Source organism: Streptomyces sp. NPDC006643, from assembly GCF_042870175.1.
GTDB lineage: Bacteria > Actinomycetota > Actinomycetes > Streptomycetales > Streptomycetaceae > Streptomyces.
The window spans coordinates 115,343-172,352 of record NZ_JBIAHA010000019.1 but is presented as its reverse complement, the minus strand read 5'-3'; the positions used below and the strand labels follow the sequence as shown (position 1 = coordinate 172,352).

Annotated in this window: 50 protein-coding genes and 1 pseudogene (2 of these 51 cut by a window edge); 23 read left to right on the top strand and 28 right to left on the bottom strand. The window is 70.9% G+C overall.

Annotation, left to right across the window (positions count from 1 at the left end; translation table 11 throughout):
* The 4 genes from ACFYNU_RS25445 to ACFYNU_RS25430 form a co-directional block, all read right to left on the bottom strand.
* Positions 1-659: the 5' portion of a hypothetical protein gene (locus ACFYNU_RS25445; RefSeq protein WP_356588677.1), read on the bottom strand. Its footprint begins 529 nt before the window's first position; the window shows 659 of its 1,188 coding nt (coding positions 1-659); it begins with the start codon at positions 657-659; its stop codon lies beyond the left edge, outside the window.
* A 152-nt stretch (positions 660-811) separates the two neighbouring features.
* The gene (locus tag ACFYNU_RS25440; RefSeq protein ID WP_356588679.1) at positions 812-1,786 is read right to left on the bottom strand and encodes an ABC transporter substrate-binding protein; all 975 of its coding nucleotides are present in this window, start codon (positions 1,784-1,786) and stop codon (positions 812-814) included.
* A gap of 86 nt (positions 1,787-1,872) precedes the next feature.
* Positions 1,873-2,700 carry an ABC transporter permease gene (locus tag ACFYNU_RS25435; protein WP_356588681.1) on the bottom strand — a complete coding sequence of 276 codons (828 nt, stop codon included), beginning with the start codon at positions 2,698-2,700 and terminating at the stop codon, positions 1,873-1,875.
* A gap of 3 nt (positions 2,701-2,703) precedes the next feature.
* Positions 2,704-3,441, bottom strand: a complete 738-nt coding sequence (locus ACFYNU_RS25430; protein WP_356588683.1) for an ABC transporter permease — start codon at positions 3,439-3,441, stop codon at positions 2,704-2,706.
* Positions 3,442-3,584: 143 nt separating this feature from the next.
* Between ACFYNU_RS25430 and ACFYNU_RS25425 the strand changes: the two genes are divergently transcribed.
* From ACFYNU_RS25425 to ACFYNU_RS25400, 6 genes are all read left to right on the top strand, one after another.
* Positions 3,585-4,757 carry a betaine/proline/choline family ABC transporter ATP-binding protein gene (locus ACFYNU_RS25425; protein WP_356588685.1) on the top strand — a complete coding sequence of 391 codons (1,173 nt, stop codon included), beginning with the start codon at positions 3,585-3,587 and terminating at the stop codon, positions 4,755-4,757.
* A 139-nt stretch (positions 4,758-4,896) separates the two neighbouring features.
* Positions 4,897-5,763, top strand: a complete 867-nt coding sequence (gene folP, locus ACFYNU_RS25420; protein ID WP_356588687.1) for a dihydropteroate synthase — start codon at positions 4,897-4,899, stop codon at positions 5,761-5,763.
* Complete coding sequence (locus ACFYNU_RS25415) at positions 5,760-6,224, top strand: nuclear transport factor 2 family protein (RefSeq protein ID WP_356588689.1); 465 nt, start codon at positions 5,760-5,762, stop codon at positions 6,222-6,224. Before folP ends, ACFYNU_RS25415 begins: the two co-directional genes overlap by 4 nt.
* A gap of 212 nt (positions 6,225-6,436) precedes the next feature.
* Complete coding sequence (folB, locus tag ACFYNU_RS25410) at positions 6,437-6,796, top strand: dihydroneopterin aldolase (RefSeq protein ID WP_239064983.1); 360 nt, start codon at positions 6,437-6,439, stop codon at positions 6,794-6,796.
* Positions 6,793-7,389, top strand: coding sequence for a 2-amino-4-hydroxy-6-hydroxymethyldihydropteridine diphosphokinase (gene folK, locus ACFYNU_RS25405; protein WP_356588691.1), 597 nt, complete (start codon positions 6,793-6,795; stop codon positions 7,387-7,389). Before folB ends, folK begins: the two co-directional genes overlap by 4 nt.
* A gap of 201 nt (positions 7,390-7,590) precedes the next feature.
* Positions 7,591-8,079 carry a DUF3180 domain-containing protein gene (locus ACFYNU_RS25400; RefSeq protein WP_356588693.1) on the top strand — a complete coding sequence of 163 codons (489 nt, stop codon included), beginning with the start codon at positions 7,591-7,593 and terminating at the stop codon, positions 8,077-8,079.
* Positions 8,080-8,147: 68 nt separating this feature from the next.
* Here ACFYNU_RS25400 and folE read toward each other — a convergent pair whose 3' ends face one another.
* From folE to dacB, 6 genes are all read right to left on the bottom strand, one after another.
* Positions 8,148-8,753, bottom strand: coding sequence for a GTP cyclohydrolase I FolE (gene folE / locus ACFYNU_RS25395; protein WP_356588695.1), 606 nt, complete (start codon positions 8,751-8,753; stop codon positions 8,148-8,150).
* Between the two features lie 111 nt (positions 8,754-8,864).
* Positions 8,865-10,892 (bottom strand): ATP-dependent zinc metalloprotease FtsH, encoded by a 2,028-nt coding sequence (gene ftsH, locus ACFYNU_RS25390; protein WP_356588697.1) that lies wholly within the window; start codon positions 10,890-10,892, stop codon positions 8,865-8,867.
* A gap of 195 nt (positions 10,893-11,087) precedes the next feature.
* A complete protein-coding gene (gene hpt, locus ACFYNU_RS25385) occupies positions 11,088-11,648 on the bottom strand; it encodes a hypoxanthine phosphoribosyltransferase (protein WP_023539606.1) in 561 nt (186 codons plus the stop codon).
* A 68-nt stretch (positions 11,649-11,716) separates the two neighbouring features.
* Positions 11,717-12,793 (bottom strand): tRNA lysidine(34) synthetase TilS, encoded by a 1,077-nt coding sequence (gene tilS / locus ACFYNU_RS25380; RefSeq protein WP_356588699.1) that lies wholly within the window; start codon positions 12,791-12,793, stop codon positions 11,717-11,719.
* Positions 12,794-13,059: 266 nt separating this feature from the next.
* Complete coding sequence (locus ACFYNU_RS25375) at positions 13,060-14,190, bottom strand: zinc-dependent metalloprotease (protein ID WP_356588701.1); 1,131 nt, start codon at positions 14,188-14,190, stop codon at positions 13,060-13,062.
* 163 nt (positions 14,191-14,353) lie between these two features.
* Positions 14,354-15,829, bottom strand: coding sequence for a D-alanyl-D-alanine carboxypeptidase/D-alanyl-D-alanine-endopeptidase (gene dacB / locus ACFYNU_RS25370; protein WP_356588703.1), 1,476 nt, complete (start codon positions 15,827-15,829; stop codon positions 14,354-14,356).
* A gap of 187 nt (positions 15,830-16,016) precedes the next feature.
* Here dacB and ACFYNU_RS25365 point away from each other — a divergent pair, with 187 nt between their 5' ends.
* Complete coding sequence (locus ACFYNU_RS25365; RefSeq protein ID WP_003968257.1) at positions 16,017-16,511, top strand: inorganic diphosphatase; 495 nt, start codon at positions 16,017-16,019, stop codon at positions 16,509-16,511.
* Between the two features lie 188 nt (positions 16,512-16,699).
* Positions 16,700-18,367 carry a threonine/serine exporter ThrE family protein gene (locus ACFYNU_RS25360; RefSeq protein ID WP_388767302.1) on the top strand — a complete coding sequence of 556 codons (1,668 nt, stop codon included), beginning with the start codon at positions 16,700-16,702 and terminating at the stop codon, positions 18,365-18,367.
* Between the two features lie 24 nt (positions 18,368-18,391).
* On the opposite strand, the gene ACFYNU_RS25355 is transcribed toward ACFYNU_RS25360, so the two are convergent.
* Entirely contained in the window at positions 18,392-19,201 is an 810-nt protein-coding gene (locus ACFYNU_RS25355) for a VTT domain-containing protein (protein ID WP_356588707.1), read from the bottom strand.
* 373 nt (positions 19,202-19,574) lie between these two features.
* On the opposite strand from ACFYNU_RS25355, the gene ACFYNU_RS25350 reads away from it, so the two are divergent.
* The 3 genes from ACFYNU_RS25350 to ACFYNU_RS25340 all read left to right on the top strand — a co-directional run bounded on the left by ACFYNU_RS25350 (position 19,575) and on the right by ACFYNU_RS25340 (position 23,077).
* Positions 19,575-20,858: an ion channel protein gene (locus ACFYNU_RS25350; RefSeq protein ID WP_356588709.1), complete on the top strand. Its 1,284-nt coding sequence runs from the start codon at positions 19,575-19,577 to the stop codon at positions 20,856-20,858.
* Positions 20,859-20,971: 113 nt separating this feature from the next.
* Positions 20,972-21,589 carry an NAD(P)H:quinone oxidoreductase gene (gene wrbA / locus ACFYNU_RS25345; RefSeq protein ID WP_356588711.1) on the top strand — a complete coding sequence of 206 codons (618 nt, stop codon included), beginning with the start codon at positions 20,972-20,974 and terminating at the stop codon, positions 21,587-21,589.
* A gap of 69 nt (positions 21,590-21,658) precedes the next feature.
* Positions 21,659-23,077, top strand: coding sequence for a glutamate decarboxylase (locus tag ACFYNU_RS25340; RefSeq protein ID WP_356588936.1), 1,419 nt, complete (start codon positions 21,659-21,661; stop codon positions 23,075-23,077).
* A gap of 156 nt (positions 23,078-23,233) precedes the next feature.
* Here the strand turns inward: ACFYNU_RS25340 and ACFYNU_RS25335 are convergent, their stop codons facing one another.
* The 3 genes from ACFYNU_RS25335 to ACFYNU_RS25325 form a co-directional block, all read right to left on the bottom strand.
* On the bottom strand, positions 23,234-24,022 hold the full coding sequence (locus ACFYNU_RS25335) for an ABC transporter permease (RefSeq protein WP_356588713.1): 789 nt from the start codon (positions 24,020-24,022) through the stop codon (positions 23,234-23,236).
* The gene (locus ACFYNU_RS25330) at positions 24,019-24,936 is read right to left on the bottom strand and encodes an ATP-binding cassette domain-containing protein (RefSeq protein ID WP_356588938.1); all 918 of its coding nucleotides are present in this window, start codon (positions 24,934-24,936) and stop codon (positions 24,019-24,021) included. Before ACFYNU_RS25330 ends, ACFYNU_RS25335 begins: the two co-directional genes overlap by 4 nt.
* Before the next feature lie 145 nt (positions 24,937-25,081).
* The gene (locus ACFYNU_RS25325) at positions 25,082-25,723 is read right to left on the bottom strand and encodes a PadR family transcriptional regulator (RefSeq protein ID WP_356588715.1); all 642 of its coding nucleotides are present in this window, start codon (positions 25,721-25,723) and stop codon (positions 25,082-25,084) included.
* 40 nt (positions 25,724-25,763) lie between these two features.
* Here ACFYNU_RS25325 and ACFYNU_RS25320 point away from each other — a divergent pair, with 40 nt between their 5' ends.
* Positions 25,764-26,564: a VOC family protein gene (locus tag ACFYNU_RS25320; RefSeq protein ID WP_356588717.1), complete on the top strand. Its 801-nt coding sequence runs from the start codon at positions 25,764-25,766 to the stop codon at positions 26,562-26,564.
* A 23-nt stretch (positions 26,565-26,587) separates the two neighbouring features.
* Here the strand turns inward: ACFYNU_RS25320 and ACFYNU_RS25315 are convergent, their stop codons facing one another.
* Positions 26,588-28,045, bottom strand: coding sequence for an aldehyde dehydrogenase family protein (locus tag ACFYNU_RS25315; protein WP_356588719.1), 1,458 nt, complete (start codon positions 28,043-28,045; stop codon positions 26,588-26,590).
* Between the two features lie 216 nt (positions 28,046-28,261).
* Complete coding sequence (locus tag ACFYNU_RS25310) at positions 28,262-29,152, bottom strand: helix-turn-helix transcriptional regulator (RefSeq protein WP_356588721.1); 891 nt, start codon at positions 29,150-29,152, stop codon at positions 28,262-28,264.
* A gap of 327 nt (positions 29,153-29,479) precedes the next feature.
* On the opposite strand from ACFYNU_RS25310, the gene ACFYNU_RS25305 reads away from it, so the two are divergent.
* The gene (locus ACFYNU_RS25305) at positions 29,480-29,974 is read left to right on the top strand and encodes an ATP-binding protein (RefSeq protein ID WP_356588723.1); all 495 of its coding nucleotides are present in this window, start codon (positions 29,480-29,482) and stop codon (positions 29,972-29,974) included.
* Between the two features lie 97 nt (positions 29,975-30,071).
* On the opposite strand, the gene ACFYNU_RS25300 is transcribed toward ACFYNU_RS25305, so the two are convergent.
* The gene (locus ACFYNU_RS25300) at positions 30,072-30,308 is read right to left on the bottom strand and encodes a DUF397 domain-containing protein (RefSeq protein WP_031230206.1); all 237 of its coding nucleotides are present in this window, start codon (positions 30,306-30,308) and stop codon (positions 30,072-30,074) included.
* Between the two features lie 263 nt (positions 30,309-30,571).
* Here ACFYNU_RS25300 and ACFYNU_RS25295 point away from each other — a divergent pair, with 263 nt between their 5' ends.
* Entirely contained in the window at positions 30,572-31,063 is a 492-nt protein-coding gene (locus ACFYNU_RS25295; protein WP_356588725.1) for a hypothetical protein, read from the top strand.
* Between the two features lie 55 nt (positions 31,064-31,118).
* Here the strand turns inward: ACFYNU_RS25295 and ACFYNU_RS25290 are convergent, their stop codons facing one another.
* Entirely contained in the window at positions 31,119-32,333 is a 1,215-nt protein-coding gene (locus ACFYNU_RS25290) for a DUF2786 domain-containing protein (RefSeq protein ID WP_356588727.1), read from the bottom strand.
* A gap of 219 nt (positions 32,334-32,552) precedes the next feature.
* On the opposite strand from ACFYNU_RS25290, the gene ACFYNU_RS25285 reads away from it, so the two are divergent.
* On the top strand, positions 32,553-33,119 hold the full coding sequence (locus ACFYNU_RS25285; RefSeq protein WP_356588729.1) for a sugar O-acetyltransferase: 567 nt from the start codon (positions 32,553-32,555) through the stop codon (positions 33,117-33,119).
* A 22-nt stretch (positions 33,120-33,141) separates the two neighbouring features.
* Here the strand turns inward: ACFYNU_RS25285 and ACFYNU_RS25280 are convergent, their stop codons facing one another.
* The gene (locus ACFYNU_RS25280; RefSeq protein ID WP_356588731.1) at positions 33,142-34,143 is read right to left on the bottom strand and encodes an SDR family NAD(P)-dependent oxidoreductase; all 1,002 of its coding nucleotides are present in this window, start codon (positions 34,141-34,143) and stop codon (positions 33,142-33,144) included.
* 270 nt (positions 34,144-34,413) lie between these two features.
* Positions 34,414-35,328, bottom strand: a complete 915-nt coding sequence (locus ACFYNU_RS25275) for an NADP-dependent oxidoreductase (protein WP_356588733.1) — start codon at positions 35,326-35,328, stop codon at positions 34,414-34,416.
* 187 nt (positions 35,329-35,515) lie between these two features.
* Between ACFYNU_RS25275 and ACFYNU_RS25270 the strand changes: the two genes are divergently transcribed.
* Both ACFYNU_RS25270 and ACFYNU_RS25265 read left to right on the top strand, forming a co-directional pair.
* The gene (locus tag ACFYNU_RS25270) at positions 35,516-37,222 is read left to right on the top strand and encodes a bifunctional 3'-5' exonuclease/DNA polymerase (RefSeq protein ID WP_356588735.1); all 1,707 of its coding nucleotides are present in this window, start codon (positions 35,516-35,518) and stop codon (positions 37,220-37,222) included.
* A 162-nt stretch (positions 37,223-37,384) separates the two neighbouring features.
* Complete coding sequence (locus ACFYNU_RS25265; RefSeq protein WP_356588737.1) at positions 37,385-37,786, top strand: VOC family protein; 402 nt, start codon at positions 37,385-37,387, stop codon at positions 37,784-37,786.
* 66 nt (positions 37,787-37,852) lie between these two features.
* Here the strand turns inward: ACFYNU_RS25265 and ACFYNU_RS25260 are convergent, their stop codons facing one another.
* The 7 genes and pseudogenes from ACFYNU_RS25260 to ACFYNU_RS25230 form a co-directional block, all read right to left on the bottom strand.
* Positions 37,853-39,436, bottom strand: a complete 1,584-nt coding sequence (locus tag ACFYNU_RS25260; RefSeq protein ID WP_356588738.1) for a glycoside hydrolase family 3 N-terminal domain-containing protein — start codon at positions 39,434-39,436, stop codon at positions 37,853-37,855.
* 245 nt (positions 39,437-39,681) lie between these two features.
* A complete protein-coding gene (locus tag ACFYNU_RS25255) occupies positions 39,682-40,323 on the bottom strand; it encodes a GNAT family protein (protein ID WP_356588740.1) in 642 nt (213 codons plus the stop codon).
* Positions 40,268-40,501 carry a hypothetical protein gene (locus tag ACFYNU_RS25250; protein ID WP_356588742.1) on the bottom strand — a complete coding sequence of 78 codons (234 nt, stop codon included), beginning with the start codon at positions 40,499-40,501 and terminating at the stop codon, positions 40,268-40,270. Before ACFYNU_RS25250 ends, ACFYNU_RS25255 begins: the two co-directional genes overlap by 56 nt.
* An 83-nt stretch (positions 40,502-40,584) precedes the next feature.
* Positions 40,585-40,818 (bottom strand): DUF6243 family protein, encoded by a 234-nt coding sequence (locus ACFYNU_RS25245; RefSeq protein WP_356588744.1) that lies wholly within the window; start codon positions 40,816-40,818, stop codon positions 40,585-40,587.
* 228 nt (positions 40,819-41,046) lie between these two features.
* Positions 41,047-43,506 (bottom strand): FtsX-like permease family protein, encoded by a 2,460-nt coding sequence (locus ACFYNU_RS25240; protein ID WP_356588746.1) that lies wholly within the window; start codon positions 43,504-43,506, stop codon positions 41,047-41,049.
* Between the two features lie 167 nt (positions 43,507-43,673).
* Positions 43,674-44,417: pseudogene (locus ACFYNU_RS25235) on the bottom strand (ABC transporter ATP-binding protein); the annotation flags it as partial.
* Positions 44,414-44,938 carry a PadR family transcriptional regulator gene (locus ACFYNU_RS25230; RefSeq protein ID WP_356588748.1) on the bottom strand — a complete coding sequence of 175 codons (525 nt, stop codon included), beginning with the start codon at positions 44,936-44,938 and terminating at the stop codon, positions 44,414-44,416. The pseudogene ACFYNU_RS25235 and the gene ACFYNU_RS25230, both read right to left, overlap by 4 nt.
* Positions 44,939-45,105: 167 nt before the next feature.
* On the opposite strand from ACFYNU_RS25230, the gene ACFYNU_RS25225 reads away from it, so the two are divergent.
* Entirely contained in the window at positions 45,106-47,802 is a 2,697-nt protein-coding gene (locus ACFYNU_RS25225) for a polysaccharide lyase family 8 super-sandwich domain-containing protein (protein WP_356588750.1), read from the top strand.
* Between the two features lie 286 nt (positions 47,803-48,088).
* Positions 48,089-49,816 carry a lysyl oxidase family protein gene (locus tag ACFYNU_RS25220; RefSeq protein ID WP_356588752.1) on the top strand — a complete coding sequence of 576 codons (1,728 nt, stop codon included), beginning with the start codon at positions 48,089-48,091 and terminating at the stop codon, positions 49,814-49,816.
* An 81-nt stretch (positions 49,817-49,897) separates the two neighbouring features.
* Here the strand turns inward: ACFYNU_RS25220 and ACFYNU_RS25215 are convergent, their stop codons facing one another.
* Positions 49,898-50,830, bottom strand: coding sequence for a zinc-binding dehydrogenase (locus tag ACFYNU_RS25215; protein ID WP_356588754.1), 933 nt, complete (start codon positions 50,828-50,830; stop codon positions 49,898-49,900).
* Positions 50,831-50,932: 102 nt separating this feature from the next.
* Between ACFYNU_RS25215 and ACFYNU_RS25210 the strand changes: the two genes are divergently transcribed.
* From ACFYNU_RS25210 to ACFYNU_RS25195, 4 genes are all read left to right on the top strand, one after another.
* Positions 50,933-51,796 carry a TetR family transcriptional regulator gene (locus ACFYNU_RS25210; protein ID WP_356588756.1) on the top strand — a complete coding sequence of 288 codons (864 nt, stop codon included), beginning with the start codon at positions 50,933-50,935 and terminating at the stop codon, positions 51,794-51,796.
* An 8-nt stretch (positions 51,797-51,804) separates the two neighbouring features.
* Positions 51,805-52,842: a serine/threonine protein kinase gene (locus tag ACFYNU_RS25205; RefSeq protein ID WP_356588758.1), complete on the top strand. Its 1,038-nt coding sequence runs from the start codon at positions 51,805-51,807 to the stop codon at positions 52,840-52,842.
* Positions 52,842-55,028 carry a PQQ-binding-like beta-propeller repeat protein gene (locus ACFYNU_RS25200; RefSeq protein WP_356588760.1) on the top strand — a complete coding sequence of 729 codons (2,187 nt, stop codon included), beginning with the start codon at positions 52,842-52,844 and terminating at the stop codon, positions 55,026-55,028. The genes ACFYNU_RS25205 and ACFYNU_RS25200 overlap by 1 nt, the downstream gene beginning before the upstream one ends.
* 127 nt (positions 55,029-55,155) lie before the next feature.
* A protein-coding gene (locus tag ACFYNU_RS25195; protein WP_356588762.1) for a serine/threonine-protein kinase crosses the window boundary here: on the top strand, positions 55,156-57,010 show its 5' portion. It continues 287 nt past the right edge of the window; the window shows 1,855 of its 2,142 coding nt (coding positions 1-1,855); its start codon is at positions 55,156-55,158; its stop codon lies beyond the right edge, outside the window.

Genomic DNA, 57,010 nt, shown 5'->3' with positions numbered 1-57,010 from the left:
TTCGCCCGCTCCTCCTCCGCCGCGGCTTCGCGGGCCTCGCGGGCCGCGCGCGCGGCGAGTTCACGCCGCCGCGTCTCTTCGAGGATGCCCCTCGTGTACTGCGCGGCGCCGTTGCGCGTCAGATCCTCCAGCGCCTGCGCGGCGCGGAAGTACGTCGACGCGGTGGGCGTACTGCCCGCCGGCGGCAGCGCCTTGGGCTCGCGGGCCGCTTCGATGGCGAGCTGCCGGGTCCCCTCCAGCGCGCTGGCGCGCGCCGTCTCCGCCGTCGCGTACCGGCGCAGCAGGGCGGCGTGCTCACCGCGCAGCTTCGCGAGTTCCACCCGCTTGGCGCGCAGCTTGCTGTCGAGCCGGGTGCGGATCTCGCGTGATTCGTCGACGTCCGCTTCGAGTTCGGCTATTCGCTCCTCGGTCTTCCACTCCTCGCTCGCCTGCGCGCGCAACAGCTCCGCGACGCGCCGGCCCGCCGCCCGGTCCCAACTGCGCATCAGATAGGCGCCGGTGAGGGCGGCGGCGGCAGTGGCCGCCACCAGGCCGCGGAGCGCCACGGGTTCCGCGAGGAGCCAGGCACCCGCGGCGCACAGGGCCGCGGCCCCGGCTACGGCCGACGGCGGCAGAATCCTGTGGAGGGGCGGGGAATGGCGATGGCGTCCACGTGGCATGGCCCGAAATTTACCGCGCGTGGACGCGGAATGGGGGTCGGCCGGACAATCTTTCCCCGTCCGTTGCCGACTCCACTCCCGTCCCTCCACTTCCGGTCGGACTTCCGTCGGACTTCTGTCCGACTTCCCGTCCGACTGCCCCCGGTTCCCGCCTACTTGCCGATCAGATCCTTGGACTCCAGATACTCCTTGGCGACATCGGCGGGCTTCGCGCGCTCCGCGTCGACCTTCAGGTTGAGCTTCGCGAGATCCTCTGTCGTGAGGGTGTCGGTGAGCTTGCCGAGGAGGTCCGCTATCTCCTGAGAACCGGCGTCCTTGGCATTGACCACGGGAAGTACGTTGTCCGCGTTCTGGAGCTTCTTGTCGTCCTCCAGGACGACCAGACCGAAGCTGTCGAGCGTGCCGTCGGTGGTGGTGCTCAGGACCAGCTGGTCCTTGCCGTCCTTGACCGCCTGCTTGGCCTGCGGCGTACCGACACCCTGCGGGTCGATGCCGGTGACGTCGATCCCGTACGTCTCCTTGAGACCGGGCGCGCAGAACGGCCGTACCTCGCACTCGTCGCCCGCGGCGATCTTCACCTTGAGCTTCGAGGCGCCCAGATCCGAAAGGGTCTTGAGCTTGTTCTTCTCGGCGTATTCCTTGGTGACGGCGAAGGCGTTCTGGTCGACCGCCTGGCCGGGGGGAAGGACCTTGAGTCCGCGCGGCTCGGCCAGCTTCCGCAGGGCGGTGACCGTGGCGTCCGCGTCGCTGGAGGCGAGCGGCTTCTCCACGGCTTTGTCCGCGCCGTTGACCTTGGCGTTGAGGAATTCGGTCAGCGTCGCCGCGTATTCGGGGACGACGTCGATCTCGCCCTTCTCCAGGGACGGCTCGTACAGCTCGCGGTTCTTCACCGTGGTGACGGAGGCGTCGTACCCGCCGTCACCCAGGATCTGCGCGTACAGCTCGGCGAGCACCTTGGACTCGGTGAAGGCCGCGGCACCGACGACGAGAGAGCCCTTCTTGTCGGAGCCCGAGCCCTTGTCCGAGCCGCTGTCCGATTCGAGGCTGTCGCCGCCGCACGCGGCGAGCGACCCGGTCAGGGCCACCACACCGAGTACCGCACCCGCCATGCGCGAGGTCTTGCTCATGAGAATTCACCATCCGTAGAGGGGGCCTGCGAAGGAGGCCGGAAAGAGTCGGTCGTCACGCGGTTGTTGCCGCACACGTCTTCGTGTCACACGGTCTTGGTCACCCGGTCCTGTGGGAGCACGCCATCGGCACGGAGCGCGTCGCCCCCGGCGTCGCCCCCCGAATCGCCCGCGGCCCTGCCCCCGGCCTCGCTCCCCGCCCTGTCCGCCGCGCCGTCACGCGCGCCGGGCACCGTCGCCCGGACGACGGCCCGGGACGGAGACGGGTCGAGCACCCGGTGCAGCGCCACCAGCACGCCTTCGACGACCAGCGCGAGCAGCGCCACCAGGAGCGCCCCCGCGACCACCTGGGGGGTGTTGTACGTGTTGAACCCGGCCGTGATGATCCGGCCGAGGCCGCCCTGCCCCACCATCGCCGCGATCGTGGCGGTGGCGACCACCTGTACGGACGCGGACCGCAGGCCGGTCATCACCATCGGATACGCCAGGGGCAGCTCGACCCGTACGAAGAGCTGCCGTCCGGACATCCCCATGCCCCTCGCGGCTTCGAGCACCGCGCGGTCCACCTCCCGCATGCCCACATAGGCGTTGGTCAGCAGCGGCGGCACGGCGAAGAGCACCAGGGCGACGATCGTCGGCACATAGCCGGCGTTGCGCAGCGGGGAGAGCATGAAGAGGGCGAGCACCGCGAAGACCGGCACCGCGCGCCCCACGTTGGAGATGTTGATCGCGAGCGCGCCGCCCTTGCCGATGTGCCCGAGGTAGAAGGCCGTCGGCAGGGCTATCGCACAGGCGATGGCGAGCGCGATCCCGCTGACGTACACATGCTCGCCGAGCCTGGTCAGCGCCCCGCTCTCGCCGGACCAGTTGGACCCGGTCATCAGCCAGGTCCACGCGTCACCCAGAACACCCATGGGTCAGCCCCCCACCTTCACGGCGCTGCCGGGCCGCGCCGTGCGCGCCGGCCGGGACGGGCGGCCCTTGCCCGTACGTATACGTGTCCAGGGCGTCAGCAGCCGCTGGAGTCCGAGGAGCAGCAGATCGGCGGTGATCGCCAGGAGCACGCACAGCACGGACGCGGCGAGCACCTGCGCCTTGAACAGACTGGGCAGCGCGTCCTCGATGAGATTGCCGAGCCCGCCGCGCCCCACGATCGAGCCGACGGTCGTCAGGGCGATGGTGGAGACCGTCGCGATCCGGACGCCCGCCATCAGCGCGGGCAGCGCGAGCGGCAGCTCGACCTCCCAGAGCAGCCGCCCGGAGCCGTACCCCATCCCGCGGGCGGCCTCCTTGGCCTCCGTCGGGACGGATTCGAGGCCCGCGATGATGTTCCTCACAAGGATCGTCAGCGAGTACAGCACCAGGCCCGTGATCACCAGGGCGGACGACAGCCCGAGGAACGGCAGCAGCAGCGAGAACATCGCCAGCGACGGGATCGTGTAGAGCAGGGTCGTCAGTCCGAGCACGGGGCCGGCGAAAGCCGGTTTGGTGCGTGCGAGCAGGGCGAGCGGAAAGGCCACGAGCAGCCCGATCAGGATCGAGACGACCGTGATCCAGATGTGCTGGACGGTCGCATCGATCAACTCCTGGCTACGTGAGCGGAGATACTCTCCACAGATCCATTCGTTCGCCGCCAGACAGCTTTGAGTGCTCATCCACCCCCGCCTCCCCTATCTCCCCGAACGTATGTCTGGTGTCTTTGTCTCGGCGACCCTATCCCCGACCACTGACAATCGCGGAAGGCCGCCACATTCCAGCAACATTGCCTTCACACAAGACCCGTCACAATGGGGAAATCATGATCCGATTCGAGCACGTCACCAAGCGGTACCCGGACGGCACCACGGCCGTCGACGACCTCAACCTGGAGGTCGGAGCGGGCGAGCTGGTCACGCTCGTCGGACCGTCGGGCTGCGGCAAGACCACCACCATGAAGATGGTCAACCGGTTGATCGAACCGACCGAGGGCCGGATATTCATGGACGGGGACGACATATCGACCATCGACCCCGTCCAACTCCGCCGCCGGATCGGCTATGTGATCCAGCAGGTAGGCCTGTTCCCGCACAAGACGATCCTGGAGAACACGGCCACCGTCCCCCATCTCCTGGGCTGGCAGCGCGGCAAGGGCCGCGAGCGTGCCGCCGAACTCCTCGACCTGGTCGGCCTCGATCCGTCCGTCTACGGCGACCGCTACCCCGAGCAGCTCTCCGGCGGACAGCGCCAGCGCGTCGGCGTCGCCCGCGCCCTGGCCGCCGACCCGCCCGTCCTGCTGATGGACGAGCCCTTCGGCGCGGTCGACCCCGTCGTACGCGAACACCTCCAGAACGAGTTCCTGAAGCTCCAGGCCGCCGTCAACAAGACCGTCCTCTTCGTCACGCACGACATCGAGGAGGCGGTCCGGCTCGGTGACCGGATCGCCGTCTACGGACAGGGCACCATCGAGCAGTTCGACGCCCCCGCCGCCGTGCTGGGCGCGCCCGCCACGCCGTACGTCGCCGACTTCGTCGGCGCGGACCGCGGTCTCAAGCGGCTCTCGGTCACGCCGATAGAGGAGGGCGACCTGGAACAGCCGCCCGTCCTGCATCTCGACGACCCGCTGCGGGCCGCCGCGGCGAAGCTTTCCAAGGAGGGCGCGCGCTGGGCCGTCGTCCTGGACGCCGAGGACAATCTGCACGGCTGGATCTCCACCGAGCAGACCGGCGCCTCGGGCACCGTACGGGAGCACGCCCGTCGTATGGAGGCCTGGCTGCCCGTGGGCGCCTCGCTCAAGCAGGCGTTCTCCACGATGCTCCAGCACGACGCCGGCTGGATCGCGGTCATCGACAAGGAGGAGACGGGACGCTTCCTCGGCGTGCTGACCCCGGCCCGCCTGCACGAGGCGCTGCGCCGCTCGATCGACGCGGACGCGCACGCCATCCCCCGCACCGAGGTGGAACTGGAGACCGTCGCCCAGATCGCCGCGTCCTGACCGCGTCCTGACCCTGTCCTGATCGCGCGCCGACCGCGCCCCCGCCCGCGTCGCCGGGGCGGGACCGTCCCCGCCCGGTGCGGGGCGACGGGGGCGCGGGCCCGGCAAGATCCGAGAGATACGCCCTAGGGTGGGACGTATGAGTACGTTGCGCGCACAGCGCGGAAGGGGCACGGTCGACGGCCTGCCGGAGTGGGACCGCTGCGCGGTCATGGGCGTCGTGAACGTGACGCCCGATTCCTTCTCCGACGGTGGCCGCTGGTTCGACACCACCACGGCCGTCAAGCGCGGCCTCGATCTGGTCGGCGAGGGCGCCGACCTGGTGGATGTCGGCGGCGAGTCGACGCGCCCCGGCGCCTCGCGGGTCGACGAGGACGAGGAGCTGCGGCGCGTCGTGCCCGTCGTGCGGGGCCTGGCCTCCGAGGGCGTCATCGTCTCCGTCGACACCATGCGCGCCTCCGTCGCCGAGCAGGCGGTGGCCGCCGGCGCCGCCCTCGTCAACGATGTCAGCGGCGGCTTGGCGGACCCGGCCATGGTGCCCGCCGTCGCCGCCGCCGGTGTGCCCTTCGTCGTCATGCACTGGCGCGGATTCAGCCAGGACATGAACAACCGCGCCCTCTACACGGACGTCGTCGCCGAGGTGGTCGCCGAACTGCGCGAGCGCATGAACGCGGTGATCGCGGGCGGCATCGCCCCCGAACGTCTCGTGATCGATCCCGGCCTCGGCTTCGCCAAGAGCGCAGAGCACGATCTCGCGCTGCTGGCCCGCCTCGCGGACCTGCGGGCGCTGAGCAGGCCCCTGCTGGTCGCCGCCTCCCGCAAGCGGTTCCTCGGCCACGTACTGGCCGGTGCGGACGGACCGCCGCCGGCGCGCGAACGGGACGCCGCCAGCGCCGCCGTCTCTGCGATCGCCGCGCACGAGGGCGCCTGGGCGGTACGCGTACACGAGGTACGAGCGACAGCCGACGCCGTCCGCGTCGCTCGCGCCGTCGAGGGAGCCCGGTGAAGAGCCCGAGCGGGACCGACAGGGAACAGGTCGACGCCCTCAACACGGCCTTCTACGAAGCCATGGAGCGCGGCGACCTCGACACGCTGTCGGAGCTCTGGCTGACCGGCGACAACCCCGCCGTCAGCTGCGTCCACCCGGGCTGGCAGGTGCTCTCGGGCCGTGGCGAGGTACTCCGCTCGTACGCGCTGATCATGGCCAACACCGAGTACATCCAGTTCTTCCTCACGGATGTCGTGGTGTCCGTCGCGGGCGACACCGCTCTCGTGACCTGCACCGAGAACATCCTCAGCGGCGGACCGGCCGAGGAGAGCGGCGCGCTCGGCCCGCTCGTGGGCCAGCTGGTGGTCGCGACGAACGTGTTCCGTCGCACCGCCGAGGGCTGGCGGCTCTGGTCCCACCACGGCTCACCCGTTCTGGCCGAAACCAACGACGAGCAGGACGACGAAACTCCTGCCTGAGTGGGTAAGCCCCCCTACGAGGGCCGGTCCTCCGCCGCTGGTACTACCTGCGGTTCCCGGTGTCGCGGGGCCCGTCGCGGACTCTGCCCGCGGCGCCCGAGGCCCCCGCACAAGGGCCCTGTCGGTGCCCGCGAGTAGATTCGACCGGGGACATCGGCCGTCCGCATACGGCATAGTGCCCCACTTGACCAACGACAGCAGGAGTGATTCGCGTGGACCGTCTCGCGCTGCGCGGCCTCAAGGCCCGTGGGCACCATGGCGTCTTCCCCCGGGAGCGCGAGGAGGGGCAGACCTTCATCGTGGATCTGGTGCTGAGCCTCGACACCCGTCCCGCGGCGGCCGGTGACGACCTGACGAGAACCGTCCACTACGGAATCGTGGCCGAGGAGGTCGTGGCCGTCGTGCGGGGCGAGCCGGTCGACCTGATCGAGACGCTCGCCGAGCGCATCGCCGAGCAGTGTCTGAAGCACGACGGCGTCGAGGAGGTCGAGGTGACGCTGCACAAGCCGGACGCCCCGATCACGGTGCCCTTCGACGATGTCACCATCACCATCACCCGGAGCCGAGTATGAATCCCCAGAGCGACCCGACCGTCCAGCCGGTGCCGGCCTCGGTGGTGGCGCAGGTCGACGCGGCGGACATCACCCTGTCCAACCCGAAGCGCGCCGTGATCAGCCTCGGCTCCAACCTCGGCAACCGGCTGGAGACCTTGCAGGGCGCCATCGACGCGCTGGAGGACACCCCGGGCCTGCGGGTCAAGGCGGTGTCGCCGGTGTACGAGACGGTGCCCTGGGGCGTCGAACCGGGCACCCAGCCCTCGTACTTCAACGCGGTCGTCGTGGTGAAGACCACGCTGCCGCCAGCCTCGCTGCTGGAGCGCGCCCAGGCCGTCGAGGAGGCCTTCGACCGCGTCCGGGTGGAGCGTTGGGGGCCCCGCACGATCGACGTCGACATCGTGGCGTACGCGGACGTCGTCTCCGACGATCCGGCGCTCACCCTGCCGCACCCGCGCGCCCATCAGCGCGCCTTCGTGCTGGTGCCCTGGCACGACGTGGAGCCCGAGGCGCTGCTGACCGGGCGGGGTACGGTCTCCGAGCTGCTCGCCGCCGTGGAGCAGGACGGCGTGGAGCCGCGCGCGGACCTGGAACTTCGCCTGCCCGACTAGTCGTTAGGCTCTGCGGATCGGTCGGATCGGTCGGATCGGTCGGATCGGTCGGATCGATCGGATCGATCGGATCGATCGGATCGATCGGATCGATCGGATCGATCGGATCGATCGCTCGTATCGGCGGTGGGTCGGTCGTTGACCGGTGCCGACGGCGCGTGTGTGTGGAAGACGAGTACGGGTGAAGGGTGGGCTTTCGCGGTGACGCAGTTGCGGATCAGGGTTCTGGCGGGCGTCTTCGCCGTGGCCGGGGTGCTCTCCTGGGGCGGTGCCCGCCTCTGGGACTCGCTCGGCACCCTGCCCAGCGTGCCCCTCGCCGCACCCATCGTGCTCGCGGTGATCGCCGTCGTCCTGGCGGCGACGGCGCTCTCGCTGCGGTCCCGGCTGCGCGCCCAGCGTGAGCGCCGGCCGGGAGCCAAGGGTGTGGATCCGCTGATGGCGGCCCGCGCGGTCGTGTTCGGGCACGCCAGCGCCCTCGTCGCGGCGCTGGTCGCCGGGATGTACGGCGGGACGGGCGTCTTCCTGCTCGGCTCGCTGGACATCCCCGCCCGGCGCGACCAGGCGTACTACGCGGGCGCCTCGGTGGTCGCCGGGATCGCGGTCATCGCCGCGGCGTTCTTCCTGGAGCGCGTCTGCAAGCTGCCCGACGGGCGCGACGACGACGAGGGTCACGGCACCGCCCACGCCTGATCACACCAGCGCCACCACCGCCATCAACACCGGCGCCGGGCCCGGGTGCGCGCGGTGTCGACGGTGGCTCAGCGGGCCATGATCAGGCTCATCGCCTCGTTACGGGTGGCGGGGTCGCGCAGTTGTCCCCGTACCGCCGAAGTGATCGTCTTGGCGCCCGGCTTGCGCACTCCGCGCATGGACATGCACATGTGCTCGCACTCGATGACCACGATCACGCCGCGCGGATCGAGGATCTTCATCAGCGAGTCCGCGATCTGCGTGGTCAGCCGCTCCTGGACCTGCGGCCTGCGGGCGAACACGTCCACCAGCCGCGCCAGCTTCGACAGCCCGGTGATCTTCCCGTCGGCCGACGGGATGTACCCGACGTGCGCGACGCCGTGGAACGGCACCAGGTGGTGCTCGCACGAGCTCTGCACCTCGATGTCCTTCACCAGGACCATCTCGTCGTGGCCCAGGTCGAACGTCGTCGTCAGGACGTCCTCGGGCCGCTGCCACAGCCCCGCGAATATCTCCTTGTACGAGCGGGCCACCCGCTCGGGCGTCTCGCGCAGGCCCTCGCGGTCCGGGTCCTCCCCGACCGCGATCAGAAGCTCTCGTACGGCGTTCTCGACCCGCTTCTCGTCGAACTCGCCGATCACACCCTCGCCGTCCAGTCTCACGGGGTTGGTCATCTGGGCCTCGTTCCTCTGCCGTTCCGTGCGCGACCGTACAAATGCCGCGCCCCAACAGGCTAAGACCTGTGGGGCGCGGCATCTATTCCGAGCCTGGTGAGAAGCTCGGGATCAGTTCTCCGGACGCTCCTCCGGAACGGCCTCGGCCGCCGGGTCGCCGGTCGTCACACCGGGAAGCGCGCCGTTGCTGCCGGTCGCTCCGTTGGTGAGGGCCAACTCCTTGGGCGAGAGCACCGGCGGACGGGTCGAAGGCGTACGCCGCGAGGAGCCGGTCCAGGCCGGACGGGCCGGGCGCCGCACGATCGTCGAGAAGATCTCGGCGATCTGCTCCTTGTTGAGCGTCTCCTTCTCCAGCAGCGCGAGGACCAGGTTGTCGAGAACGTCGCGGTTCTCGACGAGGATCTCCCAGGCCTCGTTGTGCGCGGTCTCGATGAGCTTCTTGACCTCTTCGTCGACCAGCGCGGCGACCTCTTCCGAGTAGTCGCGCTGGTGGCCCATCTCACGTCCGACGAAGGGCTCGGTGTTGTCGCCACCGAACTTGATCGCGCCGAGCCGCTCGGTCATGCCGTACTGCGTGACCATGGCCCGTGCCGTCGCCGAGGCCTTCTCGATGTCGTTGGCCGCGCCGGTGGTCGGGTCGTGGAAGACCAGCTCCTCCGCCGCGCGCCCGCCCATCATGTAGGCCAGCTGATCGAGCATCTCGTTGCGCGTGGTCGAGTACTTGTCCTCGTCCGGCAGGACCATGGTGTAACCCAGAGCCCGGCCACGGGACAAGATCGTGATCTTGTGCACCGGGTCGGAGTTCGGAGACGCCGCCGCGACCAGGGCGTGGCCGCCCTCGTGGTAGGCGGTGATCTTCTTTTCCTTCTCGGACATGATCCGGGTCCGCTTCTGCGGGCCCGCCACCACTCGGTCGATGGCCTCGTCCAGGGAGTGGTTGTCGACGAGCTTCTTGTCGCTGCGTGCCGTGAGGAGCGCCGCTTCGTTCAGCACGTTCGCCAGGTCCGCTCCGGTGAAGCCGGGCGTACGACGGGCGACAGCGCCCAGATCGACGTCCGGGGCGACCGGCTTGCCCTTCTGGTGGACCTTGAGGATCTCCAGCCGGCCCTGCATGTCCGGGCGGTCGACCGCGATCTGGCGGTCGAAGCGTCCCGGGCGCAGCAGCGCCGGGTCGAGGATGTCGGGCCGGTTCGTGGCGGCGATCAGGATGACGCCGCCCTTCACGTCGAAGCCGTCCATCTCGACAAGCAGCTGATTGAGCGTCTGCTCGCGCTCGTCGTGGCCACCGCCGAGGCCCGCACCACGGTGCCGGCCGACGGCGTCGATCTCGTCGACGAAGACGATCGCCGGGGCGTTCGCCTTGGCCTGCTCGAAGAGGTCACGCACTCGGGAGGCACCGACACCGACGAACATCTCGACGAAGTCGGAACCGGAGATCGAGTAGAACGGGACCCCGGCCTCACCGGCGACGGCGCGGGCGAGCAGCGTCTTGCCCGTACCGGGCGGGCCGTAGAGCAGCACACCCTTCGGGATCTTGGCGCCGACGGCCTGGAACTTCGCGGGCTCCTGGAGGAACTCCTTGATCTCGTGCAGTTCCTCGACGGCTTCGTCGGACCCGGCGACGTCGGCGAACGTCGTCTTGGGGGTGTCCTTGGTAATGAGTTTGGCCTTGGACTTCCCGAACTGCATGACTCGGGAGCCGCCGCCCTGCATCTGATTCATCAGGAACAGGAAGACCACGACGATGAGGACGAACGGCAGCAGGGAGAGCAGCACAGAGACGAACGGACTCTGCTTCGAAGGCGAGACCGTGTAGCCCTGCTTGATGTCGCCGCTCTCGAACTTGGCCTGGAGCTTGTCGGCCAGGCGCGAGCCCTGTGCGCCGATGTAGCTGGCCTGGACCTTGTCGCCGCCCTGGACCTTGGTGCCGTCCTTGAGGTCGATCTTGATGATCTGTTCGTCGCCTGTGGTCAGCTTGACCTGGTCGACCTGGTTCTTGTCGATCGCCTGGACGACCTCGCCGGTGTCCACCGTCTTGTAGCCGCCGGACGAGCCGACGACCTGCATCAACACGACCACGGCGAGGACGGCCAGCACGATCCACATGACCGGCCCACGGAAGTATCGCTTCACGTCCATCCATACGGAGCGAGAACGCCCCGTCCCTCCTGCCCGTAGGTAAATGCTGCTGTGAGAAAAGACTGTTCTTCGGACGGTACCCCAGCATTGTCACCCGCGACCGCACGGGACTGCCGGTAAACCGGTCTTCCCATGCTCCAACGGCGGGAGGGGTGCGGGGGTTCCCGGCCCGGCCCGGCGGGCTGCGTGCCCGGCTCAGCCGCCGTACACATGGGGGGCGAGTGTGCCGACGAATGGCAGATTGCGGTACTTCTCCGCGTAATCGAGGCCATAGCCGACGACAAACTCATTGGGAATGTCGAATCCGATCCATTTCACATCGATCGCGACCTTTGCGGCATCCGGCTTACGGAGCAGCGTGCAGACTTCCAGTGAGGCGGGCTCGCGGGAGCCGAGGTTCGACAGCAGCCACGAGAGCGTCAGACCCGAGTCGATGATGTCCTCGACGATGACGACGTGCTTGCCCTTGATGTCGGTGTCCAGGTCCTTGAGGATTCTGACCACACCGGACGACTGGGTCCCGGCGCCGTACGAGGACACGGCCATCCAGTCCATCGTCACCGGGGTGGACAGGGCACGCGCCAGGTCCGCCATCACCATGACGGCACCCTTGAGGACGCCGACGAGGAGGACGTCCTTACCCGCGTACTCCGCGTCGATCTTGGCGGCCAGTTCGACCAGCTTCGCGTCGATTTCTTCCTTGGTGATGAGCACCGACTGGAGGTCGGCGCCCATGTCCTTGTGGTCCACCCGCATCACTTTCGTTGTCGGCCAGGAGGCCGGAACTCGCCACCCCGGAGACACAGCCGTCGTGCTTCAGCGCGTCAGCCCTGCCGGATGACCAGTCTGCCACCCTGCCGTTGGGCCTCGACGCGGCCCGGCAGATTGATGGCTCCCTGGCCTCGCCAGCTCGTGATCAGACGGTCGATCTCCTCGATGTGCCGGGCGAAGAGCGATCCGGCGGGCGCCCCGGCGACGACGGCGGCCCGGCGCAGGACACGACGGCGGACGGCGGGCGGCAGCGCGTACAGCTTGGCGCATTCCAGCTGTCCGGCGTCGTCCCGTACGGCGGACTCGACGTCGGCGGCCCAGGCGTCGAGCGCGTCCGCGTCGTCACGGGAGAGCTGCGCCGTACGGGCCAGGGCCTCGACGACGCCCTTGCCGAGCGCCTTCTCCAGGGCGGGCAGGCCCTCGTGGCGCAGACGTGAACGGGTGTACGCGGGGTCGGCGTTGTGGGGGTCGTCCCAGACCGGGATCGCCTGGACCAGGCATGCCTTGCGGGCGGTCTGCCGGTCGAGTTGGAGGAAGGGCCGTCGGTAGCGCCCGGTGGCGCCCGAGACGGGGGCCATCCCGGACAGCGAGCGGGTGCCGGAACCGCGGGCGAGGCCGAGCAGGACCGTCTCCGCCTGGTCGTCACGGGTGTGGCCGAGCAGGACGGCGACGGCGCCGTGGCGCTCGGCGGCGGCGTCCAGGGCCGCGTAGCGCGCGTCGCGGGCGGCTGCCTCGGGCCCCCCGTCGCGTCCGACGGTCACAGCGACGGACTCGACGGGGTCGAGCCGCATGGCGGCGAGCCGGGAGACGACTTCGGCGGCGCGGAGGTCGGAGCCGGCCTGGAGGCCGTGGTCGACGGTGACGGCGCCCGCGCGGATTGACAGCTTGCGGGCCTCGAAGGCGAGGGCGGAGGCGAGCGCCATGGAGTCGGCGCCTCCGGAACAGGCGACGAGCACCAGCGGACGGTCGTCGGCCGGGGGTGGTGCGGCGGCGCGGCCGGCGGCGGCTGCCGGGGTGAACCGGGAGCGCTCGATGCCGGAGCTCGCGAGTTCGGAGCATTCGGTGATGACGTCGTGGAGTACGCGGCGGACCGCCAGGCGTATCGCCGCGACCGCAGGATGGGGACCCATGTCCGGTGCCCTTCGTGATATTTGGGGGGTGCCTCGGTCGGAGAGTAGGGACGGGGTTCAGTCACACAGAGTGTGTCGATGGTGACAGAACCGGGCCGTTCCCCGAGCATTGCACGCCTACCCACCGCCCACGGTCCCTCGGATGGGTGATGCTGGCCCATTCCGGTGGACACGTGTGGACGTTGATATCCCGGACGGGCCTTCGCGGCCCCCTCCTTAGGAAGCCGCGACCCCTCCTGACGCGTTCCTGGCCGCGCCCGACCGCCCTAGGAGTCGGCCTTGCGGTGCACCCGCGCGATCCAGTCCGCCGGCTTGGCGATCTCCGCCTTGGTGGGAAGGGTGTTGGGGGAGGTCCAGACGCGGTTGAAGCCGTCCATGCCGACCTCGTCCACCACGGCTCGTACGAAACGCTCCCCGTCCCGGTACTGCCGCAGCTTCGCGTCCAGCCCCAGCAGCTTGCGCAGCGCCTGGTCGAGCCGGCTCGCGCCCTTGGCCCTGCGCTGCTGGAACTTCTCGCGGATCTCGGCCACCGAGGGCACGACCTGCGGCCCGACGCCGTCCATCACGTAGTCGGCATGGCCTTCGAGCAGCGACATCACGGCGGTGAGGCGGCCGAGGATCTCCTTCTGGCCGGGGGTCTGCACCAGTTCGACCAGGCTCCGGCCGTCGTCGTCCTCCTCGCCCTCGGGGCGGCTGCCGGTGAGCGACTGGGCCGCTTCACGCAGCCGCTCCACGACGGTCGAGGGGTCGACGTCGGTCTCCTCCAGGAATGACTGGATCTCACCCTCAAGGTGGTCACGGAGCCACGGCACGCCGGTGAACTGGGTGCGGTGGGTCTCCTCGTGCAGACAGACCCAGAGCCTGAAGTCGTGCGGGTCGACGTCCAGTTCGCGCTCGACGTGCACGATGTTCGGCGCGACGAGCAGCAGTCGGCCGCCGCCACCGTCGGCCGACGGGAGGTCACGGCTCGGCGGCGCGAACGTCTCGTACTGGCCGAGGACACGGGAGGAGAGGAACGACAGCAGCATGCCCAGCTCGACGCCGGTCACCTTGCCGCCCACGGCGCCGAGGACGGCGCCGCCCGGCGTGCCCGACCGGCGATCCTGCATCTTCTCGAGGAGCGGCTTGAGCAGCTCGCGGAAGCCCGCGACGTTCGCCTTGATCCAGCCCGCCCGGTCCACGACCAGGACCGGGGTGTCCGGTGGCTCATGGCCCTCGGGGATCATCCGCGTGAAGGCGCGCACGTGCTCCTCGGCCGCCTTGGCGTGCCGCCGCAGCTCGGCGACGATCTCGCGGGCCTCGTCCCGGCTCACTTCCGGTCCCGGCCGCGCGAGGCGGGTCGCGGTTGCCACCGCGAGATTCCAGTCCACCATCTCGGCCCCACCGATGCTCGTCATGCGTCAACCGTACGTGCTCGGGCCGAAAGGCGGTGGGGTGTCGGCCGCCCCGTCGCCGTCCTGGCCGGTCCGGGTCGGTACGTGCCGGTCCGGGTCGGTGCGGGTCGTCGGGGCGTGGGTGGCGCCGCCGACCGGGCCGGTCGGCGCCCGGGGACGGGGGTGGTCAGGACGCGAGTTCCGCCGAGAGGTGGTCCAGGGCCCGTTGGGCCGTATCGGGGCCCGGGGCCTTCTCCGCCAGGAAGGCGAAGGCGAGGAGCCGTCCGCCGGGTCCGACGACCGTGCCCGCCAGGGCGTTCACGCCGGTCAGCGTGCCGGTCTTGGCCCGGATCAGACCGCTGCCGGTGATCGCGTCGCCGTCGGTGTACCGGCCCTGGAGCGTGCCGCTGAATCCGGCCACCGGCAGGCCGGTGAGAACCGGCCTCAACTCGGGCCGGTCGGGGTCGGCCGCGCGGGCGAGCAGCGCGGTGAGCAGGCCGCTGGTGACCCTGTCGTGGCGGTTGAGTCCGCTGCCGTCGCGCAGGAGCGCGCCGCCGACGGGCAGTTTCTGCTCCTTCAGCTCCGCCTGGACGGCCTGCTGGGCGCCGGCGAAGCTCGCGGGTCTGCCCGACTTGATGGCGGTCTGCCGGACGAGTGATTCGGCGATGTCGTTGTCGCTGTTCGTCAGCATCCGCTCGACCAGGGCGGACACGGGGCGCGAGTACGTCACCGCGAGACGGTCGGCCTCCTTGGGAGCCTTGCGTTTGACCGGGGGTCCCGAGGTCTTGAGGCCGCGTTCGCGCAGCAGGTCGGCGAAGACGTCGGCGGCGTCGCCCGCCGGGTCGCCGCTGCGCGGTGCCGGGCCGCCGAAGGAGTCGCGGGCGGAGTCGTCGAGACGGCCCTGGCCGGTCATCAGGGCGGTGACCGGGGCGATGTTGTCGTTGGGGCCGATCGGGTGTTCGCGGGGGCCGGAGTAGAGGGAGACGTCGAAGCGGAGGGCGACCTTGTGGACGCCGCGGTCGCGCAGCGCCCTGGCGGTGTCCTCGGCGAGGGCGCGCAGGCCCTTCCGGTCGAGGGTGGCGTCGCCGCCGCCGACGAGGGTGATCTCGGTCGGCCCCTCATCCCCTTCGCCTTTCTCGTCGCCTTCGCCCTTGTCGTCGCCCTTGTCCTTGTCGTCGGCGGTGACCACGGTGGTGGAGATGCGGTGGTCGGGGCCGAGCGCGGACAGCGCGGCGACCGCCGTGGCGATCTTGATGGTGGAGGCCGGTGCCATCGGCCGGTCGGCGCGTTCGCCGAACAGCTGCTCGCCCGTGGCGACATCGACGACGGAGGCGGCGGGCGCCGCTCCGAGGTCGGGGGATTCGAGCAGCGGCCCGAGGCTCTTCCTGAGGCCGGCCGGGAGATCCGCGGGCGCGGACAGGGACTCGACCGGTGGGGCGAGTTCGTCGAGTACGCCGGCGGCGCTGGGCGCGGGCGCGGGCTTGCCCGGGTGTCCACTCGGGTGATGTACGCCACCTGTACGGCCCTGAGCGGCGGCCCAGTCGCGCTCGGCCTTACGCTGACCGGAGTCCCAGGGGCCGGCCAAGGCCACCGCCCCGGCCGCCAGTACCAGGCCGAGCACGGCGGAACCTGCCGTGAGCTGCCACACTTTCGGCTCAAGCACGGTTGATCAGCCCCTTTCGTGATCACACAGCTGCGTGGGGGACACTTAATCACTGCGCGTTGCCACGAGCACGGTGCCCCGGCCAGCGATGGCCGATCCTGCTCGGCCCCGGGGTCGGCCCCGGTGACGTGCGGTATCACCGACAGCAGCATCACCGACAGTTGTGTTGATCATGGAGGAGCCACCCGTGGAGTTCGACGTCACCATCGAGATCCCTAAGGGTTCGCGAAACAAGTACGAGGTGGACCACGAGACCGGCCGGATCCGCCTTGACCGTCGTCTCTTCACCTCGACCAGCTACCCGGCCGACTACGGCTTCGTGGAGAACACCCTCGGCGAGGACGGCGACCCGCTGGACGCGCTGGTCATCCTGGACGAGCCGACGTTCCCCGGCTGTCTCATCAAGTGCCGTGCGATCGGCATGTTCCGGATGACGGACGAGGCCGGCGGCGACGACAAGCTGCTGTGCGTCCCCGCCTCGGACCCGCGTGTGGAGCACCTGCGGGACATCCACCACGTGTCGGAGTTCGACCGCCTGGAGATCCAGCACTTCTTCGAGGTCTACAAGGACCTGGAGCCCGGCAAGTCGGTCGAGGGCGCGGACTGGGTGGGCCGCGCCGAGGCCGAGGCCGAGATCGAGGCCTCGTACAAGCGCCTTGAGGCGCAGGGCGGCGCGCACTGAGCGCACGTCCCCCGGGCCTGCGGGCCTGAGAGGCGCGAACGGACACCTACGAGCGGCGGGCAGCGCACCCCTACGGATGCGCCGTCCGCCGCTCGCGTGCGCCCGTTTCGACGCCCGTGTTCATACTGAACGGATGGTTGTGCGAACCGTGCCGGAGCGGCACCGACGAGAGTGAGTGAGGGCGAGCAGTGGTGGCCGATCGGGACGAGCCGGAGGACCGTAAACCTCCGTCCGACGAGGCGCACAGCGCGTTCACCCCGCCGTCCGGCATGGACCAGGTGCAGGTTCCCGAGGAGGACAGCCCCACCTCGGAATTCGCGATTCCGCAGGGGCTGAGCCCGGAGAGCACGCAGGAGACCGAACGGTCCGCCTTCGACCCGCCCCGGAGCTATCGCGCCCGGCAGTCGTCCCACGCGTTCACGCCCGCCGAGGGCGTGCCCGTCGTACGGCTGCGCAAGGAGGTGCCCTGGCAGGACCAGATGCGCACGCTGCTGCGGATGCCGGTCGGGGACCGGCCGGTGACGGAGATCGTGCAGCGGCACGACGAGGCCGGGCCCGCCGTGCCGCGTGTCCTCGACCTGACGTTGCGTATCGGCGAGTTGCTGCTGGCGGGCGGCGAGGGGGCCGAGGACGTCGAGGCCGCGATGTTCGCGGTCAGCCGCGCGTACGGGCTCGACCGCTGCGAGCCCAACGTCACCTTCACGCTGCTGTCGATCTCCTACCAGCCGTCGCTGGTGGACGACCCGGTGACGGCCAGTCGCACCGTACGCAGGCGGGGCACCGACTACACCCGGCTCGCCGCCGTCTACACGCTCGTCGACGACATCACCACCGAGGACACGGACATCACGCTGGAGGAGGCGTACCGGCGGCTGGCCGAGATCCGGCGTAACCGGCATCCGTATCCGGGATGGGCGCTGACCGCCGCCAGCGGGCTGCTGGCCGGGTCGGCGTCGGTGCTGGTCGGTGGTGGTCTGGTGGTGTTCGTCGCGGCCCTGATCGGCGCGATGCTGGGCGACCGGCTGGCCTGGCTGTGCGCGGGGCGCGGGATCCCGGAGTTCTACCAGTTCGTGGCCGCCGCGATGCCGCCGGCCGCGATCGGGGTGGCGCTGACGCTGGGCGCGTCCGCGACGAACTGGGAGATCCGGCCGTCCGCCGTGATCACCGGTGGCCTCTTCGCACTGCTGCCGGGGCGGGCCCTGGTCGCGGGCGTCCAGGACGGGCTGACCGGCTACTACATCACCGCCGCCGCCCGGCTGCTCGAAGTCATGTACTTCTTCATCGCGATCGTGATGGGGGTGCTGATCGCGCTGTATCTGGGTGTTCAGCTGAACGCCCAGCTCAACCCGGACGTGGCGCTCCAGGCCGGGGAGGGCCGGCCGGTGCTCCAGATCTGCGCCGCCGTGGCGCTGAGCTTCGCCTTCGCGATCCTGCTCCAGCAGGAACGTTCCACCGTGCTGATGGTGTCCCTCAACGGCGGCGTGGCCTGGACCGTGTACGGGGCGATGCACGACACCGGCGGGATCTCACCTGTGGCGGCGACCGCGGGCGCCGCCGGTGTGGTGGGGCTCTTCGGGCAGCTGTTCTCGCGCTACCAGTTCGCGTCGGCGCTGCCGTACGTCACCGCCGCGATCGGGCCGCTGCTGCCCGGCTCGGCGACGTACTTCGGTCTGCTCGGATTCGCGCAGAACAATGTGAACGAAGGGCTGGCCTCGCTGTCCACGGCCGCCGCGCTGGCCCTGGCCATCGCCATCGGGGTCAACTTCGGCGGCGAGCTGTCCCGGCTGTTCCTGAGGGTGCCGGGATCGGGACGCGGGTCGAGCCGCCGCGCGGCCAAGCGGACGCGCGGCTTCTGACGGCGTGGGCGCGGGGTCCGGGCGTCAGCGCCGGGCGTGGCGCCCGCGCGGCGGGGACTCCGGGTCGTCCGGCTGGCCGTACGGCCGGGGCGCGCCGTACTCGTCGCGCGTGACGCGCAGCTGCTGCGTCTGGAAGTCCTGCGGCACCTGGGTGTGGCCGGCGGGCGGTACGTGCCCGGTGGGCGCCGTGGGCTCGCCCGACGCGGCGGCCTTCTTGGACTTGGAGCGCGCCCGCATGAACTCGATCACGATCGGCAGCACCGACAGCGCCACGATCAGGATCAGGATCATTTCGATGTTCTTGTGGACGAACTCGATCTTGCCCAGCGCGGCACCGAGCAGCGTGACGCCCGCGCCCCAGAGCACACCGCCGATGATGTTGAACGTGACGAACGACCGGTAGTTCATGCGGCTGACGCCCGCGATGATCGGCGTGAACGTGCGCACGACGGGCACGAAGCGGGCCAGCACCAGCGACTTGGGGCCGTACTTCTCGAAGAACTCGTGCGCCTTCTCCACGTTCTCCTGCTTGAACAGCTTGGAGTCGGGGCGCTTGAAGAGTGCGGGGCCGACCTTGCGGCCGAAGAGATAGCCGACCTGATCACCGACGATCGCCGCGAGCACGATCAGGAGACAGACGAGCCACAGAGGCTGTTCGAGCGTGCCGGCCGTCACCAGCAGTCCGGTGGTGAACAGCAGCGAGTCGCCCGGCAGGAAGAAGCCGATGAGCAGGCCTGATTCGGCGAAAACGATGACCAGGACGCCGATCAGACCGAAGGTCCCGATCAGATAGTCCGGGTCGAGCCAGCTCGGTCCGAGCGCAAGGGTTGTCACGAGGTCCGGGCTCCTGAGTCGATAGTCGGTCGATCGTCGAAATCGGCCGTCGCTGCATCAGCGTCGTCCAGCCGCCATCAGCGGTTGTCGGCTGCCCAAAGCTATCAACGCTCAGCCCCTGACTGAGGTTCCACCCGGTCCGCACGGCTTGAGATGGGCGTGGACAGGTCCGAAGCGCGCTTTTCGTCCCCGGTCCACGCCGTCGCTCCCGGCGCCGCACCGCCCGGTCTCCTCGTAGCCCGCCCTCCCCGGCGCCGCATCGGCGTCCGGTCGGTGGGTCCGGTACGGCATCAGTCTGTGTCCGCACGCCACGTGAGGTGCGCGCTCTGCCCATGGGATCGGTTTGCCGCATTTGTGCCATTACGGTGTGCGCGTGGCCACTGACGCTCCGTCCGCCCCGTCCGCCTCCCCCGCCCCGTCCGGGCGCACGCTCCTCCCGCTGATTCTTCCCTCGCTGCTCGTCGGTGTGGTCGCGAGCCTCGTCCTGCTCGGGGTCAGCGAACTGGCCGATCTGCTCAAGAACGTGCTGTGGCAGACGCTCCCCGACGCGCTCGGCATCGGCCGGCACTCCTCTCTGTGGATGATCGTGATGCTGACGGCGACCGGGCTGGCGGTCGGTCTCGTCGTACGGCAGGTGTACGGGCACGCGGGACCCGACCCCGCCACGACCGGGCTCGTCGATCCGCCACTGGCGCCCGGCGTCATGCCCGGTCTGCTGCTGGCCACCGGTCTGGCCCTGGCGGGCGGGGTGAGCCTCGGGCCGGAGAACCCGATCACCGCGGCCAACATCGCGCTCGCCTACTGGCTCGGCCGCAAGATCGCTCCCGCCGCCCCGGCCGCGCTCTGGGTCCCCCTGGCCGCCGCCGGCACGATCGGGGCGCTCTTCGGCACACCCGTGGCCGCCGTGCTGATCCTCACCGAGACCTTCGCCACCCGGCCGGGGCCCGGCTCGCTCTGGGACAAGCTGTTCGGACCACTGGTCGCCGCCGGGGCCGGCGGGCTGATGACGGTCCTGATCGACCATCCGACCTTCGACCTGGACCTGCCCGACCATCCGGGCGCCCGCTGGAGCGACGCCCTGGCGGCGCTCGTGATCGCACCGCTCGCCGCGGCGCTGGGTATGGCCGCCGTGTACGCCTTCCCGTACGCCCACAAGGCCTTCCGGCGCCTCGGACGTCCCGTACTCGCCCTGACCGTCGGGGGGTTGATCCTCGGCCTCCTCGGGGCGCTGGGCGGATTCCTCACCCTCTTCAAGGGCCTGGACGAGGTGAAGACGCTGGCCGCCGACCCGGACGGCTGGTCGGCGGGGCAGTTCGCGCTGATGTGCGGGGTGAAGACGGTGGCGCTGGTGATCGCGGGGGCCTGCGGCTTCCGGGGCGGACGGATCTTCCCGGCGGTCTTCATCGGGGTCTCCTTCGGGCTGTTCGCCCACGCGCTCGTGCCCGCCGTGCATCCGACCGTGGCGGTCGTCTGCGGCGTGCTCGGCGTCCTGCTCGCCATCACCCGGCAGGGCTGGCTGAGCCTGTTCACCGCGGCCGTGCTGGCGGCGGACCCGAACCTGCTCCCCCTGCTGTGCGTGGCCGTGCTCCCCGCCTGGCTGCTGGTGACCGGGCGCCCCAAGATGCAGGTCGACCTGGACGGAGCGGCCCTGCGGTGACCGGCGCCGGCGGGATGGCCCGAACGGACGCCCGGCGAGCCGACGGACCGTTTTGTCCGTATCGTCGCGCCTGACGTCCCTGCCGCCGAAGCCCGACCACCGAGGAAGCCCCCATGCCCACGTCCGTGAACGTCGCCGTCATCTACTACTCCGCCACCGGCACCCTCACCACGATGGCCAAGGCCATCGCCAGGGACGCCGAGGCCGCGGGAGCGGCCGTACGGCTCCGCAAGGTCGGCGAACTCGCCCCGCAGGCGGCGATCGACTCCAATCCGGCCTGGGCCGCCAACATCGAGGCGACCGCCGACATCGCCGAGGCCACGCCCGACGACATGATCTGGGCGGACGCCGTGATCTTCGGCTCCCCCACCCGCTACGGCAACGTCTCGGCGCAGCTCAAGCAGTTCCTGGACACGCTCGGCGGTCTCTGGCAGCAGGGGCAGCTCGCCGACAAGGTCTACAGCGGCTTCACCGCGTCGGCCACGCCGCACGGGGGCCAGGAGACGACACTGCTCGCGCTCTACAACACCATCCACCACTTCGGCGGCATCCTCGTCGCCCCCGGCTACACGCACGAGTCGAAGTTCGTCGACGGCAATCCGTACGGCACGTCGCACGTCTCCGGACAGGGCGACCTCCCGGTGAACGAGCAGACGCTGACCGCCGCCCGCGTCCAGGCGGAACGGGTCGTGAAATTCACCCGCGCCATCAAGGCCGGCCTCGGCGCCTGAGGCGAGAGACCACGGGAGACAGGGAAAGCGATGGCACTCCAACGCGGCACGCAGGGCGCCGAGGGCAATATGAGAGGCCCGGCGGAGGATCCGGCGGACGACCACGCCGAGCGGCGCCGGCTGTCGCTCAACCCCTTCTTCGGCGAGGCCGACCCGACCAACGGGATGTCGTCCGCCCCGCCCACGCACCGGCTGCCCGACGGGCCCATGCCCCCGTCCACGGCCTACCAGCTGGTCCATGACGAGCTGATGCTCGACGGCAACTCCCGGCTCAATCTCGCGACTTTCGTCACCACCTGGATGGAGGCCCAGGCCGGGGTGCTGATGGCGGAGTGCCGGGACAAGAACATGATCGACAAGGACGAATACCCACGCACCGCCGAGTTGGAGCGGCGGTGCGTCACGATGCTCGCCGATCTGTGGAACGCCCCCGACGCGTCCGCCGCCGTCGGCTGCTCGACCACCGGCTCCAGCGAGGCCTGCATGCTCGCCGGGCTCGCGCTCAAGCGCCGGTGGATGACGAAGAACCGAGACCGCTATCCGGGGAGCGCCAAGCCCAATCTCGTCATGGGCGTCAACGTCCAGGTCTGCTGGGAGAAGTTCTGCAACTTCTGGGAGGTAGAGGCCCGCCTCCTGCCCATGGAGGGCGACCGCTTCCATCTCGACCCGCAGGCCGCCGCCGATCTCTGCGACGAGAACACCATCGGTGTCGTGGCCATCCTCGGCTCCACCTTCGACGGCTCCTACGAACCCGTCGCCGAACTCTGCGCGGCCCTCGACTCCCTCCAGGAGCGCACGGGGCTGGACATCCCCGTCCATGTCGACGGCGCCTCCGGCGCGATGGTCGCGCCCTTCCTCGACGAGGACCTCGTCTGGGACTTCCGGCTCCCGCGCGTCTCCTCGATCAACACCTCCGGGCACAAATACGGCCTGGTCTACCCGGGTGTCGGCTGGGCGTTGTGGCGCACGGCCGCCGAACTGCCCGAGGAACTGGTCTTCCGCGTGAACTACCTGGGCGGGGAGATGCCCACCTTCGCGCTGAACTTCTCGCGGCCCGGCGCGCAGGTGGTCGCCCAGTACTACACCTTCCTCCGGCTCGGCAGGGACGGCTTCCGGGCCGTCCAGCAGGCGGCTCGCGACGTGGCCTGCGGGCTGGCCGACCAGATCGGGGCGATGGACGACTTCCAACTGCTCACCCGCGGCGACGAACTGCCCGTCTTCGCCTTCACCACCGCGCCGCACGTGACGAACTTCGACGTCTTCGACGTCTCGCGGCGGCTGCGGGAGCACGGGTGGCTCATGCCCGCCTACACCTTCCCGGCCAACCGCGAGGATCTGTCGGTCCTGCGCGTGGTCTGCCGCAACGGATTCTCGGCCGACCTCGCCGCGCTGCTGCTCGCCGATCTGCGGCTGCTGCTGCCGGAACTGCGGCGCCAGCCGCACCCCTTGGGGCGGGACAAGTCGGCGGCCACGGCCTTCCACCACTGACCGGCGTGTGAGCGTGCGGATGATGCGCATGAATTCCCCCCGAGGTCCGCGGAGCACCGTGCGCCGCGTGCGGTTCCGCCTCTGATACACCGCGAACCCCGAAAAGGTTCCGACCGACCACCGGCCACCGGCGGCCGGCCGCCGGCCGCCGCACGGTCAGTGGCTGAGCCTGCGGAACCGCCCGACCGCGAGCGGGAAGAACAGCGCGGTCAGCGCCACCGGCCACACCAGCGCGAGCAGATGCGCGTGCTCCGCCGCCCACGACCCGTCCAACTGCCCCGGTATGCCCGCCAGATCACGTACCGCCGCGGCCGTCGCCGACAGCGGGTTCCACTCGACCGCCGCCCCCAGCCAGCCCGGCATGGACTCCGGTGTCGCGAAGGCGTTGGAGAAGAAACCGATCGGCCAGACCAGGATCTGCACCGCCTGCACCATCTCCGGCCTGCCGGCCACCATCGCCAGGTGGATCCCGAGCCACAGCATCGCGAACCGCAGCAGAAGCAGCAGCCCCACCGCCCCCAGCAGCGCCGCGGTTCCGCCGTGCCAGCGCCAGCCCAGCGCGAACCCGACCCCGATCATCACCACCAGGCTCAGCGCCGACTGCATCATGTCCGCGATGCTCCGGCCCACCAGCACCGCCGAGGTCGCCATCGGCAGGGAACGGAACCGGTCGATGACGCCCTTGCCCAGATCCTGGGTGACGGCGAGCATCGTGGCCTCAAGCCCGAAGACCATGGTCAGCGCCAGCATTCCGGGGACGAGGAAACCGATGTACTCGCCCTCGACGCCGCGCCCCGCCCCCATCAGATAGCCGAACATCAGCAGCAGCATGACCGGGAAGGCCAGCCCGACGACCACCTGGACCGGCTGCCGCCCCCAGTGGGCCAGTTCGCGCCGGGTCATGGTCCAGCTGTCGGTGATCACCCAGGTGTTCGTCGTACTCATACGGCCTCCTTCGTACGGTGCGTCAGCCGCAGAAAGACCTCGTCCAGCGTCGGTCTGCGCACCGCGATGTCCGCCGCCTCGATCCCGGCGGCCTCCAGCGCCTGTACGGCCCCGGTCAGCGCGGCCATCCGGTCGGCGGCGGGCACGCCGATCAGCCGGCGGTCCTCGTCCACCGTCGCCCCGTCCCCGAACAGCCGCGCCGCCGCGGCCAGTTGTCCCGCGTCGCGGACGACGACGTCGATCCGGTCGCCGCCGACCTCCGCCTTGAGCTGGTCAGCGGTCCCCTCCGCGATCACGCGTCCGTTGTCGATGACCGAGATACGGTCCGCCAACTGGTCCGCCTCCTCCAGATACTGCGTGGTCAGCAGGACGGTCGTCCCTCCGCCGACCAGCGAGCGGACGGCGGCCCACACCTCGGCCCGCCCGCGCGGGTCGAGTCCGGTCGTCGGCTCGTCCAGGAAGAGCACCGCCGGGTCGGTGATCAGCGACGCCGCCAGGTCGAGGCGGCGCCGCATGCCCCCGCTGTACTGCTTGACCGCCTTGCGTCCGGTGTCGGCGAGCCCGAAGCGCTCCAGCAGTTCGACGGCGCGCGACGCCGCGCGCCGGGCGCCCAGATGGTGGAGCCGCCCGAACATGTCCAGGTTCTGCCGCCCGCTCAGTTCCTCGTCCACCGCCGCGTGCTGTCCGAGCAGCCCGATCCGCCGGCGTACCTCCTGCGCCTCCGTACGGAGGTCGTGGCCCGCGACCCGGACCGTGCCCTCGTCGTGCCGCAGAAGCGTGGCCAGCACCCGTACGGCCGTCGTCTTGCCCGCTCCGTTCGGCCCGAGAACCCCGTGCACGGTGCCGCGCGCCACCACCAGGTCGAGCCCGTCGAGCGCCGCCTTCTCCCCGTACCGCTTGCGTACGCCTTCCATGACGACCGCGTCCGTCGCGTCAGTCAATGCCTTCGCCTCCAGCCCCTCCGCCACGTAGTCAAACTTGACTACGCAGCGAAAGGTAACCCGGGAGGCTTGATTAATCAAACTTGATTAGATGGATTCCGCGGCACGGTGGGACTGGTCAGTCGTCGTCGCCCTCGCTGCGGACGCCCGTCGCGTACGGGTTCTCCTCGCCCTCGGCGAGCACCCCGACGAACGGGTCCCCCTCGCCCGAGAAGACATGGGCGCCAGCCTCGATGCGCTTGATGAATCCGCGCGTCCACTCCACCCCGGAGTCGGCCTGGCTGATCCAGAGATTCATGATCTCGCCGATGTGCCCGAGCTGCTCCGGGCCGTCCTCGGGCACGTAGTGCTCCGTCACGGACGCCCGCCAGCCCTCGATCGCTCGCACGCGCTCCTTCAGCAGTTCGATCGCCTCGGCGCGCGGCAGGTCGACGATGAAGCCGACACCGGCCGACAGCACGTCCGCCTTCTGGTCGTAGGCGACGAGGGACTCACGCAGCAGCCGGAAGTACTCGGCCGTCCCGGCCTCCGTCAGCTCGTACTCCGTACGAGGCGGACCGCCCGCCGTGCTCGGCGCTACCTCGTGCGCCAGCAACTCCCCCTGCTTCGCCATCTGTTTGAGCGCGTGGTAGATCGAGCCGGGCTTCGCGTTCGACCACTCGTGCGCGCCCCAGAACTCCAGGTCGTTGCGGATCTGATAGCCGTGCGCGCGGCCGTGCTGGCGCACCGCGCCGAGCACCAGCAGCCGGATCGCTGACATCGCCATCCCCTTCTATTCAACTTTGACTAGAGTACTCGACATGACAGAGAAGACCATCCCGCTCCTCCCGTGTCAGACCATCCAACCCGTAGTCGACTTCTACGCCGCACTCGGCTTCGAGATCACCTTCATACAGAAGAGTCCCTACGCCTACGCGGTCGTCGAGCGCGGTGACGTGGAACTCCAGTTCTTCGGCATGAAGAAGTACGACCCCACCGTGTCGTTCAGCGGCTGCTACGTGCTGACCGACGACGTCGACGGGATGTACGGCGCCTTCCGGGCCGGGCTCAAGGCGGCGTACGGGAGGGTCCCGACCCGGGGGCTGCCCCGGATCGGGCCGGTCAAGGACATGTCGTACGGCGTGCGGCAGTTCCTCATGACGGACCCGGGCGGCAACACCATCAGGATCGGGCAGCCGAACGACGCCGAGAGCGACGGGCACCATCAGCCCCCGCCGAAGGAGCCGTACGCGCGCGCCCTGCACCTGGCGGTCGCCTTCGCCGACTCGAAGCAGGACCTGGGGGCCGCCGTGAAGATGCTGGACCACGCCCTCAGGGACGCCGCCGCGAGCGACAGCGGTCTGGGTGACGGCGACGGCCTCGGTAAGGAGGGCGCGCCGCCGACCCCCGTACAGCTCTACCGGCTGCTCGTGCTGCGCGGCGATGTCGCGCAGCGTCTGGAGCGCGACGAGGAGGCACGCGGCTTCCTCGAGAGGGCCGCCGCCGTCGAACTGACGGAGGCGGAGCGCGCCGAGGTGGTTGACGACTCGGCGCGTGCGGCGGAACTGCTGGAGTCACTCCCCGGGCGCCGCGACCCGGATCTGCCGGAGGAGAGCCGGTAGCCGGTGGCCCGGCCACCCCCGGTTCAGAACGGGAAGACGGAACGCCCGTGCTGCACCGAGATCCACTTCTGGGTCGTGAAGGCGTCGACCATCGACTGGGCGTTCAGCCACTCGGCCCCGGAGTGCTTCTCGCCGCCGAACGGGACGATCGGCTCGTCGTGGCCCGTACCGTCGTTGACGTGGATCATGCCGGTGTTGATCCGCCGCGCGACCCTGACGCCCCGCTCGGCGTCACCGGTGTGGATCGAACCGCTGAGCGCGCACTTGGTGTCGTTGGCGATCCTGACCGCCTCGTCCACGGTGTCGAACGGCAGCAGGATCGCGACCGGGCCGAGTATCTCCTGGGTCAGGACGGGCGAGTCGAGCGGGAGACCGGTCAGCACGGTCGGGGAGACGAGATTGCCGTCGACGGTGCCGCGTACCAGCGCGGTCGCGCCCGCCTCGACGGTCTCGTCGACCAGCGCGCCGACGGCGTCGGCCTGCTGGGAGCTGATGAGCGGGCCGACGACCGTCTTCGGGTCGGCCGGGTCGCCGACGGTCAGCGTCCTGACCTTGGCGACGAACTTCTCGGTGAACTCCTTCTCGACCGAGCGGTCCAGCAGGATGCGGTTGGCCGCCATACAGACGGGGCCCTGGTACGCGTACCGGCTGAAGACCGCCGCGTGGACCGCGTAGTCGACATCGGCGTCGGCGAGCACGATCAGCGCGCTGTTGCCGCCGAGGTCGAGCACGGAGTGCTTGAAGTTCTTCGCGCAGACGACGGCGACGTGCCGGCCCACCCGGTCGGAGCCGGAGAAGGAGATGACCTTCGGTATCGGGTGCTCGATCAGCGCGTCGTCGATCTCGGCGATGTCGGTGATGACGACGTTCAGCAGTCCGGCGGGCAGGCCCGCGTCCTCGAACACCTTCGCCACCAGGGATCCGCCGCAGATCGGGGTGTTCTGATGCGGCTTCAGTACGACGGCGTTGCCGAGCGCCAGCGCCGGGGCGACCGACTTGAGGGACAGCAGGAACGGGAAGTTGAAGGGGCTGATGACACCGACCACGCCGACGGGCGCGCGGTGGACCCTGTTCTCGGTGCCGTCCACGGGCGAGGGGAGTATCCGGCCCTCGGGGCGCAGCGTGAGCTGTACGGCCTCGCGCAGGAGTTCCTTGGCGAGGCGCAGCTCGAACGCCGCTTTCAGGCGCGTACCGCCGAGTTCGGCGATGATCGCCTCGGTGATCTCTTCCTCGCGGTCCTCGACGATGCGCAGCGCGTGCTCGAAGACCTGCCGCCTGGCGTACGGGTTGGTCGCCGCCCAGGTCGTCTGCGCGCGCTCGGCGGCGCGGTACGCCTGGTCCACCTCGTCGGCCGTCGCGACCGCGATCGAGGCCAGCTTCTCGCCGTTGTAGGGATTGAAATCGATGATGTCCCACGAGCCACTGCCGGGCCGCCACTCGCCGTCGATGTACTGCTGGTCGAGTTCGGCGAAGAAGGACATGTGATCCCTAACCTCAGAACCGGAAACTGATGTCACGTCATCATACTTACGCCCCAGCAGAGTCAAGGGGCTTCAAGAACGTCCGAATACCGTCTCTCGCTTGGCTGTACGACATCGGTCGTTCTTGATCGTTCATGGTCGTCCATGGTCACTCCTGGTCGATCGCGCTCGCTCGGGAGTGCTCACTCAGGAGAGTCCCGCTCGGAGCCTTCTCGCTCAGGAGAGTTGCAGCAGACCTCGCAGCAGATCGCGGCTCTCGGCGGGGCCGAGGCTGTCCTCGTGCAGGCGCGTCATCACCCGTTCGTACTGGGTGACTTCCTCCCGCTTGTCGAGATACAGCGCGCTCGTGAGCTGTTCCAGGTAGACGAGGTCGGAGAGGTCCGACTCGGGGAAGCGCAGCATCGTGAAGGCGCCGCTCTCGCCCGCGTGGCCGCCGAAGCTGAACGGCATCACCTGGAGGGTGACCGTCGGATGCTCGGAGACCTCGATCAGATGCGCCAACTGGCCGCGCATCACGGCCCGGTCGCCGTACGGACGGCGCAGCGCGGCCTCGTCGAGCACCGCGTGGAGCCGCGGGGCACGCTCGGAGACAAGGACCTTCTGGCGCTCCTGACGCAGCGCCACACGGCGGTCCACCTCCGCCTGGGGTGCGTTCGGGATGCCACGTCTGACGACGGCGTGCGCGTACGCCTCGGTCTGCAACAGGCCGTGCACGAACTGGACTTCGTAGATCCGGATCAGCGAGGCGGCGCCTTCGAGTCCGATGTACGTCTGGAACCAGCCGGGCAGCACGTCGCCGAAGCTCTGCCACCAGCCGGCGACATTGGCCTCACGGGCGAGACCGATCAGGGACCCTCGCTCCATCTCGTCGGCGACTCCGTAGAGCGTCAACAGGTCCTCGATGTCCCTGGACTTGAAACTCACCCGCCCCAACTCCATACGGCTGATCTTGGACTCGGACGCGCGGATCGAGTAACCGGCCGCCTCGCGCGTGATGCCGCGCGACTCACGCAGCCGCCTCAACTGCGAGCCCAGCAGTATGCGCCGCACCACGGATCCGCCCGGTTCCACTGCGGTCACGTCTCCAACCCTCCCCATACGGTCCATCTCCCACTATTTATCCCACGACACCCTCGGAGTACCCCCGAACCCTGAGAGCCGGATTGTGCCATCAAACGCATCAGCCCGTACTCATTCGATTACAGAAATGAGAAGCCTTTGGGAAGAGCGAGAAAGTAGTCAAGAGAAGAAATAATGCGGAACGCCACATTCCTGGACGAGTCGGGCGCGTGCACGTGCATCTGCCCTTGCATCTGCCCTGCGCATTGGGAACCATGGTCCTCGCCGCACCTGCGTGCTCGTTCGTGTTTGACGTGTTGTGACGCTGTACCACCGCAGTATCGCTACGGCCGCGAATCCCGGGGAGTGCCTCGCATGGGGACAAATGGATCGACCGTGCTTGAGCCGTTAAGGCAGGGGCTTCCGCCGATCGATCCCGCAGCCGTCTCCAGCTCGGCGTCGTGCGCGCTGCCGGCCCGCTACGAAGCGGTGCGCGGCGCACGGCAGTTCACCCGGACGACACTTCTCCAGTGGGAACTCGACGACCGTTTCGACGATGTCGCGCTGGTGGTCTCCGAACTCGTCACCAACGCACTGCGGCACGCCCTCCCCTCGGACACACCGCGCGAGCCGCAGGAGCCGCCCGTACGGCTGCATCTGATGCGCTGGACGACCCGGCTGGTGTGCGCGGTACGTGACCCCAGTCACGCGGGCCCCACGGCGCGCGAGTCGGACGAGGATTTCGCCGCGGAGTCCGGCCGGGGGCTGTTCCTGGTGGACTCGTTCAGCGACACCTGGGGCTGGCATCCGCTCGCCGGCTCGCTGCACGGCAAAGTGGTCTGGGCGCTGTTCCGGCTACGGACCGAATGACGGCGAGCGGCTTACCGAATGACGACGGGCGGCTTGAGGAGATGACCTCGGGCCGTCACTCGACATGCCCCCGGGGCCGCCGGCTGAGGACGCGGCCTCAGGCCGTCAGATGATCGAATTCCCCGTCCTTCACACCCGCCAGCATGGCCACGATCTCGGCCCGGGTGTACACGAGGGCGGGTCCTTCGGGGTGGCGTGAATTCCGGACCGCCACACCCCCGCCGGGCAGTTTGGCGAACTCGACGCAGGAGCCCTGCGAATTGCTGTGCCTGCTCTTCTGCCAGACGACTCCGTGAAGCTCGGTGGCCGCCATGCCGTTGTACGCGTGGTGCACAGGACGCTCCCCGAGTTGCATGGTGCAAGTGTCAACTAGCTCGGATCATAGCTGTGTTCACATGCCAATGCATGAGCAGATGCACGTGCACGGGGGGTGTTCCCTTGACTACAGGCTTGCGAACGTATGCCTCATTCCATAGGACGAACGGAAAGCCCTTTCGGTGCCGCTGTTTCCCGTACTCGTCCGGAACTCGCCGACGCAGTTCTCCGGGGCCGTCCTGGTAGCTTGGCGCGGTCGTGGAACTGAAGGGGGACAGACACATGCACAGGCTCGTACGAAGCGGCGTCGCCGCCGCCGGACTCGTGGTCGCGCTCACTCTCGGCGGCTGTGGCGGCAGTGACAGCGGTGACGACTCCGGCAAGGACAAGGGCAGCAGCGCACCGGCCCCGAGCGAGTCGGAGGCCGGCGACGGCGAATCCACTCCGGACAGCGGTGCCACCGCCGACAGCCTCGAAGGCACCTGGGCGGGAATGACGGAGGGCAAGGCCGTCGCACTGTCCGTCAAGGAGGGCAAGGCCGCTCTCATCGCCGACGAGCACATCTGCCAGGGCGACGTCCAGGAGATGGGCGGCGAGCCGATGCTGTCGCTCAAGTGCGCCGACGGGAACACCGACCGCACGATGGGGTCGATCGACTCCAACGACGGGAAGAAACTGGTGCTTTCGTGGGAGGGCGGCACGAAGGACAGCCTCGCCAAAACGGATCCCGGCAAACTGCCCGGGGGGCTGCCGACCGGCGTTCCGACGCCCTGACGGAGACCGCTTTCTCTTGAAAAGGGCGCCGGTTCACCTGAACCCGGCGCCCTCTTTATGAGGAGGTGACGCGGGCGCGGTCGGCCGCCGCCCTGCCGTGCGCCCACCCTTCGCCGTCGGTCGCACCACGCACCCTGGTCCGTACCGTTTCCGGGAACATCCGCTCCGCGCGGTCGGTGACCGCCATGTCCCGTGCCGCCAGGACGGGCAGCAGCCGTCCTCCCCCGCCGGCCGTCAGGGCGGGGTCACCGGTGCCCGTACCGGCCGTCCCGGCGTCCGTGGCCCGCGCCGCGTCGGCCGTGACCTGTTCGGCGGTGGCCGCGAGCCGTTCGCCGATCCGATGGGCGTACGCCATGAGGAACGACTGCCGGAAGGTCTTCGTCCGCCGTCGGCCCGACGCCCGCTGGGCGGCCTCCGCACGGGTCATCGCCGCGGTCCCCTGCACGAGCAGCGACGTGTGCAGCAGCTCCACGACCTCCAAATCCGGCTCAAAACCGACCACGGTGGAGAATCCGAATCCGCTGTTCCACACCGCCCGGCAGCGGTTGGCGGACGCCACGGCGTCGAGAAGGATCGCCTTCGCCGTCTCGTACGGGGCGTCCACCCCGATCCGGCAGGCGGCCGGTACGTCGCCGGAGTGCGCGCGATCCGCGAGCAGGGCCTCGTCGATGCTGTGCCGGGCCATCAGCTCCTGCGCCTTGGCGCTCAGCGCCTCGGCCTCCTCCGGGAAGTCGGTGCCCTCCGCCTTGGCGAGCAGGGCCCGGATACGGGTGAGCATGCGCGGTTCGCCGTCGGCCGCCGGGAGGTGGACGGGCGTGCCGGGGACCGGTCCCACGGCCTCGATCGCCGGCAGCCGGACCAGCAGCCGGTACAGCTCCAGCGCGGTGGTCGCGGACGAGAAGCGATCGGTGGACCGGGGCGCGGCGCCGGTCTTGCGGTCGGCTTCGAGGTCCGCCGCGATCTCCGCGAGTTGGGCGCCCCAGCGCGGCGCCACCCGTTCGTACCGGACGGCCTCCGCCGTGATCAGCTCGGCGACGAGACAGGTGTGCGGTACGTCGAGATCGCGGCTCACGAGCCGGACGACGTCGGCGGGCTGCCAGCCGCGCTCCCAGGCGCGGCGCAGGAACTGCTCGCCCCGTCGGCGAAGCTCGGTGTCGGCGGCCGGATCGGCGGCGAGCAGCGAGGCGCCGGTGTCGAGACCTCTGCCGCCGTCCGCCACCGGATCGGCGTAGAGCGCGGCGGCGAAGGCGCCGTCGACCGTGCCTGGCATAAGAACCGTCTCCCCTTGTCCGCCCCGCCCCTGACCTGCCCCGGCGACGGGCCTTCCGTCCATGGTCCCAGAGGACGGGTTATCCACAGGCTGTGCATATCGAACTACTGCACGACCTGCGAGATCGCCGGTCTGTCCACAGGTTGAGGGGGCTCCGTCCCACGATCCGGCACCCCGGCCTACCGTGGTGGAACTGCCGATGAGAGGACACGCACGCAGATGGGCGAGAACAAGAAGCTGATGCTGGCCGGCGAGTGGTATCTGCCGGACGACGAGGAGCTGGAGGCCGAGTCGCGGCGGCGGGCCGACCTGTGCTCCGCGTACAACGGCACCAGTGGGGAGGGGCTGCCCGACGCCGACGGGCGCGAGCGGATCCTGGGCGAGCTGCTGGGGTCGGTGGGCGAGGGCGTACGGATCCGGCCCCCGTTCAACTGCGACTTCGGCACACACATCACCATCGGCGCCCGTACGTTCATCAACTTCGGCGCCGTCTTCCTCGACTGCGGGCCGGTCACCATCGGCTCCGACGTCCAGATCGGCCCGAACGTCCAGCTCCTCACGCCGACCCATGAACTCGACACCGAGCGCCGCCGGGCGGGCTGGGAGCGCGCGGCTGCCGTGACCATCGGCGACAACGTCTGGCTGGGCGCCGGCGTGATCGTCTGTCCCGGCGTGACGATCGGCGAGAACACGGTGGTGGGCGCGGGATCCGTGGTCACGAAGAACCTGCCGGCCGGGGTCCTCGCGGTCGGGAACCCGGCGCGGGTGATTCGCGAACTGGTGTAGCGCCCGTGTAGCGCCCGGACCTCTACCGAAGGCCGGGACCGAATCCGAGGGCGGGGTCGGCGCCGGTCAATTCGCAGCTGGCGTCCCACAGGCGGGCCGCCGTGGCGGTGTCGGTCAGATGGCCCTTGACGGTCTCGGGCCGTGGCCTGCCGCGCAGCCCGAAGACCCGCGGTCCCCAGAGCTGTCCTCCGCCGACCTCGGGGTCGAGGACGGCACGCACGGCGGGCCACGCGCCGGCCTCCTTGCCCTGGATGAGGAGACCGGCGGGCAGACCGCGCAGACGCTCGCCGGTGGTACGGACGTGGACCGGCGGGCGGGAGGGGGTGAGCGAGTCCAGCGCCCCTCCCGGGTGGGCCAGCACGCTGAGCACGGTGCTGCCGGCGGCGCGCAGGCGGCGGTCGAGTTCGAGGCCGAAGTACATCTGCGCCAGCTTCGACCGCCCGTAGGTGCGCTTGGGCTGGTAGTCCTCCATGGACTGGAGGTCGGCCAGGTCCAGCCGCTCGGACCTCGCCGCGAAGCTGCCGACCGTCACGACACGGCCTGCGGGCGCGGCGGACAGCAAGGGCGCCAGCCACTGGGTCAGCAGGAAGTGGCCGAGATGATTGGTCCCGAACATCAACTCGTCGCCGCTCGCGGTCTCGCGGCGCGGGGGATCGTCGAGCGCCACCCCGGCGTTGTGGACGACCGCGTCGAGACGGTCGATCTCCAGGGTGTCCACCGAGGACTTGAGCGAGGCCGGATCGGCGAGGTCGAGCTGGAGATGACGGATGTCGGCGGAGGGGACACGGGAGCGGATCGAGACCATGGCGGCTGCCGCCTTCTCGGCGCTGCGGCTGCCGATGACGACGGTGGCTCCGGTGCCGGCGAGCTGCTCGGCGACGAAGTAGCCGATCCCCGCGTTGCCGCCGGTGACCAGGAAGGTCCGGCCCGGGGCCGGGGGCGGCCGGTGAACGTCCCAGCGGTGGTTGCCGGATCGGGACGGGCCGGACGAGCGGCCGGACGACGGGCCGGATCGGGAAGACATGGCGGGCGGGCTCCTCGTACTCGGGACTGCGGGCAAGGCGGGCCGGCTGCTCGGTCGGCCGACCGGAGGGAGCGGGGCGGAACGCCACACGCGGCGCCCGCACCCGTCCCACCGCTCCAAGGCTCGCAGCGGCGACCGACAAGGGGCCGACAGATCCCCGACATCGGCACACGGCACCCCGGGCCCGGCCCCGGTCTGCGCCGCGCCTCGCCCCGTCCCGACTGGTCCCGCCGCGTGTGGTCCCGCGTCCAGGGAGGGCCCGTCGTCAGGTCACGGCTTGATGATCAGCTTGCCGCGTGAGTGACCCGACTCGCTCGCCGTCTGGGCCTGCGCCCCCTCCGCCAGCGGATACGTCCGCGCCACCAGGACGCGCAGCGTGCCGTCCGCCGCCTGCCGGGCCTGCTCGGCGAGGCCCGCGCGGCTCTCCTCCGGGGTCGAGCCGCCTGAGGAGAACGCCACCCCGTGCTCGGCGGCCGTCGGGTCGGCGATCGTGATGACGCGGTCGGCCGTACCGCCGCGCAGGGTGATCGAGTCCGGCAGGGCGCCCTTGCCCGCGGTGTCGAAGACCGCGTCCACGCCCTGGGGCGCGACCGCGCGTACGCGCTCGACCAGGCCCTCGCCGTACGTCACCGGGATGGCGCCCAGCAGCCGTACGTAGTCGTGGTTGGCCGGGGAGGCGGTGCCGATGACCGTCGCCCCGCGCGCCGCGGCGAGCTGGACCGCGATCGAGCCGACGGATCCCGCCGCGCCGTGCACGAGGACGGTCTCGCCCTCCTTCAGGGCCAGGTCGTCGAGGACCCGCCGGGCCGTCTCGCCCGCGACCGGCAGCGCCGCCGCCACGTCCCAGCTCAGCCCGGCCGGCTTCGGTACGACGAGGGTGGCCAGCGTGTACTGCGCGTAGGAGCCGCCGACGGACCAGCCGAGGACCTCGTCTCCTACGGAGAGTCCGATGACACCGTCGCCGACGGCGTCCACGACTCCGGAGAACTCACTGCCGGGGACGGCGGGGAACTGTGTCGGGAAGACCTCGTCCATCCAGCCCTTACGGATCTTCCAGTCGGCCGGGTTGACCCCCGCCGCCCGCACGGACGCGCGGATCTGGCCCGGTGCCGGCTCAGGCTGCTCGATGTCCGCGAGCTGAAGCACCTCAGGACCGCCGTACTCCTCGAAAACGATCGCCTGCATGTCGGCCTCCGTAGCGCGATGTGTCGGTGCGTGTCGATGCGTGTCGGTGCGTATCGATGCGTGTCGATGTCTCTTGCGAGTCATTTCGATGGTCTCCGCCGACGGCTCCGTCCGCCTCTCGAAATGGATCCGACCGGCGCCCTCGCGCACCGGCCCGTTGTCAGACCCGGCTGCGAGACTCGGGCACATGAGCGGACGGTGGGCTCTGGCCCCGGCGGAGGGTGGCGGCGCGTGGCTCGCGCCGCTGGGCGCTGACGCGCGCCCCGCCGGTCCCGTGCTGCGCGAGCCCGATCTCGTCGAGGCGGTCAGGGCCCGGCTGCCGGAGGTGACGCGGTGGGTGTGGCGGTCCACCGCCGAGCTGGCGCCCCGGCTACTGGCCGCCGGTGTGCGGGTGGAGCGGTGTTACGACATCGAGGCGGCGGAGCTGCTGCTGCTCGGCCACGAGGGGCGCCTCGGGGAGCCCCGGTCGGCGGCGGCGGCCTGGGCGCGGCTGCGGCGGGGGCCCGTGCCGCCGGATCCGCCGGCCCGTGCGGCCGAGCCGGGTTCGCAGTCCTCGCTCTTCGAGCCGCAGGCGGGGGCGGACATCTCCTTCGAGGGGCTGCTGGAGGTGTACGCGGAGCAGCAGCGACGGCACGACGCGGCGGAGCATCCGGACCGGATGCGGCTGCTGACGGCCTCGGAGTCGGCAGGAATGCTGGTGGCCGCCGAGATGCACGGCGCGGGTCTGCCGTGGCGGGCGGATGTGCACCGTGAGCTGCTGGACGGGCTGCTGGGTGAGCGGTACGCGGGCGGGGGTGAGCCACGGCGGCTGGCGGAGCTGGCGGAGCAGGTCTCGGCGGCGTTCGGGCGGCGTGTACGGCCCGATCTTCCGGCGGACGTGGTGAAGGCGTTCACGCGGGCGGGGTTCAAGGTGAAGTCGACGCGGCGGTGGGAGCTGGAGGAGATCGACCATCCGGCGGTGGCTCCGCTGATCGAGTACAAGAAGCTGTACCGGATCTGGACGGCGCACGGCTGGAGCTGGCTCCAGGACTGGGTGCGGGACGGGCGTTTTAGGCCGGAGTATCTGCCGGGCGGTACGGTCTCCGGCCGCTGGACGACCAACGGCGGCGGCGCGTTGCAGATCCCGCGCGTCATACGTGGAGCGGTCGTCGCCGACGACGGGTGGCGGCTGGTGGTGGCGGACGCCGATCAGATGGAGCCGCGGGTGCTGGCCGCGATCTCCCGCGACCGTGGGCTGATGGAGGTCGCCGGGCACGACGACGATCTGTACAAGGTGCTGTCGGACCGGGCGTTCGCCGGTGACCGCGGGCAGGCCAAGCTGGCGCTGCTGGGCGCGATCTACGGGCAGACGTCCGGCGACGGCCTGAAGAATCTGGCCGCCCTGCGAAGACGGTTCCCGCGGGCCGTCGCGTATGTGGACGACGCGGCGCGGGCGGGCGAGGAGGGCCGGCTCGTACGGACGTGGCTGGGCCGGACGAGTCCGCCGGCGGCCGGTTCGGAGGACGGCGGCGAGGCGGGTATCCCGCAGGAGACCGACGAGCCGTCGTCCGGTGAAGTGCCGTCCGGCGGGGCCGGGTTCACCCCGGGGTACGCGTCCTCGAACGCCCGCGCACGGGGCCGCTTCACCCGGAATTTCGTGGTGCAGGGCAGCGCCGCGGACTGGGCGCTGCTGATGCTGGCGGCGCTGCGGAGCGCGACCGCGGACATGCGGGCGGAGCTGGTCTTCTTCCAGCACGACGAGGTGATCGTGCACTGTCCGCTGGCGGAGGCGGCGGATGTGGCGGTGGCGATCCGGGAGGCGGGTGAGCTGGCCGGCCGGATCGCCTTCGGGCAGACCCCGGTGCGGTTTCCGTTCACGACGGCGACGGTGGAGCGGTACTCGGAAGCCAAGTGAGCACGGGAGGACCCCACAGGCCCCCACGGGGGGGGTGGGCGGGCGGGAAAGGGGTGGAGCGAGCCTTCGCCGGCGTTTACGATCCCGGTGGGCATCGCGCGTCGGTCACCGGCCGGGTGAGGCGTGGAGGTTCCCGTGAGATGCCTCTGGAGGCATTCCACAGTGTCAGTAGAGCTGAATCACACGATCGTTCACTCCCGGGACAACCGGGCATCCGCCGAATTCCTGGCGCACATCCTGGATCTGGAGATCGGCACCGAATGGGGCCCCTTCATTCCGGTCGACACCGGCAACGGTGTCACTCTCGACTTCGCGACCGTCGGTCAGGAGTCCATCACTCCGCAGCATTACGCCTTCCTTGTGCCCGAAGAGGATTTCGACGGGATCTTCGGACGGATCAAGGACGCCGGAGTCGATTTCTTCGGTGATCCGCACGGCAAGCTGCCGGGGCAGATCAATCACAACCACGGCGGGCGAGGGGTGTATTTCCTCGATCCGGCGGGTCACTACCTGGAAGTGATCACACAGCCGTACGACAACGTCGTACCGGACGCGGCCGAGTAGGACCGCGCCGCGGCGTCCCCCACACCGCTGTCGCGAGGGTGTGGGGGGGGTGCCCGTACGGGCGGGTCAGCGGCGGCCCGCCAGGAACTCCGCCGCCGCGACTCCCGAGACGCGCGTCGCGCCATGGGTGACGACATGGACGGCGCCGGGGGCCGCGCCGTTCGGTACGCCCATCTCCACGACCACCGCGTCGGGCCGGCTCCCCAGCAGCCGTGCCATCGCCGCCGACATCCAGCCGTGCCGCGCCGCGTCGCGCACCACGACGACCAGCGCGCGTTCGGCCGCCGGGTCGAGCACCTTGCGGTCCAGCAGGTCCCGCAGGCCGGGCAGTTCGCCGGATCCGGCCGGAGCGCCGGACGGGGTCAGGTCACCGGCCTCGGTGAGGTCGGCCTCCGTCAGCCGTACGGATGTCGTGCCGGGCAGCAGATCACTCAGCGGGGCCGCCACGCCCCACGGGGTCTGCCCGTCGACGGCCAGGTTCATCGTCGGCGACAGCTCCACCACGTGCGGGGCGCCGACGAGCGGCAGCACCGACTCGCGGCCCTGCTCGGTCCGTACGCTCAGCGCGCGCCGGGCGGCCACGAGGCCGATGTCGGACGCGGCGTTGTCGGCGGTCACGGCGCGCGTACGGCTGCCCGACCAGGCGGCGAACTCCGCGACCCGCGCCGCCGCTTCGCAGATCCGGGCCTCGGGGAGGGTGCCGTCGAGCACGGCTCGCACCAGGGCTTCGGTGAGCTGGTCGAAGGTGGCCTCACCGGCGTGCTCACCGCCGACGCACACCGCGTCGGCCCCGCCGGTGACCGCCCGTACGGTGGCCCCGTCGATGCCGTAGCGGGCGGTGACCGCGCTCATCTCGATGCCGTCCGTCACCACCAGGCCGTCGAAGCCCAGCTCGCCGCGGAGCAGGTCCACGAGGATGCGGGGGCTCAGTGTGGCCGGCAGCTCGGGGTCGTACGCGGGCGCGAGGAGGTGTGCGGTCATCACCACGCGTACGCCCGCCTCCATCGCGGCGACGAAGGGCGGCAGCGCGGTGGCGGCGATCTCCTCGGCACTCGCCGAGACCTGCGGCAGACCGTGGTGGGAGTCGACCGCGGTGTCGCCGTGGCCGGGGAAGTGCTTGGCGCAGGCGGCGACGCCGGCCGACTGGAGACCGCGTACCCAGGCGGCGGTGTGCCGGGAGACGACGTCCGTACGGGCGCCGAAGGAGCGGGCGCCGATGACGGGGTTGAGGGGGTTGGAGTTGACGTCGGCGCTGGGCGCGTAGTTGAGGGAGATGCCGGCGGCGTGGAGTTCGCGCCCGATGTCGCGGGCGACGGACTCGGTCAGGTCGATGTCGTCCACGGCACCGAGCGCGAGATTGCCCGGCCGGGACGCACCGGTCCAGGCTTCGAGCCGGGTGACGTCGCCGGCCTCCTCGTCGATGGCGATGATGAGGTCGCGATTCTCCGCGCGTAGCTCGGTGGTGAGGCGCGCGACCTGTTCGGGGTCGACGATGTTCCGGCCGAACAGGACGACGGAGGTGAGGCCGTTCGCGATGGCACGGCGCACCCAGTCGGGCACGGTGGTGCCCACGAACCCGGGCTGGAGCACCGTCCCCGCGAGACGCGTCAGTTGCTGGTGACGGCTGCTCGGCCGGCTGCTCGACTGCATGCGGGTCCTCCGAAGGCGCATCGCTCGGCGGCCGGCTCAGCGAACCGCCTCGGAACTTGGTACAGGCCAATCGGATGTTGGCTTAGACCAATAGCCGTGTCAAGGACGTATCGGGCTGTCGCGTTGTACGAACTCGACCCGGAAGCTGATGGATTAGCCCGTTCATGAATATTTGGTGAGGCTTCGAGGGAGCGGATGGACAGGACCGCACCCCCCCAAGCCCACACCCGCACCCATACCCACGTCTACAGACCGAAGAGCGCCAACGACGGCTCCAGGCCGTGCAGTTCGACCGGCACCGTACGGTGCGCCTCCCACCCCGCGCGGTCCAGACGCAGCCGCCGGTGCGGGCGCGCCTGACCCCGTACGCTCAGCACTTCCAGCCCGTCCGGCCGGTAGCCGAGCTTCGAGGACACCCGCAGCGACCGCGCGTTGTCCGCCATCGCCCCCGACGTCATGTACCGGGCCCCCAGCCCCTCGAACGCCAGATGCAGCACCGCCGCCCGCATCTCCGTACCGATACCGCGCCCCTGGTGGGCCAGCCCCAGCCACGAGCCGGTGTGCGCCTCGCCGGTCACGGCGAAGTCCGTCGCGCCCAGGTCCTGGCGCCCGACCACCTTTCCTTCGCAGCTGACGGCCAGACCCAGCGACCATTTCCGGGGAGTCCAGCCCGCCACGGTGCCGAGCAGATGCTGGAAGGTCGCCCGCGCCCGTTCCTCGGGGCCGACATCGGTCCACGCCTCGGCGAACGGCATCCAGTCCTCGTCGTGCACCCCGGCGGCGGCGACCGCCGCCAGTTCCGACAGCCGGTCCAGATCCGGCAGGCGCAGTTCAAGGCGCGGCGTGGTGATCCGCAGGTCGTACAGGGGCCAGATATGAGGTTCCATGACGAGAGCCTGCCGAATCGGCCACCGGGGCGTCGACCGGATTACGTGTCGGGGTGATCCCGTAGCCGACGAGCCGGCCGACCCGCAGCACCCGGCCGGCGAGGCTGAGCAGGCCGAGCAGGCCGAGCAGGGCGAGCAGGGCGAGCGCCAGGAAGGTGCCGTTGAGGGTGAGGAGCACGTCGTGCGGCGTCGGGAGCCCGGACCACGCGTCGTGGTCCGGGCTCTGCTGCCGTGCTCCGCCGCCCCGCGGCGGGTGATGCGTCAGCTCTGTGCGGCGTCGTCGCCGGTCTGCCCGGCGCCCTCGGTCTCGTCCGCGCCCGCAGCCGCGCCCGCCTTCTCGCGCATCTTGCGCACCAGCTCCGCCTTCTGGTCGGCGGCACCCTTGCGGTCGAGGTTGCGGTGCGGGCCGTTGTTCTGCCGTTCGGCACGGGACAGCCGCTTGCGCTGGCCGCCGCCCATGCCCACGGGGTTGTTGATGTTCTTGCTGACGGTCATGGGTTCTCCCGGAATGATGTGAGGTGATCTACGGACTCGTCGGCGGGGGGACGGGCGTGGTGACATCGAGGGACGTCAGCGGGGGCCCGTCACGCTCTCACTCGTAAATCGGCGTCTGGAAGAACATGCCAAAGACGTTACCCGGTCATCCCACCACCGCCGACACCACGGCAGACGCCAGTGATCGCCGCCCGCCCCGGCCCCCTACCCGCCTGCTCGCCTACTCGCCTACTCCGTGCGCAGCCCCTCCGGCCGCATCATCCGCCACAGCGGTGGCAGGCTCGCCAGCGTCACCAGCAGGATCACTGACGCGCCGATCGCCGCGTACGGCGCGAAGACCCACCAGTCGCCGCTCGACTTGCCGATGATGCCCAGCATGAATCTGCCGAGGACGAGCCCTCCGGCGACCGCGAGGGCCGTGCCCAGCACCAGCGGCACCGCCGTCTGCCACAGCACCGACCAGACCAGCGTCCTGCGCCGCGTACCGAACGCCACCAGGACGGACAGCAGGCGCTTGCGCTCCCGCAGTTGCTCGATCTGGGAGACCAGCAGGCTGGCCGCGATCAGCGTCATCGTGAGGCTGCCGCCCACCAGGAGGCCCGCCTGCACGCTCTCGTACTGCTTGTCGCGCTCCAGGTCCACCAGCGGGTTGATCCGCAGGGTCGGGTCGATGTCCGCCGCCGTTCCGCGTACGTACTCGGCCGCGTCCGGCACCGACCGGTCGATCTTGATGGAGGCCCTGGCCGTGGCCCCGGGCAGTTTCACGGAGCCGAGCGCGCCCGGGGTGGCGAGGATGCCGTCGTGCACGTCCCCCATCGGATCGGGGAAGGTGACGACGGTACGGGCCGACCTGGGCACCGTCCACAGCACCGGCTTGCCCTTCCCCTCCCCGTAGTCGCCGGTGAGGTCGATGGAGCTGCCGGGGGCAGCGGCCCGGTCGGTGTTGTCGTTCTGCCGCTCCACCCCTTCCGACCCGACCTTCTTGGCTGCCCTGGCGTCGAGGTGCCCGACGAAGGTGTCCCCGTCCCGGCAGGTGGGGAGTTCGGCGATCTCGCGCAGCGTGGCGCAACTGCCCACCGTGAGGGTGGTGATGGGCTGCCAGCCGTACTCGGTGGGAGCGCCGGTGCCGGCCACGTAGACCTCGACGGTGCCGATGACCTTCGCGACGCCCTTCGTGTCGCGGAACTCCTGGATCATCCGCTCCGCGAGCGCGGGGTCGCCGTAGTCGCCGGTGACGTAGAAGTCGGCCCGTTCGGTGTCCTGCCCGGTGATCTCCATGAAGTCCTTCTGCATGACGCCGAACATCATCTGGAGAGCGATGGCGCCCGCGACCGCGACGGTGATGCCGCTCACCGCCCGCGCCGCCGTACCGCTGCTCAACTGAAGCCTGCGGGTGGCCAGTTGCCAGGAGACCGGTCCGCCGCGCAGCCGTGAGACGGCCAACTCGACAAGCCACGGCAGCAGTCCGGCGAGTCCGATCAGCACACACGCCGAGCCGGCGGCGATGGAGACCGGCCCGCCCGTCGACGCCACGGTGTCCACGCGCCCGGTGGTCGCGAGGATGCCGATGCCGAGCACGGGCAGCAGCAGCCGCCACCACAGGCGCCGCCGGCGCGGACCGGTGTCGCGTACGACTCCGAGCGGTTCGATGGCCACCGAACTCAGCGCGACCTGGGTGACCACGACGGCGGCGACCGGCACCGCGAGCACGATGAGCAGCGCCAGCAGGGGCACCGGGGTGATGTCGGACGGGAAGGCGCTGTAGCCCCAGAGCCTTACGTGGCCCACGATCTGACGCACGATCAGAAAGAACGCGGCACCGACGGCCAGCCCGGCCACCGTCCCGGACAGGGCCTCCCCCGCCGCGATACGCCGCACCGTCCTGGCGTCGGCCCCCACCAGGCGCAGCGCGGCCAGTCTGCGGTCCCTGCGGTCGCCGCCGAAGCGGACGGCGGTGGCGATGAAGATGGCCACCGGTACGAGCAGCACGACGCACATCAGGCTGACCAGCGCGACGAGCAGCGGGTCGAGCGGCGCCGGGTCCTCGTCGAGTCCGTAGCCGGCCGACCGGTTGCCGACACCGTCGACGGCGAGCGTCGAACTGCCCGCGTAGAAGAGCAGTTCGCCGGGGTCGACCAGACCCGCGTCCCCGATCGTGCCGACGATCCGGTCGTCCAGCCGCTGCGCCAGCAGCGCGCCTTCGGAGGAGGCGAGCAGGTCGCGCAGCGCGGGCGAGACGACCATCTCGCCGGGGCCGGGGATCTTCGCCACCCCGGGCGGCGGGGGCGCGTCGGCGCCTTCCGGGCGCAGCAGCCGGCCGCCGACCGGGTCGCCGCGGTACTCGGTGCCCGCCTCGGCCCAGAGGAAGGTGGTGTTCGTGCTGCCCTTGTCGACCGCCTGCGAGGCGGTCTTCGGGGTGTCGCGCGCCGCGCCGCGGCTCTCGCGCCCGTCGAGGAGCTGCGGGACGGCGGCGGCGGCGAGGAGCAGCGCGACACCGAGGCCGACACCGACGGCGGTCAGCGCCGTACGGGTCCAGCCCTCGCGCCCGCCGGACACGGCGAAACGTATGCCGAGCGCGAGGTCACGGAGCCAGGCGGGGACGCGGGTGGGGGTGGCGGTGGGGTCGGCGCCGGGGCGTGGCGGGTGCGGTGGGGAGTGCGGGGGCGCGTCCCGGTCGAGGAGCGTCATGCCGCGCGCCCCACGCCGCCGCCGTCTCCGCCCGCGCGCCCCACGCCGCCGCCCCGACTCCCGCCGTCCCCGCCCGCGCGCCCCGCGCCGCCGTCCCGACTGCCGCCGTCCCCGCCGGTCCGGCCCACGCCGCCGCCGTGCGCGCCGCCGCCTCCGTTGACGTACGCGTCCATGTCGCGCGTACGGCCGTCCCGTACGACGACCTCGCGGTCGGAGTAGGCGGCGACCCGCACCTCGTGCGTGACCAGCACCACGGCCGTGCCCGCCGACCGCGCCGCGCCGGTCAGCAGCTCCATCACGCGCTCGCCGTTGAGCGAGTCGAGCGCTCCGGTCGGCTCGTCGGCGAAGAGCACACGCGGCGAGGTGACGAGCGAGCGGGCGACCGCGACGCGCTGTCCCTGGCCGCCGGAGACCTCGCCGGGGCGCTTGGCCCGTGCGTCGGTGACCTCCAGCCGCTCCATCCACTCCAGGGCGATCCGCTCGGCCTCCTTACGGCGGGTGCCGCTGAGGCGCAGCGGCAGCGCCACGTTCTCCAGGCAGGTCAGCTCGGGCACGAGCTGACCGAACTGGAAGACGAAGCCGAAGTCCGTACGGCGCAGCGTGCTGCGGGCGCCGTCGGACAGCTCGGTGAGGTCGCGGCCCTGGTAGCTGATGGTCCCCGAGTCGGCGGACACGATGCCGGCGAGACAGTGCAGCAGCGTCGACTTGCCGGATCCCGAGGGGCCCATGACGGCGACGACCTCGCCGGCGTGGATCGAGAACGAGGCGCCGTCGAGGGCGGGGGTGGAGCCGTACGTCTTGTGCAGGTCGTACGCGGCGAGCAGCGACCCTTCGGGGGCCGCGGGGGTTCGGGGCGCGGGGGTCTTGGTGGCGGAGGTTCGGGGCGCAGGGGTCCGGGGCGCGGGGGTCATCGGTTTACTTCCTCGGCGAGCTTGTCCAGGCGGGCGGCGGTCAGCTCCAGCCAGCGCAGATCGGCTTCCAGATGGAACAGCGCGTGGTCGCAGATGAGCTGGTCCGAGAGGTCTCCGCCCCGCTTGCGCTCGGTCAGGACGCGCATCAGCCGCAGATGCTCGGCCCGCTGCGTGTCGAGCAGATCGGCGGCGCTGCGGCCGGTGAGCAGCGAGATGACGACCTTCGTATAGAGGGTCGACTGGAGATACGGCTCCGGCTTCTCCGGCTGCGCGAGCCAGCGCTCGACATCGGTGATGCCGGCCTCGGTGATCGCGTACCGCTTCCGCTCGGGCCCTCCCCCGGCCTCCATGCCGTCGACCTCGACGAGCCCGTTCTTCAGCAGCCGGGACATGGTCGAGTAGACCTGCCCGTAGTGCAGGGGGCGATCGTGGCCGAAGGAGTCGTCGAAGGCGCGCTTCAGGTTGTAGCCGTGCTGGGGGCCTGATTCGAGGAGCCCGAGGAGGGTGTGACCGATTGACATGCCGGACACTGTACATACGGCGTATACATGCCGTGTATAGCGGGGGTCGCCGAGGCCGTGATCCGCCGGCGGCCCGGATCGATTGACAGGTACAACCCCGGTTGTTTGGATGCCGCAAGCGCTTTCTGGCCTGAGTTCGCCGAATTTGCCGAGTCTGGAGCAGTCCCTTGCCGCTCTCGCGCCGCACCCTGCTGACGATGCTGCCCGCGTCCGCCCTCCTCGCCACGGCCGCTCCCCTGCGCGCCGGCGCCGCCGCGCGGCCCGCCTCCGCGAGCGCGGCCGAGCCCGGCGCCAACCACACCGCGCTCCTCGCCAACACCCTCGCGATCTTCGCCGGCACCGCCGAGTCCAACGCCCGCCCGGAGACCGCCGCCAAGCTCGCCGCCCTCACCTCGACGGCCCGCACCCGCCTCGCCGCACTGGACGGCGCCGGACCCGGCGAGCTGTTCAAGGGCCTGCCGCTCGGCACGAGCGACGCGAACCTCAACACCTCGTACCAGTACCTGTACGAGATCGCCCTCGCCACCCGCGCCCCCGGGCCCGCCCCGTCCGACCTCCGCGACAACGCGGCCGTCCAGCGCCGTGTCATCGACGCCCTGGCGCTGCTCCACGACACGTACTACGGCGACCAGTCGAAGGGCTACTACGGCAACTGGTTCAACTGGGAGATCGGCATCTCCGCGAGCGTCAGCAGGACCCTCGTCCTCCTGAAGGACGAACTCGCCGCGTACCGGCCCGGGTTGGCCGCCACGTATCTCACCTCGATGGACGCCTATCTGCGCAACGGCAAGGACGGCGACGTCGACCTCGACTCGCGCTTCCACACCGGCGCCAACCTCGCCGACATCACCACCAACCGCATCCTCCAGGGCGCCGTCACCGGCGACGACGCGCGGATCACGAAGGCCGTCGCCGACCAGCTGACCGTGTACGCGACGGTCGATCCGTACAACCCGCGGCACGGCGTCACCGACGGCTTCTACGCCGACGGCTCCTTCATCCAGCACGACTCCGTCGCCTACACCGGCTCGTACGGCAAGGTGCTGCTCACCCGCGCCGTACAGACCGTCAAGATCCTTGAGGGCACCGACTACATCGACACGGCCGATCTGGTGGCCGTCGTGCAGGGCTGGGTCGCCGACGGCTTCGCGCCGCTGGTCTTCGAGGGCTGGATGATGGAGATCGTCAAGGGGCGCGGGGTGTCGCGCACCGCGTCGGGGTACACGGACGTCGCCGTCGTCGTGGAGGCCGTCGTGGACCTCTCGGGCCACGCGACCGGTTCCGACGCCACCGCCCTGAAGGGCTATGTGAAGTTCGTACGGCAGACGTCGAAGGCCGCGCTGGATCCGGCCGTCTTCGTCTCACCGGTCAGCGTCGCGCTGTACGCCGACATCCTCGCCGACGCGTCCGTACCGGCGGCGGACCTCGGGGACGCCGCGAGCCACACCGCGTTCAACGCGATGGACAGGACCGTGCACCGGCGGCCCGGTTACGCGTTCGCGCTGGCGCGCAGCTCGAACCGGATCAGCAAGTACGAGTACATGAGCGGCGAGAACCTGATGCCGTGGTTCCAGGGCGACGGCGCGCACCATCTGTACCTCGCGGGCCAGGACCAGACGCTCGCCTTCGGTATCGACCACTACACGACCGTGTCGCCGTACCGGCTGGCGGGCGTCACCGCTCCCGTGGAGACGCGGCGGACGATCCCCGAGCTGTACGGCACGGCGTGGTACGACAACCCGGAGCGCGGCTTCACCTCGTCCTCCGAGTCGCAGAACACCTACGTCTACTTCCCGCGCGGCACCAACACCCTTTCCGGGGGCGCCCGTCTGGGCACGTACGGCGCGGTCGCGCTCGTGCTCGGCGACGACGTCGCGTACGCCGCGAAGCAGGCCGGCGAGCTGCCCGACGACTTCGTCGTCCACCGGAACGCCGCCGCCACCAAGTCGTGGTTCATGTTCGACGACGAGATCGTCGTCCTGGCGGCCGGGGTCGGTGACCCGGCGGGCCGGGCGGTGACGACGACGCTCGACAGCAGGATCGCCGCCCCGACGGACACCGTCACGGTCACCGGGCGGCTGCGGGACGGCGCCGAGTGGTCGGGCGGCGGTACGGCTCCGGGCCCGGTGGACTGGCTGCGCTACGCGGACGCCGGGCAGGGGGTGTCCGTCGGATACGTGTTCCTGGACCGGGGCGGGGACGGCGGCATTCGTACGGACGGGAACGACGGCGTTCATCCGGACGGGCGCGACGGCACGCCTTCGGACGGGAACGGCGCGATTCGTCCGACCGTCGCGCTCGACACGGTCACCAGGAGCCGGCGCGTCGTGCGTACGTCCAACCCCGACACCCCGGTCACCAAGCGGGTCTTCTCGCTCTCCCTCGACCAACCGGCGGGCGCGCGGCGGCTGTCGACGGCCTACGCGCTCGTACCCAACGCCACGGAGCGGCAGTTGACGGCGTACGGACGCGGGTACGGGCCCCGGGGCGGACCTGGGCACGGGCACGGACGCGGCCCGCTGTCGGTCGTCGCCAACACCACCCGCGTCCAGGCCGTCGAACACCGCGGCCTTTCCCTCCTCGCCGCCAACACCTTCGCGCCCGGCACCCACCACGCCGGCCGTCTGACGATCGACGGCGCCGCGTCGGTGCTCCTGCGGACATCACGCGACGGCTCGCTGTCGATCGCGGTGTCCGACCCGACCACGGAGCGGAGGACGGTCTCGGTCACCCTGCGCGGCCGTTGGCTGCGCGCGGTGTCGGCCGACGACGGGGTGCGCGTCCGCAGGGTCCTCGGGGGCACCCGTATCGACGTCGACACGCACCAGACGCACGGCCGCAGCCTGACGGCCCGGCTGCGGTAGCGCGGCGAACCGCGCCACCGGCCCGCCACGAGCCGCCGCCCGCGGTACCACGACCGGATCACGCGCCTGCCGTGAACACCGTGAAAACGACCGGATCCGGCAGCTGACATCACCTTTCGGCCAACGATTCAGATGTCCCGGGTTCACAGACAACCCACAGCACCCTCTCCCGCCTCTCACTGGCAGGGAGACAGTTCCGCGATCAGAGTCCGTTACCTCGCTTCGCGCCGGCTGTTCGTCCACACCGTCCACGCAGGCAACCGGACAACTCGGAAAACGAGGAACGATGACCAGAACGCACCAGGCCCGGCTTCGGCGCTCGGCGATGGCCGCCACCGCGGCGCTTGCCGTGACCGCCGGTGTCGTGGCCGCGGCGCCCGACGGCGTCTCGGCGCAGACCACGCCGAAGCTCAGCCTGATCGCCGCGACCAACTCGCTGACTCTCGACTCGTGGAAGGAGGACCCGGGCGTCTACCTCGACCTCGGCACCTACCTCACGGCCGAGGGCGGGCCGTTCGAGCTCAAGGTGACCCGCAAGTCGTACAAGGACCCGGTCGTCATCGAGCAGATCATCCACGAGGGCGACAAGACCACCAGCAAGACGCTGCCCGCGGGACTGGTGAAGGACTTCTCCGGACTCCCGGACTTCGCCCAGATCAGCATCACGGACACGAACCGCAAGGTCGTGCTCAACAAGAGCGAGAAGTACTGCCCGAACAACGCCGCCGGCCGGATCGACCCGGACGGCCCGGCGAAGTCGAAGTACCCGGAGAGCTGCCCGCCGAACGCGTTCACGCTCGGTTCGGTGTGGGGCGTGGAGAAGGGCTGGGCGTCCAACACGTACGCCGGTTTCGACTCGGAGCCGGTCGAACTCGCCGCCGGGAAGTACACCGCCAAGGTGACGGTGAACAAGAAGTACCGCGATCTCTTCGGCATCTCCAGCAAGCCGCAGATCATCAAGCTGACGGTCCGCGAGCGCAGTTGGGAGGACGAGGACGGCGGCGTCGGCATGCGCGCCAAGAACGGGGCGTCCGGCCACAGCGGTCACGACATGTCGGCGATGAAGGGCATGGCCGGGCACGGCTCGATGCGCCCCGAGGCCCCCGCCGCCCCGACGAGCGGCGCCATCCCCTCGTACAACGTGGGCCACGGACCGCTCATCCCCGCCCCGCCGGCCCTGCCGTGGGCGCTGAAGAAGTCGTCGCTGCGGAGCGCGGTGGCGCCCGTCGGTGACGGCCCCGGCCGCACCGACGGCTCCCGCCAGGCGCCGGGCGCGGAGCCCAACGCCAAGCGCCCGACCGGCAAGGCGTCCGTCCCGGACGTCCCGAAGCCCGACCTGCGTTCGCTGCCGGCCTACGGCATCGAGATCAGCGACGGCGGCGAGGACGTCAAGGGCAAGGACTACCTCGCCTTCAGCGCCAACGTCTGGAACGCGGGCCCCGCGCAGCTCGTCGTGGACGGCTTCCGCAAGCCCGGCAAGGAGCTGATGGACGCCTACCAGTACTTCTACGACGCGGACGGCAAGCAGATCGGCTACACCCCCACCGGCACCATGGAGTGGGACCCGCGTCCGGGCCACGAGCACTGGCACTTCACCGACTTCGCCAGCTACCGGCTGCTGAAGGCGGACCAGAAGGAGCAGGTGCGCAGCGGCAAGGAGGCGTTCTGCCTGGCGAACACCGACGCCGTCGACTACACGGTGAAGAACGCCAACTGGCACCCGGGCAACACCGACCTGTCCACCGCGTGCGGCCAGGAGAACTCGATCTCCGTCCGTGAGGTGCTGGACGTCGGCTCCGGCGACACGTACACGCAGGACCTGCCGGGCCAGTCCTTCGACATCACCAACCTGGCGAACGGCACCTACTACATCCAGGTGCTCGCCAACCCCGAGAACCGTCTCAAGGAGACGAGCCTCACCAACAACAGCGCGCTGCGCAAGGTCGTCCTCGGCGGCAAGCCGGGCGCGCGCACGGTGAAGGTGCCGGCGCACGACCTGGTCAACTCCAACTGACCTCTGTTGTGACGTAGTTCGACTGTCGGCCCCCGGGACCTCCACCCGGGGGCCGACGCCGTATCCGGACTCGGTTTCGGATCACCGCAGGTCGAGGACGGCCTTGCCGTGCAGGCGGCGTTCGACAAGGGCCTCGATCGCCTCCGGCGCCTTGTCCCAGCCACCGCGCCACGAGACCTGGGCGTCGAGTTCGGCGGCGGCGACCTTGGCCGCGAGCAGGGCGAGGTCCGGCCCGAGGTCCGGGCATTCGGGCAGATAGAAGGTGACGAGCGAGCGGTCGTGGCGTCCATCGTTGCCGTAGAGCGCGCCGTAAGGGAAGTTCTCCCCCTCGCCGACCGCGGCATGGCCGACGGAGACCAGCGTCCCGCCCGGCTTCAATCGCGCGAAGGCGTCGACGAGTTGGGAGCCGCCCACCAGATCGACGACCCCGTCGACGGGCGCGCCGAGGGCGGCGGGACCCGCGACCACCTCGTGCGCGCCGAGCGCCCGCAGGCTGTCCCCGTGGGTGTCCGGGTCGCCGGTGGAGGCGATGACGTGCGCGCCGCCGAGCCGGGCGAGTTGTACGGCGTACCGCCCGGTGCCGCCCGTCGCGCCGGTGACCAGGATCCGCCGGCCGACGATCGAACCGATCCGGCGCAGCGCGCGCAGGGCGCTGGCGCCCGCCACGGGGACGGTGCTGATGGCCCCGAGATCGGCGCCGGCCGGGACCGTACCCATCAAGTCGGTGCGCACGGCGCGGAGTTCGGCCCAGGCGCCGTCGGGTCCCAGCGTCACCACGGGCGTACCGACGGGCGGGCCGGAACCGTCGGCCGCCGCGCGTTCGACGACTCCGGCCGCGTCCCAGCCGAGTATGGCGCCGTCGGGGGCCTCGCGGAGGATGAACCGGACCTCGCCGTGGTTGAGGGAGGTCGCGGCGACCCGCACCAGGGCCTGGTTGGGCGCGGGGTCGGGGTCGGGGGCCTCGCCGAGGCGCAGACCGGCGGGCGTGGAGTGGTCGACAAGCAGAGCGCGCACGAGAGAACGCCTTTCCTGGAGGCCAAGGGCTCGACCCGCCCAATGTGCCACTGAGTGGCATAAGCGCACAAGGGGCATTCGCTTCTCGGGTACGGTGAGGTCATGAGCACCGCGCCGCCCGCATCTCCCCAGCCTTCGCCGTCGGGCCCGCTGTCGACTTCGCTGTCGTCGCCGCCGGGTCTGTCGTCGGGCTCGTCGTCGGGTCTGCCGTCGTCTTCGCCGTCCGGCCCGTCGTCGTCGCTGCGTGAGCGCAAGAAGCGGCGCACCCGTCAGCTCCTGGTGGACACCTCACTGGAGCTGTTCACGGAGCGCGGCTTCGACAAGGTGACGCTCGACGAGTTGTGCGACTCCGTGGAGATCTCCAAGCGCACGTTCTTCCGCTACTTCACCAGCAAGGAAGACGTCGCGATGGCCCCCACGCAGGACCTGTGGCTGACGTTCCTCGACGTACTCGAAACGGCCGACCTCGGCCCCGCCGACCGCCCCGTACTGGCGCTGATCCAGGACACCCTCCTCACGGCGCTGGACCGGACAGCCACCGACGAGTGGTCGCACCGCGTCCTGCTCAGCCGCAATCTGACCGAGCGAACCCCCTCGATGGACGCGCACGGTCTGCACTTCTGCGACCGCACCACCCGGGCGGCGCTGGCCGTCCTGTACCGCCGTCTCGACATCCCCGACCCGGCGGACCCGCGCGCCCGGCTGGCCGCCGACATGGTTGTCGCCGCGTTCCACTGCGCGCTGGCGACATGGGCGTCCGCGGCCGAGAAGACGGCCGACAAGACGGCCGACCGGGCCCCTGGCACGGCACCCGGCACCGCGGCCGACAACACGCCCGGCACCGCACCCCGTACCGACCCGTCGTCCGAGCCCCTCTCCGCCCACACCCGCCGGGCCTTCACCGCCCTCGCCGAAGCCGCCACCTTCCCGGTGACACCACGCCAGGACACCACCCCCCAGCCCTGAACAGGCGTTTGAGTAAGCTCGTGCTGGCCGCCGTCGCCCGTCGCGGACCCAGCACGATCCGGGGGGAGTGTTCGTACGTGGAACGGCTGCGCCAGGACGACCCTCCACGTATCGGGCCCTTCGTCCCCCTCGGCCGGCTCGACCCGGACTCCCAACAGGCCGTCCCCGCACGCCGCTTCATCGCACGCGGCGCCGACGGCGACCGTACATACCTCGTCAGCCTCCCGCGCCCCGACGCCGACCCGACCCGCTGGTCGATCGAGGCGGAGGGCGCCCGACGGCTCGCCCTGCCGGGGTTCCAGCCGGTCGAGGAGGTCGGCGACGCGGCGGGCGTCCCCTGGTCCAGGTCGCCCTACATCCCCGTACTCCCGCTCCCCGGCGCCCTGTTGGCGAACGGCGGTCCACTGCCGGAGCGCGTCGTACGGGCCCTGGGCGCCGCCCTCGCCCGGACACTGACCACCGCGCACACCCACGGCGTGACGCACGCGGGCCTGTCCCCCAACGCCGTACTGCTCACCACCGAGGGCCCGCGCCTGAGTTGCTTCGGGGCCGTACGGGCCGCCGCGCCGGACGGCGAGCGGCGCGCCGGCCTGCCGGGACTGGACTCCGGGGCACTCGCCCCCGAGCAGGCGGACGGCGGACGGCCCCGTCCGCTGGGCGACGTGTACGCGCTGGGCGCGGTGCTCGCGTACGCGGCGACCGGGCACACCGTGCCCGAACGCGGCGAACTGCCCCCCTCGCTCGCCGAGTTGATCACGGCCTGCCTCTCCCGCGACCCCGCGCGACGTCCGCAGGCACAGCAGGTCCTCACGCGTCTGGAGTCCGCCACGAGCGGGCCCCCGGCGCACACCGCCGCCCCGCCCACGGCCCTGGACACCGCAGGCCCGGCCACGGTCCTGCACAGCGCCGCCCCGGCCACGGTCCTGGACACCGCGGGCCCGATACCTCTCCCCGCCCCCGTGGTCACCGCCCTCGCCCGCCAGTCGGCGCACGTCCTCGCCGCCGAACTCCCGCCCCCCGCAACCCTGCCCTGGACCGACGGCTGATGTTCTCCCCGCTCACGCACGACGACCCGCACCGGCTCGGCGCCTACCACCTCATCGCCCGCCTCGGCAGCGGCGGCATGGGCACCGTCTATCTCGCCCGCTCGGCCACCGGCCGTACGGCCGCGCTGAAGACGCTGCACGCACGGCTGGCCACCGACCCCGCCTTCCGTACCCGTTTCCGGCTGGAGGTGGACGCGGCCCGGGTCATCGGCCCCGTCCACGGTGCCCAGGTCTTCGATGCCGACCCGCTCGCCGAAACCCCCTGGCTGGCCACGGAGTACGTGCTCGGCCCACCCCTCGACGACGCCGTCACCCTCGCGGGTCCGCTCCCCGAGCCCGCCGTACGCGCGCTGGGCAGCCTGCTGTGCGCGGCACTGGCCCAGCTCCACACCTCGGACGTCGTGCACCGCGACCTCAAGCCCTCCAACATCATGCTCACGGCGGACGGCCCCAAGGTCATCGACTTCGGTATCGCCCGCGCCATCGGCGACGACCACCTCACCCGCACCGGATCCGCAGCGGGCACCCCCGCCTTCATGTCCCCCGAGCAGGCCACCGGCCAGGAACACACCTCCGCCGGCGATGTGTTCGCCCTCGCGGGTGTGCTCGTCCACGCGGCCACCGGCCACGGCCCCTTCGGCACCGGGCAGCCCGCCGACCTGCTCTACCGCGTGCGGTACGCCGATCCCGATCTCACCGGAGTCCCGTCGGCCCTGGTGCCGGTCCTGACCCGCTGCCTCGCCAAGAACCCCGCCGAGCGCCCCACCACCACGGAACTCGCCACCCAACTCGGAGACGCCCCGGGCCCGTTCGCGGACCTGCTCCCCGAACTCCTGCTCGGCGAGATCGCCCGGCTCGTCGGGAGCGTCTGGCACGTCCGGCCGTACCGCCTGCCCGCACCACTGGAACACGCCCTCGCCGAGACCCGTCCGAACGGCTCCGCCTCCCCCACCTCGTCGGGCATGTCACGGCGCAGACTCCTCGCGCTCGGCGGGAGTTCCGCACTCGGCGCGGCGGCGGCCGGCGCCGGTGCCTGGGCCTGGCTCGGCGGGCAGGACACCGCCGACCCCAAGCCGGCGCCCACCGGCCCCAAGACGCCCAAGTGGGACCTGTTCTGGCAGGTGAAGACCAGCTACGACGACCCGCTCATCCTTCCGCAGCCGCTCGTCCTGGACGGGCTGGTCATCGTCGGGGAGTACGGGGTGCAGGGGCTGGATCCCCGGACCGGCGAGTCCAAGTGGGCCGACCCCGACGTCTACTTCATGCGCCGGACGGCCACCGACGGCAAGCGGATCTACGCCGCCGACTACACCCTCGAAGAGAGTGACCCGCTCGCCGTCGCCACGGTCGATCCGGCGACCGGGACGATCAACGACCCGTTCGCCGAGTTCGACGACCTGCGGGCGATCCTCTTCGGCACCCAACTGCTCTGCGCCACCGACGACGCCGTCTATCTGGCCGGCGGCCGGGGACCCCATCCGGACACCGGCTTCAGCGCGGACCAGAGCTGGTTCCTGCTGGGCGCCGACACCCGTACCGGCAAGAAGCTCTGGGAGGTCCCGCTCCCCGCCCGGCCCGACAAGTCCGAGCGGCTGCACTTCCTTTCCGCCCGTGTCGAGGGCGAGTATCTGGTGCTCGTCCAGCAGTCGGCGGACGGCGAGCCGCGTCTCGTCGTACACAACGCGCGGACCGGCGACGCGCTCTGGGACCGGCCGCTCGACAACGACCAACCGGCCTTCGGCCAGGCCCATTTGGCGGTCGACGCCCGCCATGTCTACCCGTCGACCGGCGAACTCGTCGCGCTCCGGCTGGCCGACGGCAAGGAGTCCTGGCGCTTCGAGGACGGCGCGCCGGGGGCCCGCTTCGGCCCGCCCGCCGTCAAGGACGGCGTGGTGTACGCGGTGGAGGAGGGGCGCGGCACGCTCGCGCTCGACGCCGCCGACGGCACCCTGCGCTGGGCCGAGAAGAAGCGCGCGGTCACGGCCGCCGACCTGGACGCGCCACCCGTGGTCGGTATCGCGTACGTGTACAGCAAGGCCGCCTCGGGACTGGTGGCCGCGGACCTGCGCACCGGCGCCGCGGCCCGCCCTTTCAAGGCCTCCGGGGCACGGTACTTCGCCCATGAACCCGCCCGGCGGCTGATCGCCGTGGGTGGCTCGTCCACCGCCGCGTACCCACTCGCGTGAGCGGACGGCAAACGGCGGACGGCGGACGGGGACGGCAAACGGGCTACGGCGGACGGGGGCGGCGGACGGGGGCGGCGGACGGCATACAGCGGACGGCGTACAGCAACAGCCGAGCGACAAACAGCAAGTGGCAAGCGGCAAGACCACAGAAAGCGGCACCGGCATGAAGCCCCTGGAATCCGGAGACCCGATCCGACTCGGCCCCTACCGCGTCCTCGCCGTGCTGGGCGAGGGAGGCATGGGCAAGGTCTACGTCGGCCAGGACGCCGAGGGCCACCCCGCCGCCGTGAAGGTGCTGCACCCGCATCTGGCGCACGATCAGAACCTGACCCAGCGGTTCGTGCGCGAGGCGCAGATGGCCAGGGCCGTCACCGGCGGATCCGTGGCCCGTGTCCTGGACGCCAGGACGGAGGGCGGGCGCCCCTGGATAGCCAGCGAGTTCCTGACCGGGCCGACGCTGGAGGACGCCGTACGCTCCCACGGCCCGCTCGACGAACCGACGGTGCGGGCCCTGGCCACCGCGCTGGCCCTCGCGCTGCGCGACATCCACGCCGCCGGGCTCGTGCACCGGGACCTCAAGCCCGCGAACATCGTGCTCACCACGACGGGCCCGCGCGTCATCGACTTCGGCATCGCCCGCCCCGAACACGGCCTCACGCTCACCACCACCGGCCAGGTCCCGGTCACCCCCGGCTACGGCGCGCCCGAGCAGGTCCTCGGCCGACGCGTCGGCCCGCCCGCCGACGTGTTCTCGCTGGGGGCCGTCCTGGTCCACGCGGCGAGCGGACAGCGCGCGTACGAGGGCGGGCACGTCGCGGCCGTACAGTACGAGGTCGTGCACGGCGAGCCGCGCCTGGACCGCGTACCGCCCGCGCTCAGGCCGCTGATCGGCCCGTGCCTCGCCAAGGACCCCGCTTCGCGCCCCCTGCCCGAGCAGCTGTCGCAGGCCTTCGCCCCGCCCCGAGGCGCCGGACGGGCCTGGCGCGGCGGCCCCATCGCCCAGGACATATCGACCCGCGAACAGCACCTCCACCGGCTGACCACACTGCCCGGCGGACCGGCCGCGCCGCGCTCGGTCTCCCGGCGCCGGCTGCTGACGGGCCTCGCGATCGGCGGGTCCGTACTCGCCGTCGGCGGCGGCGGCGCCGCGTGGTGGAACTGGCGGACGGACCGCGACGGGCCCTTCGACATCCCGCCGGCCGTGGCGACCCCGAAGGCCCGGATCCTGGACGCGAAGAAGGGCGACTACGTCCTCGGCGAGGCCCCCGATCCGCTCTGGAGCGTCACATCGGCGCTCGCCAAGGACACCCCGGCGCCTCTCCCCGTACGCGACGTGATCATCGTCGGCGCGGCCAAGGGCGGCATCGCGGCGCGCGGCGTGGTGGACGGCGCACTGCGCTGGTCGGCGCCGGAGGCGGTGGCCGCGCGCCGGTATCTCTCGCTCTCCGACGAGTTGGTGGCGGCCGTCGACCGAACCGGCGCCCTGGTGACGTTCGTCGCGTCCACCGGCGCCCCCAAGTGGACATCGCCCGCCGAGGCGTCCTCGCTCCTCGCGGCGGACGACGAAGCGGTGTATCTGATCACGGAGGACGGCCGCGTACGGGCCGTGGGCCGCGGCGACGCCAAGATCCGCTGGACGGCGCGGGTCGACGCGGACCTCGGTACGAAGGCGGCGTCACGGGGACTGGCGGCGGACGGTGTGCTGGTCGTCGCCACGGCGGACGGCGGCGTCGTCGCCCTCGACGCGAGCGACGGCCGTACGGTGTGGGAACGGCGGGACCAGTCCGTGGAGGGCGGCCGGGCCAAACTCGCCCTGTCGGGACGCACGTTGTGCGTGACCGGCAAGCGCCTCTCCGCCGTCGACCTCACCGGCGGACGGCAGCTCTGGGCGGCGGAGAATCCGGAACCGCCGGACGGGGCACCGGTGTTCTGGGGCCCGCCCACCATTCACGGCAGGCATGTGTACGCCTCCGTACGCCAAT

Excerpts from the sequence above, each read along its gene's own strand:
- ACFYNU_RS25440 (WP_356588679.1), bottom strand. The coding sequence starts at position 1,786 with ATGAGCAAGACCTCGCGCATGGCGGGTGCGGTACTCGGTGTGGTGGCC.
- ACFYNU_RS25435 (WP_356588681.1), bottom strand. The coding sequence starts at position 2,700 with ATGGGTGTTCTGGGTGACGCGTGGACCTGGCTGATGACCGGGTCCAAC.
- ACFYNU_RS25430 (WP_356588683.1), bottom strand. The coding sequence starts at position 3,441 with ATGAGCACTCAAAGCTGTCTGGCGGCGAACGAATGGATCTGTGGAGAG.
- ACFYNU_RS25425 (WP_356588685.1), top strand. The coding sequence starts at position 3,585 with ATGATCCGATTCGAGCACGTCACCAAGCGGTACCCGGACGGCACCACG.
- folP (WP_356588687.1), top strand. The coding sequence starts at position 4,897 with ATGAGTACGTTGCGCGCACAGCGCGGAAGGGGCACGGTCGACGGCCTG.
- folK (WP_356588691.1), top strand. The coding sequence starts at position 6,793 with ATGAATCCCCAGAGCGACCCGACCGTCCAGCCGGTGCCGGCCTCGGTG.
- folE (WP_356588695.1), bottom strand. The coding sequence starts at position 8,753 with ATGACCAACCCCGTGAGACTGGACGGCGAGGGTGTGATCGGCGAGTTC.
- ftsH (WP_356588697.1), bottom strand. The coding sequence starts at position 10,892 with ATGGACGTGAAGCGATACTTCCGTGGGCCGGTCATGTGGATCGTGCTG.
- hpt (WP_023539606.1), bottom strand. The coding sequence starts at position 11,648 with ATGCGGGTGGACCACAAGGACATGGGCGCCGACCTCCAGTCGGTGCTC.
- tilS (WP_356588699.1), bottom strand. The coding sequence starts at position 12,793 with ATGGGTCCCCATCCTGCGGTCGCGGCGATACGCCTGGCGGTCCGCCGC.
- ACFYNU_RS25375 (WP_356588701.1), bottom strand. The coding sequence starts at position 14,190 with ATGACGAGCATCGGTGGGGCCGAGATGGTGGACTGGAATCTCGCGGTG.
- wrbA (WP_356588711.1), top strand. The coding sequence starts at position 20,972 with ATGCCCACGTCCGTGAACGTCGCCGTCATCTACTACTCCGCCACCGGC.
- ACFYNU_RS25340 (WP_356588936.1), top strand. The coding sequence starts at position 21,659 with ATGAGAGGCCCGGCGGAGGATCCGGCGGACGACCACGCCGAGCGGCGC.
- ACFYNU_RS25335 (WP_356588713.1), bottom strand. The coding sequence starts at position 24,022 with ATGAGTACGACGAACACCTGGGTGATCACCGACAGCTGGACCATGACC.
- ACFYNU_RS25330 (WP_356588938.1), bottom strand. The coding sequence starts at position 24,936 with ATGGAAGGCGTACGCAAGCGGTACGGGGAGAAGGCGGCGCTCGACGGG.
- ACFYNU_RS25325 (WP_356588715.1), bottom strand. The coding sequence starts at position 25,723 with ATGTCAGCGATCCGGCTGCTGGTGCTCGGCGCGGTGCGCCAGCACGGC.
- ACFYNU_RS25320 (WP_356588717.1), top strand. The coding sequence starts at position 25,764 with ATGACAGAGAAGACCATCCCGCTCCTCCCGTGTCAGACCATCCAACCC.
- ACFYNU_RS25315 (WP_356588719.1), bottom strand. The coding sequence starts at position 28,045 with ATGTCCTTCTTCGCCGAACTCGACCAGCAGTACATCGACGGCGAGTGG.
- ACFYNU_RS25310 (WP_356588721.1), bottom strand. The coding sequence starts at position 29,152 with ATGGACCGTATGGGGAGGGTTGGAGACGTGACCGCAGTGGAACCGGGC.
- ACFYNU_RS25305 (WP_356588723.1), top strand. The coding sequence starts at position 29,480 with ATGGGGACAAATGGATCGACCGTGCTTGAGCCGTTAAGGCAGGGGCTT.
- ACFYNU_RS25295 (WP_356588725.1), top strand. The coding sequence starts at position 30,572 with ATGCACAGGCTCGTACGAAGCGGCGTCGCCGCCGCCGGACTCGTGGTC.
- ACFYNU_RS25290 (WP_356588727.1), bottom strand. The coding sequence starts at position 32,333 with ATGCCAGGCACGGTCGACGGCGCCTTCGCCGCCGCGCTCTACGCCGAT.
- ACFYNU_RS25285 (WP_356588729.1), top strand. The coding sequence starts at position 32,553 with ATGGGCGAGAACAAGAAGCTGATGCTGGCCGGCGAGTGGTATCTGCCG.
- ACFYNU_RS25280 (WP_356588731.1), bottom strand. The coding sequence starts at position 34,143 with ATGTCTTCCCGATCCGGCCCGTCGTCCGGCCGCTCGTCCGGCCCGTCC.
- ACFYNU_RS25275 (WP_356588733.1), bottom strand. The coding sequence starts at position 35,328 with ATGCAGGCGATCGTTTTCGAGGAGTACGGCGGTCCTGAGGTGCTTCAG.
- ACFYNU_RS25270 (WP_356588735.1), top strand. The coding sequence starts at position 35,516 with ATGAGCGGACGGTGGGCTCTGGCCCCGGCGGAGGGTGGCGGCGCGTGG.
- ACFYNU_RS25260 (WP_356588738.1), bottom strand. The coding sequence starts at position 39,436 with ATGCAGTCGAGCAGCCGGCCGAGCAGCCGTCACCAGCAACTGACGCGT.
- ACFYNU_RS25255 (WP_356588740.1), bottom strand. The coding sequence starts at position 40,323 with ATGGAACCTCATATCTGGCCCCTGTACGACCTGCGGATCACCACGCCG.
- ACFYNU_RS25245 (WP_356588744.1), bottom strand. The coding sequence starts at position 40,818 with ATGACCGTCAGCAAGAACATCAACAACCCCGTGGGCATGGGCGGCGGC.
- ACFYNU_RS25240 (WP_356588746.1), bottom strand. The coding sequence starts at position 43,506 with ATGACGCTCCTCGACCGGGACGCGCCCCCGCACTCCCCACCGCACCCG.
- ACFYNU_RS25230 (WP_356588748.1), bottom strand. The coding sequence starts at position 44,938 with ATGTCAATCGGTCACACCCTCCTCGGGCTCCTCGAATCAGGCCCCCAG.
- ACFYNU_RS25220 (WP_356588752.1), top strand. The coding sequence starts at position 48,089 with ATGACCAGAACGCACCAGGCCCGGCTTCGGCGCTCGGCGATGGCCGCC.
- ACFYNU_RS25210 (WP_356588756.1), top strand. The coding sequence starts at position 50,933 with ATGAGCACCGCGCCGCCCGCATCTCCCCAGCCTTCGCCGTCGGGCCCG.
- ACFYNU_RS25200 (WP_356588760.1), top strand. The coding sequence starts at position 52,842 with ATGTTCTCCCCGCTCACGCACGACGACCCGCACCGGCTCGGCGCCTAC.